Origin of the sequence: Nodosilinea sp. FACHB-131 (assembly GCF_014695395.1) — a bacterium.
Taxonomy (GTDB): domain Bacteria; phylum Cyanobacteriota; class Cyanobacteriia; order Phormidesmidales; family Phormidesmidaceae; genus Nodosilinea.
The window spans coordinates 1-57,671 of record NZ_JACJOF010000035.1 but is presented as its reverse complement, the minus strand read 5'-3'; the positions used below and the strand labels follow the sequence as shown (position 1 = coordinate 57,671).

General features: G+C 55.8%; 48 protein-coding genes and 1 tRNA gene (1 of these 49 running past the window's edge). 25 read left to right on the top strand and 24 right to left on the bottom strand.

The genetic code is table 11. From position 1 onward, the window contains the following. On the bottom strand, positions 1-708 hold the 5' portion of the coding sequence (locus tag H6F75_RS23485) for a nucleoside transporter C-terminal domain-containing protein (RefSeq protein ID WP_190755106.1). 708 nt of this gene lie to the left of the window's left edge; the window shows 708 of its 1,416 coding nt (coding positions 1-708); the start codon lies at positions 706-708; its stop codon lies off the left edge, out of view. 243 nt (positions 709-951) lie between these two features. Here H6F75_RS23485 and H6F75_RS23480 point away from each other — a divergent pair, with 243 nt between their 5' ends. From H6F75_RS23480 to H6F75_RS23465, 4 genes are all read left to right on the top strand, one after another. Next, positions 952-1,224, top strand: a complete 273-nt coding sequence (locus H6F75_RS23480) for a hypothetical protein (RefSeq protein ID WP_190755075.1) — start codon at positions 952-954, stop codon at positions 1,222-1,224. Between the two features lie 89 nt (positions 1,225-1,313). Then, complete coding sequence (gene rbsK, locus H6F75_RS23475; RefSeq protein WP_190755073.1) at positions 1,314-2,261, top strand: ribokinase; 948 nt, start codon at positions 1,314-1,316, stop codon at positions 2,259-2,261. Positions 2,262-2,328: 67 nt separating this feature from the next. Further along, complete coding sequence (locus H6F75_RS23470) at positions 2,329-3,183, top strand: TIGR02587 family membrane protein (protein WP_190755071.1); 855 nt, start codon at positions 2,329-2,331, stop codon at positions 3,181-3,183. A gap of 14 nt (positions 3,184-3,197) precedes the next feature. Then, positions 3,198-3,575 carry a hypothetical protein gene (locus H6F75_RS23465; protein ID WP_190755069.1) on the top strand — a complete coding sequence of 126 codons (378 nt, stop codon included), beginning with the start codon at positions 3,198-3,200 and terminating at the stop codon, positions 3,573-3,575. A gap of 37 nt (positions 3,576-3,612) precedes the next feature. On the opposite strand, the gene H6F75_RS23460 is transcribed toward H6F75_RS23465, so the two are convergent. The 5 genes from H6F75_RS23460 to H6F75_RS23440 all read right to left on the bottom strand — a co-directional run bounded on the left by H6F75_RS23460 (position 3,613) and on the right by H6F75_RS23440 (position 10,523). Then, complete coding sequence (locus tag H6F75_RS23460) at positions 3,613-4,218, bottom strand: hypothetical protein (RefSeq protein ID WP_190755067.1); 606 nt, start codon at positions 4,216-4,218, stop codon at positions 3,613-3,615. A 219-nt stretch (positions 4,219-4,437) separates the two neighbouring features. Next, positions 4,438-6,657 (bottom strand): EAL domain-containing protein, encoded by a 2,220-nt coding sequence (locus H6F75_RS23455; protein ID WP_190755065.1) that lies wholly within the window; start codon positions 6,655-6,657, stop codon positions 4,438-4,440. Between the two features lie 164 nt (positions 6,658-6,821). After that, complete coding sequence (locus H6F75_RS23450; protein ID WP_190755064.1) at positions 6,822-7,379, bottom strand: sugar O-acetyltransferase; 558 nt, start codon at positions 7,377-7,379, stop codon at positions 6,822-6,824. A gap of 88 nt (positions 7,380-7,467) precedes the next feature. Beyond that, positions 7,468-8,514, bottom strand: a complete 1,047-nt coding sequence (locus H6F75_RS23445; protein WP_190755062.1) for a ring-opening amidohydrolase — start codon at positions 8,512-8,514, stop codon at positions 7,468-7,470. A gap of 107 nt (positions 8,515-8,621) precedes the next feature. Further along, positions 8,622-10,523, bottom strand: coding sequence for a transketolase C-terminal domain-containing protein (locus H6F75_RS23440; protein WP_190755060.1), 1,902 nt, complete (start codon positions 10,521-10,523; stop codon positions 8,622-8,624). Positions 10,524-10,868: 345 nt separating this feature from the next. Here H6F75_RS23440 and H6F75_RS28595 point away from each other — a divergent pair, with 345 nt between their 5' ends. From H6F75_RS28595 to H6F75_RS23425, 3 genes are all read left to right on the top strand, one after another. After that, the gene (locus H6F75_RS28595) at positions 10,869-11,093 is read left to right on the top strand and encodes a tetratricopeptide repeat protein (protein WP_190755104.1); all 225 of its coding nucleotides are present in this window, start codon (positions 10,869-10,871) and stop codon (positions 11,091-11,093) included. Positions 11,094-11,344: 251 nt separating this feature from the next. Further along, the gene (locus H6F75_RS23430) at positions 11,345-11,593 is read left to right on the top strand and encodes a DUF4160 domain-containing protein (RefSeq protein ID WP_190755058.1); all 249 of its coding nucleotides are present in this window, start codon (positions 11,345-11,347) and stop codon (positions 11,591-11,593) included. 54 nt (positions 11,594-11,647) lie between these two features. Continuing rightward, positions 11,648-11,965, top strand: a complete 318-nt coding sequence (locus tag H6F75_RS23425) for a DUF2442 domain-containing protein (protein WP_190755056.1) — start codon at positions 11,648-11,650, stop codon at positions 11,963-11,965. Positions 11,966-12,031: 66 nt separating this feature from the next. Here H6F75_RS23425 and H6F75_RS23420 read toward each other — a convergent pair whose 3' ends face one another. Further along, positions 12,032-12,199, bottom strand: a complete 168-nt coding sequence (locus H6F75_RS23420; RefSeq protein WP_139297057.1) for an isochorismate synthase — start codon at positions 12,197-12,199, stop codon at positions 12,032-12,034. Positions 12,200-12,416: 217 nt separating this feature from the next. Here H6F75_RS23420 and H6F75_RS23415 point away from each other — a divergent pair, with 217 nt between their 5' ends. From H6F75_RS23415 to H6F75_RS23405, 3 genes are read left to right on the top strand one after another with little or no spacing between them, the layout of a single operon-like run. Next, positions 12,417-13,592, top strand: coding sequence for a tetratricopeptide repeat protein (locus H6F75_RS23415; RefSeq protein WP_190755053.1), 1,176 nt, complete (start codon positions 12,417-12,419; stop codon positions 13,590-13,592). Positions 13,593-13,595: 3 nt separating this feature from the next. Then, positions 13,596-14,420, top strand: a complete 825-nt coding sequence (gene nei, locus H6F75_RS23410) for an endonuclease VIII (RefSeq protein ID WP_190755051.1) — start codon at positions 13,596-13,598, stop codon at positions 14,418-14,420. Positions 14,421-14,445: 25 nt separating this feature from the next. Then, positions 14,446-15,126, top strand: coding sequence for a Uma2 family endonuclease (locus H6F75_RS23405; protein ID WP_190755049.1), 681 nt, complete (start codon positions 14,446-14,448; stop codon positions 15,124-15,126). 8 nt (positions 15,127-15,134) lie between these two features. On the opposite strand, the gene H6F75_RS23400 is transcribed toward H6F75_RS23405, so the two are convergent. Continuing rightward, positions 15,135-16,439: a TldD/PmbA family protein gene (locus tag H6F75_RS23400; RefSeq protein ID WP_190755047.1), complete on the bottom strand. Its 1,305-nt coding sequence runs from the start codon at positions 16,437-16,439 to the stop codon at positions 15,135-15,137. Positions 16,440-16,621: 182 nt separating this feature from the next. Between H6F75_RS23400 and H6F75_RS23395 the strand changes: the two genes are divergently transcribed. Continuing rightward, positions 16,622-16,706 (top strand) — tRNA-Ser (locus tag H6F75_RS23395). 109 nt (positions 16,707-16,815) lie between these two features. On the opposite strand, the gene H6F75_RS23390 is transcribed toward H6F75_RS23395, so the two are convergent. Further along, positions 16,816-16,962 carry a hypothetical protein gene (locus H6F75_RS23390; RefSeq protein ID WP_190755045.1) on the bottom strand — a complete coding sequence of 49 codons (147 nt, stop codon included), beginning with the start codon at positions 16,960-16,962 and terminating at the stop codon, positions 16,816-16,818. Positions 16,963-17,686: 724 nt separating this feature from the next. Here H6F75_RS23390 and H6F75_RS23385 point away from each other — a divergent pair. Beyond that, positions 17,687-19,123: a tetratricopeptide repeat protein gene (locus H6F75_RS23385; RefSeq protein ID WP_190755043.1), complete on the top strand. Its 1,437-nt coding sequence runs from the start codon at positions 17,687-17,689 to the stop codon at positions 19,121-19,123. Between the two features lie 130 nt (positions 19,124-19,253). Here H6F75_RS23385 and H6F75_RS23380 read toward each other — a convergent pair whose 3' ends face one another. Then, positions 19,254-20,414 carry a HAMP domain-containing sensor histidine kinase gene (locus H6F75_RS23380; protein ID WP_242020314.1) on the bottom strand — a complete coding sequence of 387 codons (1,161 nt, stop codon included), beginning with the start codon at positions 20,412-20,414 and terminating at the stop codon, positions 19,254-19,256. 202 nt (positions 20,415-20,616) lie between these two features. Here H6F75_RS23380 and H6F75_RS23375 point away from each other — a divergent pair, with 202 nt between their 5' ends. Together H6F75_RS23375 and H6F75_RS28285 are read left to right on the top strand one after the other, a co-directional pair. Then, positions 20,617-20,961, top strand: coding sequence for a helix-turn-helix transcriptional regulator (locus tag H6F75_RS23375; RefSeq protein WP_190755041.1), 345 nt, complete (start codon positions 20,617-20,619; stop codon positions 20,959-20,961). After that, positions 20,958-24,317: a PAS domain S-box protein gene (locus tag H6F75_RS28285; RefSeq protein WP_190755039.1), complete on the top strand. Its 3,360-nt coding sequence runs from the start codon at positions 20,958-20,960 to the stop codon at positions 24,315-24,317. The genes H6F75_RS23375 and H6F75_RS28285 overlap by 4 nt, the downstream gene beginning before the upstream one ends. A gap of 434 nt (positions 24,318-24,751) precedes the next feature. Here H6F75_RS28285 and H6F75_RS23365 read toward each other — a convergent pair whose 3' ends face one another. The 6 genes from H6F75_RS23365 to H6F75_RS23340 form a co-directional block, all read right to left on the bottom strand. After that, complete coding sequence (locus H6F75_RS23365; RefSeq protein WP_190755037.1) at positions 24,752-25,069, bottom strand: hypothetical protein; 318 nt, start codon at positions 25,067-25,069, stop codon at positions 24,752-24,754. Between the two features lie 331 nt (positions 25,070-25,400). Further along, positions 25,401-25,556 (bottom strand): hypothetical protein, encoded by a 156-nt coding sequence (locus H6F75_RS23360; protein WP_190755035.1) that lies wholly within the window; start codon positions 25,554-25,556, stop codon positions 25,401-25,403. A 564-nt stretch (positions 25,557-26,120) separates the two neighbouring features. Then, the gene (locus H6F75_RS23355) at positions 26,121-27,401 is read right to left on the bottom strand and encodes a glycosyltransferase family 4 protein (RefSeq protein WP_190755033.1); all 1,281 of its coding nucleotides are present in this window, start codon (positions 27,399-27,401) and stop codon (positions 26,121-26,123) included. A gap of 452 nt (positions 27,402-27,853) precedes the next feature. Continuing rightward, positions 27,854-28,558, bottom strand: coding sequence for an acyltransferase (locus tag H6F75_RS28590; RefSeq protein WP_190755031.1), 705 nt, complete (start codon positions 28,556-28,558; stop codon positions 27,854-27,856). A 64-nt stretch (positions 28,559-28,622) separates the two neighbouring features. Further along, the gene (locus tag H6F75_RS28900) at positions 28,623-29,270 is read right to left on the bottom strand and encodes an acyltransferase (RefSeq protein ID WP_347710698.1); all 648 of its coding nucleotides are present in this window, start codon (positions 29,268-29,270) and stop codon (positions 28,623-28,625) included. A gap of 1,366 nt (positions 29,271-30,636) precedes the next feature. Beyond that, positions 30,637-31,206 carry a type 1 glutamine amidotransferase domain-containing protein gene (locus H6F75_RS23340; RefSeq protein ID WP_190755027.1) on the bottom strand — a complete coding sequence of 190 codons (570 nt, stop codon included), beginning with the start codon at positions 31,204-31,206 and terminating at the stop codon, positions 30,637-30,639. 712 nt (positions 31,207-31,918) lie between these two features. Between H6F75_RS23340 and H6F75_RS23335 the strand changes: the two genes are divergently transcribed. The 3 genes from H6F75_RS23335 to H6F75_RS23325 all read left to right on the top strand — a co-directional run bounded on the left by H6F75_RS23335 (position 31,919) and on the right by H6F75_RS23325 (position 35,694). Then, positions 31,919-33,343, top strand: coding sequence for an NAD(P)/FAD-dependent oxidoreductase (locus tag H6F75_RS23335; protein ID WP_190755025.1), 1,425 nt, complete (start codon positions 31,919-31,921; stop codon positions 33,341-33,343). Between the two features lie 15 nt (positions 33,344-33,358). Further along, the gene (gene xylB, locus H6F75_RS23330; protein WP_190755023.1) at positions 33,359-34,825 is read left to right on the top strand and encodes a xylulokinase; all 1,467 of its coding nucleotides are present in this window, start codon (positions 33,359-33,361) and stop codon (positions 34,823-34,825) included. A gap of 92 nt (positions 34,826-34,917) precedes the next feature. Next, positions 34,918-35,694 carry an intradiol ring-cleavage dioxygenase gene (locus H6F75_RS23325; protein ID WP_190755021.1) on the top strand — a complete coding sequence of 259 codons (777 nt, stop codon included), beginning with the start codon at positions 34,918-34,920 and terminating at the stop codon, positions 35,692-35,694. A 120-nt stretch (positions 35,695-35,814) separates the two neighbouring features. On the opposite strand, the gene H6F75_RS23320 is transcribed toward H6F75_RS23325, so the two are convergent. From H6F75_RS23320 to H6F75_RS23310, 3 genes are all read right to left on the bottom strand, one after another. Next, positions 35,815-36,789 (bottom strand): carbohydrate kinase, encoded by a 975-nt coding sequence (locus H6F75_RS23320; RefSeq protein WP_190755019.1) that lies wholly within the window; start codon positions 36,787-36,789, stop codon positions 35,815-35,817. A gap of 59 nt (positions 36,790-36,848) precedes the next feature. Next, complete coding sequence (locus H6F75_RS23315) at positions 36,849-37,838, bottom strand: sugar-binding domain-containing protein (protein ID WP_190755017.1); 990 nt, start codon at positions 37,836-37,838, stop codon at positions 36,849-36,851. Between the two features lie 106 nt (positions 37,839-37,944). Beyond that, a complete protein-coding gene (locus H6F75_RS23310; protein WP_190755015.1) occupies positions 37,945-38,745 on the bottom strand; it encodes an SDR family NAD(P)-dependent oxidoreductase in 801 nt (266 codons plus the stop codon). Positions 38,746-38,912: 167 nt separating this feature from the next. On the opposite strand from H6F75_RS23310, the gene H6F75_RS23305 reads away from it, so the two are divergent. The 5 genes from H6F75_RS23305 to H6F75_RS23285 all read left to right on the top strand — a co-directional run bounded on the left by H6F75_RS23305 (position 38,913) and on the right by H6F75_RS23285 (position 45,015). Further along, entirely contained in the window at positions 38,913-40,274 is a 1,362-nt protein-coding gene (locus H6F75_RS23305; protein WP_190755013.1) for a sugar ABC transporter substrate-binding protein, read from the top strand. Positions 40,275-40,412: 138 nt separating this feature from the next. After that, entirely contained in the window at positions 40,413-41,330 is a 918-nt protein-coding gene (locus tag H6F75_RS23300) for a sugar ABC transporter permease (protein ID WP_190755011.1), read from the top strand. Position 41,331: 1 nt separating this feature from the next. Further along, entirely contained in the window at positions 41,332-42,153 is an 822-nt protein-coding gene (locus H6F75_RS23295) for a carbohydrate ABC transporter permease (protein ID WP_190755008.1), read from the top strand. Between the two features lie 194 nt (positions 42,154-42,347). Further along, complete coding sequence (gene ugpC, locus H6F75_RS23290; protein WP_190755006.1) at positions 42,348-43,550, top strand: sn-glycerol-3-phosphate ABC transporter ATP-binding protein UgpC; 1,203 nt, start codon at positions 42,348-42,350, stop codon at positions 43,548-43,550. Continuing rightward, a complete protein-coding gene (locus H6F75_RS23285) occupies positions 43,504-45,015 on the top strand; it encodes a mannitol dehydrogenase family protein (RefSeq protein WP_190755004.1) in 1,512 nt (503 codons plus the stop codon). Before ugpC ends, H6F75_RS23285 begins: the two co-directional genes overlap by 47 nt. 298 nt (positions 45,016-45,313) lie before the next feature. Here H6F75_RS23285 and fni read toward each other — a convergent pair whose 3' ends face one another. The 4 genes from fni to H6F75_RS23265 all read right to left on the bottom strand — a co-directional run bounded on the left by fni (position 45,314) and on the right by H6F75_RS23265 (position 49,341). Next, a complete protein-coding gene (gene fni / locus H6F75_RS23280) occupies positions 45,314-46,357 on the bottom strand; it encodes a type 2 isopentenyl-diphosphate Delta-isomerase (protein ID WP_190755002.1) in 1,044 nt (347 codons plus the stop codon). 88 nt (positions 46,358-46,445) lie between these two features. Next, positions 46,446-46,991 (bottom strand): bifunctional pyr operon transcriptional regulator/uracil phosphoribosyltransferase PyrR, encoded by a 546-nt coding sequence (gene pyrR, locus H6F75_RS23275; protein ID WP_190754999.1) that lies wholly within the window; start codon positions 46,989-46,991, stop codon positions 46,446-46,448. 147 nt (positions 46,992-47,138) lie between these two features. After that, positions 47,139-47,549 carry a tellurite resistance TerB family protein gene (locus H6F75_RS23270; RefSeq protein WP_190754997.1) on the bottom strand — a complete coding sequence of 137 codons (411 nt, stop codon included), beginning with the start codon at positions 47,547-47,549 and terminating at the stop codon, positions 47,139-47,141. Positions 47,550-47,865: 316 nt separating this feature from the next. Continuing rightward, positions 47,866-49,341 (bottom strand): peptidase S10, encoded by a 1,476-nt coding sequence (locus H6F75_RS23265; RefSeq protein ID WP_190754995.1) that lies wholly within the window; start codon positions 49,339-49,341, stop codon positions 47,866-47,868. A gap of 144 nt (positions 49,342-49,485) precedes the next feature. Between H6F75_RS23265 and H6F75_RS23260 the strand changes: the two genes are divergently transcribed. Both H6F75_RS23260 and H6F75_RS23255 read left to right on the top strand, forming a co-directional pair. Next, on the top strand, positions 49,486-50,328 hold the full coding sequence (locus H6F75_RS23260; RefSeq protein ID WP_190754993.1) for a DUF1361 domain-containing protein: 843 nt from the start codon (positions 49,486-49,488) through the stop codon (positions 50,326-50,328). 85 nt (positions 50,329-50,413) lie between these two features. Then, positions 50,414-51,946 (top strand): AAA family ATPase, encoded by a 1,533-nt coding sequence (locus H6F75_RS23255; protein WP_190754991.1) that lies wholly within the window; start codon positions 50,414-50,416, stop codon positions 51,944-51,946. A 131-nt stretch (positions 51,947-52,077) separates the two neighbouring features. On the opposite strand, the gene H6F75_RS23250 is transcribed toward H6F75_RS23255, so the two are convergent. After that, positions 52,078-53,202, bottom strand: a complete 1,125-nt coding sequence (locus tag H6F75_RS23250) for a glycosyltransferase family 61 protein (RefSeq protein ID WP_190754989.1) — start codon at positions 53,200-53,202, stop codon at positions 52,078-52,080. Positions 53,203-54,266: 1,064 nt separating this feature from the next. Between H6F75_RS23250 and uvrA the strand changes: the two genes are divergently transcribed. Then, positions 54,267-57,347: an excinuclease ABC subunit UvrA gene (uvrA, locus tag H6F75_RS23245; RefSeq protein ID WP_190754987.1), complete on the top strand. Its 3,081-nt coding sequence runs from the start codon at positions 54,267-54,269 to the stop codon at positions 57,345-57,347. The last annotated feature ends 324 nt before the right edge of the window (positions 57,348-57,671 follow it).

The following is a 57,671-nucleotide window of genomic DNA, read 5'->3' as shown; positions in this document are numbered from 1 at the left end:
CAGGTGACCCGCAATCGACGGAAAAATGGGCCGCAGATATCCGGCGTAGAGACCCAGCACCGTAGAGGCAATGGAGCCAAAGCAGCCGGCCAACACCGCACATAGCTCACTGCGGGTCATGCGCTCCAGAAAGGGTTTGATCGCGATCGCCGACTCAATGCCGACAAAAATATTAGCCGCCCCCGCCAGGGCCTCGGCTCCGCTGATATTCATCGCCCAGCGAAAGAAGCGGGCAAACACCCGCACAATTGGCTGCACCACCCCCAGGTTGTAGAGCAGCGCAAAAATGGAGGCAAAAAACACCACCTGAGGCAGCGAGCGAAACGCAAAAATATAGCCCAGGTTGAGGTTATCGGTTCCCAGGCGATCGCCCGGCACAGCGGTAAAGGGCGGTGTCAGAGCGCGAGCAATCCAGCGTCCGGCGCCAGCAGGGCCAACGGTTTGATTAAAGTCCGGCACGAAGATGGGGCCAAACAAAAATCGCGCCCCGGCATCAGACGCATCGATCAGGGCATTGAGAACCGAGCTGAGCCATACCACCACCGAGCGAGTAAAGGGCAGCAAGAACACCAGCAACCCCACCAACAGCTGAATGGCAATGCCCCAGCCAATTACCTTCCACGGTACTCGCCGCCGATCTTCTGAACCCAACCAGGCAATAAAGCAAAGGCCAAAAATACCCAGCAGCGAAATTAGACGCAGTGCCATGCGGTGCCCATTCTCCTTTTGGCCCAAAATTGACGAGCCTGCCACCGATTATGCCGAATAACGTTCTTAACGAAGCGGCTTGTTCTAGAACTTAACCCGGGATAGATGCAGGCTGTAAGGTGGCAGACCTACGGTCGCGGGTTTGCCTCAAACCCTAAACCTTGAACCCTAGACCTTAGACCGGAAACCTCAACCCATCCCTCCAGACTGGCCCATAATGGATGTGACCCACCGCTCCACCCTATGGAAGCCTTTTCTCCTTTTGCGCCCGACTGGGCTGAGTCTGCCACCCACGCCAGCGAGTTTTGCTGCCCCCGGTGTGGGGCCGAGAGCCGCCAGGCTAAAGCTGTCTGGATCAACCGCCGATCGCCCGTCTATGGGGCCGATCATCGCCGCAAGTGGCAGGAGTTTTACCACTGCGGCGAGTGCGCCACCCCCTGGTGGGCCTGGAGCAGCGATCGCCCCCCATCCCCCTATAACACCCTCGACGATGACGACGATAGAGAGTTGTTTTAGGAGATTTTGGCAGCAGACAAATTTGTTAGTTTGCCCAAGTTGAAACGCTCCACCGTTCGAACGTTCAACTGTTTAAGCGCCTGTTACCAATGACATCTAACCCCTTGCCCAAGACCATTCACGTGTTTGGCAGCCTAAACATGGACCTGGTCTGCCGAACCCCCCACTTGCCCCAGCCGGGAGAGACCATTTTGGGCACCCAGTTTGAAACACTCCCCGGCGGCAAGGGGGCTAACCAAGCGGTAGCGGCGGCGCGGCTGGGAGCACCCACGACGATGGTCGGTCGAGTCGGCGAAGACGACTTTGGCCACCAGCTCATCCAGGGTTTGCAGAAGGCTGGGGTCGATGCCAGCGGGGTGGCGGTCGATGGGGAGGCGTCGACGGGGGTGGCGGCGATCGCGGTCGATAGTGCTGGCCAAAACACCATCGTGGTCGTCCCCGGTGCCAACGGCCAAATCAGCGATGGGGATGTCGATCGCCTCACGGCTCGGCTGCGACCCGGCGACCTGGTGTTGCTTCAGTTTGAGGTGCCGCTGCCGCTGGTCATTGTTGCCGCTCAGGCGGCCAAGGCCCAGGGGGCGACGGTAATCGTTGACCCGGCCCCCGCCCGCACTGACCTGCCGCCCGAGTTCATCAGAACGGTGGACATTCTCACCCCTAACCAGGTCGAAGCCAGTCAGCTCACCGGATTGGCAGTGACCGATGTCGCCACCGCCATCGAGGCGGCTCAGCAGCTGGTGCAGCGCGGCGTCGCGATTGCCATTGTCAAGCTGGGTGAAATGGGCGTTGTGGTCGCCGAAAACCACCGCACCTTTCACCAGCCGGCTCTGCCGGTCAAGGCCGTTGACACCGTTGCCGCTGGGGATGCCTTTAATGGCGGCCTGGCCGTTGGCCTGGCGGAAGCAATGGAGCTAGAGGAAGCGGTGCAGTTTGCTAACGCCGTTGCCGCCGCCGCCGTGATGGTGCCAGGGGCACAGCCATCCCTGCCTGAGCGATCGGGGGTAGACGCCCTGCGCCTCGGCCTCAAGCACCTCTAACATCGGCTGCGGTATTTAGCGGTGCCAGAATCTGCCAAAATTAAGGTCAACCTCAGTAACTGATGCCATGGTACGAATCAAAATCCAGGACTGGCAGACAGAATTTAGCGATTTGATGCGCGGCATTGCCGGGGCGTTTTTGTTTGGGGCCCCCTTTCTCTACACCATGGAGGTGTGGTGGAAGGGCAACTTCACCTCGCCGCCGCGCATGATGCTGATTTTGGGTATGGCCTACCTGGCCCTGGTGCTGCTGAATATCAAAGGTGGATTTCGCGCTGAGCAGCCCCGCAGCCGCACCCAGATTTTGGTCGAAAGCGTCGAGGGGCTGGCGATCGCCCTCTTCACCGCCACCCTGAGCCTAACGCTGCTCGACATTCTTCATGTTGAGACCGGCATAGACGCCATCATGGGTCGGCTGATCACCCTGTCGCTGCCCTTTTCGATCGGGGTCGGCATTGCCAATAACCTTTTGCTGAGAATCGACGACGAAGATGCTGACCCGGACAAAAAACGCGGCCACCCCCTACGGAGCACGCTGTCGGATGCCGGTGCTGCCCTTCTAGGCGCGATCGTCGTGGGCTCCTCGATCGCGCCTACCGATGAAATCCCCATGATCTCCAGCTCGCTGGAGCCCACGCGCCTGCTGCTGATTATGGCCAGTTCGCTGCTGCTGTCCTACATCATTGTGTTTGAGGCTAATTTTGGCGCTCAGCGGCAGCGGCGAGCACAATCCGGATTGTTCCAAAGACCCATTAGCGAGACCGTGGCCGCTTACCTAATTGCGCTGGCCGCTTCAGCGCTCATGCTCTGGCTGTTTCAAGTCATTCGCGTGGGCGACCCAATTAATCAGTGGGTGAGCTATATCATCGTATTGAGCCTGCCCTGCACCATCGGCGGTGCGGCCGGTCGCCTGGCTGTTTAACCTCTAAACTCTCCATGTCTGAAAAGCCCATCCGCAATCGAGCCGAATGGTTCTCCCTCGGAATTTCCCTCACGCTGCTGTCGGCGGTAGTTGCTACCGTGGCTTCGCTGTGGCTTCAACCATCGACGAAACCCGCCGAATTTACGGTGGAGCCGGGTGAAGTACGGCCCGCCCAAAACCACTATTACCTACCTATTACTATCACCAACGAAGGCGACGCCACCGCCGCCGAAGTTACCGTCGAAGGTACCCTGGAGACCACCAGCCCCGAAGAAGTGGCCTCCACCACCTTCGACTTTATTCCCGCCCGCTCCGAAGCCGAAGGGTTTTTGATCTTCAGCGAAGAACCTTCAACCGCATCCGTGCGCGTGATCAGTTACCAAAAGCCCTGAGTTCTTTAAACTGGGCGTTTTCCCTGACGATCGCTGCTCAGTAACCCGGCTTTACTTCAATCCGCTGCATGACTTGATTGTCGTGGCCTATGAGCCTCAGCTCATCGACCTTGACTCCTACCGCCTGGATTGGCGCATCAAAGACAAACAATCCGTTAGCTACCTCATTTTTTAGCGTTCTACCGTCGCTCAATTGGGCTTCTACAGCAGCCACCTCCGAAGAACGGCTCCGGCCCAACAAAATTAGCGAGGTGTCAGCACTTTGAGTGGGGCCATAGTGAACGTAGTCTACCCACTCAGTTGAGACGGCGTCGGGCGAGCGGTAGCCAAAGTTTGCTCCCTGGGGAGAGGCCCACCACAGTCCCCAGGGCAACCGCCCAACTACCACATGCCCACCGTCCAAGGGACCTGACAACCCCTGACAGACCACAATTGCCGTGGTGGCTGTTCGCCGCTGGGCTTTAGTCACTGGGGCGTTCTCACAAAAACCGTCTCGCTGGGCAGCGCGCTCCGGCGTCAGGCCCCAGTTATCCGCATACCAAAGCCACCAAACCCCTGCCGCTAAGCCAGCAGTGGCGACTGCAAAGAGTCCCCTGGCAATACCTCTGACCTCCCGGTCAGAAAAAAGTAAACCTGATCGCATCGACAGTTCACCGTGCTGCGCAGTTTCTTTGACCAGCGATCGCCTTCCAAGTTCCCAAAGCGCAGGCTCAGCGGCGTCTAGTCTCTAGGTCGGGATTGGTAGCGCGAAAGAGCGATCGCCGTTCGGTCAACACTGTCAGTCAACGCCTCATTAAGCCCGGTTGGGTCGGGTAGGTTCTATGTCTAGCTACTTCGAACTGCAGCCCATGACAACAGCAAATCATTGGGATGACGCTGCTATTTCTCCAAAGCTCGTCTGCACCGCACAGTTTTTTCCGCGGGCTTTTGCTCGATAGAGACCTTGGTCAGCGGTAGCGATCAAGGTCGCAGAAGACAGTTGACTCTGGGGCACAACCGTTGCTACGCCAAAGCTGAGCGTCATCAAGTCACTGACCTGAGATTGGGGATGGGGCAGTTGTAAGGCCGCTAAATTAGCCTGAATTGCCTCGACCACGGCGATCGCCCCCTCAGCGGTGGTATTGGGCAAAATAATCGCAAACTCTTCACCACCATAGCGAGCCGCCAAATCAGATGGGCGCCTAGAGGCTTTTACAATGGCGTCGGCCACCTGCCGCAGCGCATCGTCTCCGGCCAGGTGGCCATGGGTATCGTTGTAGAGCTTGAAGCAGTCTACATCACACAAAATCAAAGATAGGGGAGCCTGCTCTCGGGCCAGCCGTTGCCATTCTGCGCTCAGCCGATCGTCAAAACAGCGACGGTTGGCCAGCTGGGTCAACCCATCCACCGAAGCTAGGCGCTGGAGCTCTTGGTTGGCAGTTTGCAGCTGGTGATAGAGCTCCGCTTGCTGAATGGCGATCGCCGCCTGCCCAGCGAGCTGATAAAACAAATTGATCTCCGACTGCTGCCACTGGCGCGTCTCGCTGCACTGGTGGGCAATCAACAGCCCCCACAGTCGCTCTTTTTGCAGAATCGGCACAATCAGATTCGCTCGAATATTTAAGCTCTGAAGTAGTTCAACATGGCACGACATGAGCCCCGCCGTTTCAATGTCTTCGATCGCTCGGGTGTTGCCCTGCTGGTAGTAAGCCGCATGGGTCGTCTTGAAGCAGGTATCCATGACATGGAAACCCAAAATAGACGGGCACCCCTCTGCCAAAGACTCTACCGCCACTAACCCGCTCCAGTCGGGTTCAAACCGATAGATAACGACTCGATCGACCTCAAACAGTTGGCGAACTTCATCCGCTGTAGTTTGCAGAATTTCATCTAGCTTCAGCGACTGTCGAATGTGTTGAGTTACAGCTGCAACAATGCGCTCAGGCGCAGTTTGATGTTGTACCTGTTGCACCGCTGGCTGCAAAGACGCTGAAGTGAGCGACACCGCTTTCGAGTTAAAGCACGGCGTCGTTTTAGCCGGTGTAGCCCCAGGTTTAGCAATCAAATAGCCCTGGGCAAAGGTAGCCCCTCGCTCCTGCAACCAGTTCAACTCTTCAACGCATTCAATTCCTTCAGCAACGGTTTTAATATTCAGATTTTGCGCGATTTCTAAGAGCTTTTCAGTAATAGAAGCTTTGTAGAGGTCAACGTGAACATTTCGAATTAGCTCCATATCCAGCTTGACAAAATCGGGACGCAGCTGGTGCAGCAGATTTAAGCCGGAATATCCAGACCCTAAATCGTCTAGGGCAACGGCGAAACCAGCATCTCGATAATATTTCAAAACTGTTTTAAGGTGGTCTAAGTCTTGAGGGTTGTCTGACTCAACAACCTCAAACACAACCTGTTCGTGAAGAATACCGGCTCTATCGATGGCGTCTACCGTGCTCCGCAGGCAAGACACTGGGTCATACAGCGCTGTGGGGGAAAAGTTGATAAAAATACGCCCCGCCAAGTTGTGCTGGCTAGCTTGGTTAATGGCGCTAAGCCGAGCTACCCGGTCTAGCTGCGGCAACAAACCGGCTTCGGCTGCTAGCTCAAAAATGGGGCCGGGCATAACTAAGTTGCCGTGCTCATCTAGCCCTCGCAAAAGGGATTCGTATCCATAAATTTGAGCCGTATCGTCAATCGAAACAATCGGTTGAAAATGACTGGTGACGCGATCGCTAGCCAACATATCCACCAGCCAATCGGATTGACTCACTTTGATAAAGCGCTGTAGGGAGGAAATGTCGCTAAAGTCTTGCAGCTGAGGCTGTACCGCACCCCGAACAAATAGAACTTGGGTTTCTCTCAGTTCTCTCGGTGCAACCAGTCGAGCCAGGCTTTGGGCAACACCTTGGGCTTGAGAAAACTTGCAGGCTATACTCAAACCCGGTCGCTCTTGCATCAACTCAAACTCGAGCAACTCTTGCTTTAGGAAAGGAATGATTTTTGTCAACGTGTGGGGAACCGGAAACCACAGAAAAAGCCGGCCTGCCTCTCCGGCCTGACATCGACCGATATTCTGACAAGCGCAAGTCTTAGAGGCAGAAAATCCCATAACCCAAACCCGAATTAATCGATGGTCTTCAGTATTCCCATCCTGTTGTCAAGAGTGCCATAGATTAAGCGAGATGGCTGAAATCTCAATAGAGCTAAGATCGCAAAAAAGCGGGCAATTTTATTGCCATAACCTGCAACAATTTAATCAAAATTACACAATTTCTAAATCTCGCGTAAAACCCGGCAAGGATTGCCCACCGCAACTACATTTGCAGGTATGGATTTGGTCACCACACTGCCGGCGCCAATCGTTGTATTGTCGCCAATTGTCAGCCCTGGGCAGACAATGACGCCGCCGCCCAGCCATACATTACTGCCAATAGTGACGGGAGCCGCCAGCTCTAAGCCACTCAGCCGTACCGTTGGGTCAGTGGGGTGGTAGGCCGTGTAAATCTGCACATTAGGTGCCATCAGCACGTTGTCGCCTATCGTCACCCAGTTGCAGTCAAGAATAGTACAGTTGGTATTGAGGTAGAGGTTTTTGCCAACTCGGATGTGATCGCCGTAGTCGCAGAAAAAGGGGGGCGTAATTTCAAAGTTGGGGCCGATCGCATGAAAGAGCGATCGCACCACCTCCTGTCGCACCTCCAGCTCTGCTGGGCGAGCATGGTTAAACCGATACAGCTGCTCCTGAGTCTGCCGCCGCATCGCCACCAGCTCGGGATCCGCTCCCAGATACAGCTCATTGGCCAGCATCTTCTCCCGCTCGGTTTTCACCATCGAGACTCCCCCTCTCTAGACCAAGACTCTAGGGTACTGTGAGAACCTTGGAATCTTGGCCTATCTAAGGATCAAGGTGATCCCTACGTCATCCAACAATGACGGCAATCGGTCCGCCCCCCGATGGCCCCTGGTGCTCGCTGCCGCCCGACACATAGATCATCGGGTCTTGCACAACGGCTGCGATCGCAGCCCCCACCACTGCCCTAGCCATCCGGGTGTGATTGATATCGGAATCGTCGAGCATGGTGTGGCGGTGCCCGAGCAGCTGCCCCGAGGGGTCGGCTTCGGCCTTGGCAAACACATTCACGATCTGGCCGCCTTCACCCACTCCTCCAGCGCTGTGGATGGCTCGGTTGACGGCGGCGATATCCAAGGCGTGGGTCATGACGCTGTGGCCAATGCGGTAGCGGCTATGGGATTGGGGAGAATTGCCCAGCACCAAAATTTCGCAGTTTTGCAGCTCGACCCCCGCCGAGGTCGAAGCCACTGAGGAATAGAGGCGGTAGTTGTGGCAAATGTCGGTAGCGGTGAGATCGCCCCGCTGCACTTCGCCCAGGGCCAGAGCGACCCCAAGGGCCGAGGCCCCCCGCGAGTAGGCCATCGATTTATAGCTGTCCTGGGTAATGGCAGCCTGGGTGTAGCGAGCCGCCGTGATCAGCGGGCATTTAATTTGCACAAAGTGAACCGCCTCGGCAGTGAGGCCAGCGGCGGCGATCGCCCGCTCTACCCCCGCCGCCACCTCCTCCACCATCGTCAATGTGCCAATTTCATCGGTCGAGAAGTCGCGGGTGTGACAAACCCCCAGGGCCAGCCCGATTTGAGTCGGCCCCGTCAGCCCCTCGCTCTGGCGGGTAAACACAGTCATGTGAGGGCTTAGCACCCCCTCAGTGCCCCCCGACATGACAAACACCACCTGGTTGGTCAGCTCGTCGCCCATCAGCCCCCGCAGGTATCCCTTCAAGGTGGCCACCGCAAACCCACGGGTGAAATCATTCACGCAGCCGTTGCCCTCGGTTTTACCCAAAATCGCCACGATAGTTTTGGGGTCTAGCGTTCCTTGCTGCACCAGTGCGGCTGGACCGCTCAGGTCGTCGGGGCCACTCTGGGCGATCTTAAATACATCAACTTTCATCGCCGATAGCATTCCCCATCAGGTTTCTTGGGCTGCGATCGCACAAAACCCCGGCTCCCTAAGAAACCGGGGCTCTGGCATCCCCTTGAAAAGGGGACAGGGGGAATCTAACCCACCAGTTCCTTCACTTTGGCCATAATGCCATCGGGGTCAATGCTCTGGTGAATAAACTGCTCCCACAGGCCGCCGCTGCCCTCGTGGTTGGTACCCATAAAGGCAAACTTGGGCGTGTAGCCCCGTTCCATCAGCCAAGAGCCAAAGCGGCTGCCTAGGCCAGTCTTGCGGTTAAAGGCCTCGGTCACCAGCACAAAGGGGGCCTTGCCCACCTTGGCCATGGTCTCTTCATCGATCACGTTAAGGGTAGACTTGTTGATCAGGCCCACGTCGATGCCCTCCTGCTTCAGCCGCTCGACGGCATCGAGGGCGCGATAGAGCGAGTCGCCAAAGGTGACGATGTAGCCCGCCGTGCCCTCGCGGATCACCTCATCCTTGCAGGGGGTGAAGGTGTAGTCGCCGCCAAACATCTCGTTGCCCTCAGTGTCGAGGATCATCGGCACCTTCGAGCGGGTGGAGAAGATAAAGCGCAAGCCGGGGTCGTGGAAAACCTTTTTGACGCAGGCCTTCATCTGGTTGGGGTCGGCGGGAAAGTAAAGGCGGGTTTCATAGCCATCCTCCAGGCCATTGTCGGCAAAGAAGTTGTTAACGCCGAAGTGGCAGGTGTTGTCGGCCATATCGTCGATGCCCGAGTGGGAGAAGTGGCACAGCAGGTTAGACCGGTTCAACCGCGCCATAGTAATTTCAGAGATGCACATCTCCAGGAAGGCTGCAAAGGTAGCGAAGACGCCCTGCTTGCCCTCGGCCATGCCAAAGCCCGCCGCCGCCGACAGGTTACCCCGCTCTTGAATGCCGCCGCTGATGAAGATTTCAGGGTAGGCCTTGCGGATCTGGGCCAGGCCACAGGAGCCCTCCAGGTCGCTGTCGACTACCAGCACGCTTTCTTTGCGGGCCATTTCATCCAGCTCGCCCAGCACTTCGACCATGGCATCGCCAAACACGTTGCGATTGGCCCCCACAACTTTGCTGCAACCCTGAAACTCGTAGGTATTTTTGGGGGCGGTAATGCCTTCGAGGATCTCCACGGCGGCGGTGTGGCCTTTGGCGGTGAGGTAGGCGATCGCCGCCTTCACCGAGATCACATCGTGGCCGTGGGTGCTGCCCTCAATGCCCTCGATGCCGACCGCCATGGCCCGCTTGTTAACCACTGCCACGGGGCCGGGGGTGTTGATTGCCTTACAGATGTTGGCGTAGAGGCTGTCGATGTCTTCGCCGTCGCCTTCGAGCACGGTCAGGCCGTGGCCCTCCAGAGTTTTCTTGACGCTGAAGCCGCCCATGTAGCTGGAGGGGTGACCGGCAATGGTAACGTCGTTGTCGTCGATCAGCAGCTTGACGTTGACGTGGTTGGCCACCGCAAAGCGGGCTGCCTCGGCGTCGTTGCCCTCCTGCTGAGAGCCGTCGGAACCGAGGCAGAAGGCAACTTTGCCGGGGTTGGCCAGGGCCACACCGTTGACGTAGGGCCACATGTGACCCAGCCGCCCAGAGCTAAATTTAACCCCGGGGGTGAGCCCCAGTTCGGGGTGGCCGGGCAGTTTGGAGTGGGCTTCGCGGTAGTGCATCAGGTCTTCGGCGGGCATGTCGCCGTTGAGCACCGACAGTAGATACTGGGTGGCCACCCGGTGGCCTGCTTCGTCAAAGAAAATTGGCACGTACTTGTCGCCCGCACCGCGAAACAGCGCGTCGAGAATCATCACCTCGGGCACGGTGTCGTAGGGGCCGCCGGTGTGACCGCCCACGCCCCGCGCTGCGCCAGTTGCAGTGAAGAACACGATCGCATCCCGACACAGCTGAATGTTGGCCTTGAGGGCACTGCGCTGCTCGTCGGTGAGGGTGGGGTTAGACGCATCGAGGGTAATTCGCTGGTATGCGCCCAGGTCAATGGGAAAGCTTGTCATAGTGTTTCGTCCTATAGGCTGGTGAGAGAGAGGCGTGGAGCAAAGCGAGTTTTTTTATAAAGAGCAAGTCCACCGCTCAAATTTGGATAGCAAAAATCCACTACCTCCATCATTCAATACTCTGGCAAGGCTGTGAAGTTAATTCAGTAAGAGTTGGTTAAGGGCGGAGGGGGTGGATGGGTGAGGGGTAGATGGGTAGAGGGTAGATGGGTAGGGGGTGGCCTTGATTATTCGTAGGGTGGGTTAGGTAGCCTGGGCTCTGCCTACACCCCGTTACCTCTGCTCCGCCGTAACCCACTGCCTATGTAGCGCGAAAAACTTGGTCTCTGAAGCGGCGGTAGGGCGATCGCCTGCTTCAGTACCGCATTAGCCCTCCAACTAAACGATCCCAATTCGCTCTATAACAAAGCCTGCTGCTACGGTCTCCAGGGCAATGCCGACAACGCCCTTCAAGCTTTGCAAGCGGCCATTGCCCTAGACCCCCAACATCGCGAAATGTTCAGAAACAACACCGACAGCGACCCCATTCGCACCGACAAGCGGTTTCAAGCGCTGGTGGAGGGGAGTTGATGAGTAGATTGAAGATTTAGAATAGGGGCTATGAGCCAAGATCCTTTTGCTGGCGTTGCTGTCACTGTGTTGGCTGACCTACAGTTCACGATTCCGAGTGCAGTAGGCAAATCATCGGGACTGTCTGAGGGGCAGCGCTTTTAGATCGTGCTGTATTAAGACCGCATAGTAATCCCCATTCGACCAGTACAAGCGCTCAGAGGCCTCCTTAAAGGCATGGATATAGACCTAGATAGAGAGGCCAATCAGCAATGCCAGAGATTACAAGGTTCTATGGAATTATTATCAAGGTTTTCTTTGGCGATCATCCACCACCTCACTTCCATGCAATCTACGGCGAATACAATGCCTTGGTGAGCATTGAGTCGCTAAAAATTATAGAGGGCGATCTACCGGGCCGTGCTCAGAAGATGGTGACCGACTGGGCCGCAATGTATCAGCAAGATCTGTTAAAGATGTGGAATGACCAGGAGTTTCGGAAGCTTCCTCCTTTGAAGTAAGGTCGAATACAGGCATGAAATATCCCAAAATCTGAAGTAAGGTCGAATACAGGCATGAAATATCCCAAAATCGGTCGAGTTGAGGCGATTAGCGATCGCATCCTCAGAGTCACCTTTACCAACCAAGACATTAAAGACTATGACATCAGCCCGCTGTTAGAAAAACCAATGTTTGCACCCCTTCGGCAGCCTGCCTTCTTTAGGAGCTTTACCGTTGAGCCCGGTGGGTACGGCGTTGTCTGGAATGAAGATATTGACATCAGTGAGTACGAGCTTTGGAGACACGGCACAGCGCCTAAAGCCGATGCAGATCTAAATCCTATCGGCTTTACTCCAGAGCATTCCAAACAGCCGCCCACCCATAAATGCTAAAGCCCGCTTACTGTCTTAGCAAACGGGCTTTGGGTAGAGAATGAGTTGTCAAAAACCATGCTTTTTCTAGAGGGTTTCGACCGTTTGAGCGTAGGTGTCGCCATCAAAGGGCTGTACCCCGGTTTTGGGATAGTTGTCATCGTCGGGGCCAAAGATTCTGCTGACAGGCTCGGCAAAATATTGCATTAACCCATCAAAAAAGTAGCCAAATACTGAGAGATTCAGACCTTTCATGACTGGCACCTCGCGGCTTAAGGATATTGATGTAGGCGATTGTAGCGATGCTTGTAGCGGGTCAGGGCTTTGTTGTTTGGTGTACCCTGATACTTAAATGCTACGGGATCACCCGAGGCTGGCGGTGCGACAGTGACCATTCTTTACAGCGGTTGGCAAGTTGTAATATATGGAGTGCACCCTTAACGATTTGGCTTACCAGTAAGGAGAGTTTCCTGTGAAACGCAGTCACGCAGCGATCGCTATTTTGTGCGGGCTCATGGGCGGTTGGGCAGTTATTCCCAATGCTCAAGCTGCTGCGCCAGCGCCGCCTTCTCAAGTTTTGAACGAGTTTGGGCAGGCTCCCGATCCGGTACCGCCCCTGTGGTTGGCGCAAAGCAGCAACGGCCTCAGCGCTGCCCAGCAGGAGCAGGTCGATGAGCTGTTACGCCAGGGCCAGGCCAAGGTCACGGCCCGCGACTATGCCGGGGCGATCGCTGCCTATCAGCAGGCGGCCGCCATTGACAGCCGCAACCCTCGGCTGTTTTCAGGCATTGGCTACCTCTACGTGCAGCAGGAGAACTACGGCGAGGCGATCGATGCCTACCAAAGCGCGATCGCCCTAGACGGCAGCAACCTGGCTTTTCGCTACGGTCTAGCCCACAGCCAATACAAAAACGGCCAGCTTGACGATGCGCTAGCTACCTACGAGGGCATTCTCAGCACTAACCCTCGGGAGGTCAACGCCCACCTGGGGATTGGCGGCATTCAAATCGAGCGCCGCGACTTCGACGGTGCCCTAACCACTTACCAGAGTCTGGCCCGCATTGCCCCCGGCAACGCCCAAGTGTTTGAGGCGCTAGGATCGCTCTACATTCAGCAGGAAGACTATGACCAGGCCCTCACCTATCTCAACGAGGGGCTGCGCGCCAATCCCAACGATGGGGACCTCCACGTCAGTGTGGCCAACATCTACATCCTGCAAGAAAACTACCCCGAGGCAACCAAAAACCTGCGCGAAGCCCTGCGAGTAGAGCCTCAAAACGCCAATGCCCAGCACCAGATGGGCTATGTACTCTACCAACAGGGCGATCGCGAGGCCGCCTTTGACTACCTGGTGCGGGCGGTGCGCCTCGACCCCGAGCTAGTTGCCGCCCATGCCCTGCTGGGTGAGCTGCTGCTCGAACGAGAGCAATACCTCCAGGCGGTGCTCTCCTACCGCAAGGTGGTCGATGCTCTACCCAGTGACCCCGCCGCCTTTTATAACCTGGGCCTAGCGCTCCATGGGCAGGGGCTAGAGGCCCAGGCGCTCTCGAACCTGGAACTGGCGGCAATTCTATATAGCCGCGCGGGCGATACCGAAGGGGCAGCCCGCGCCCGGGAGCTGATGGCCTTCTGGGGCTATGAGCAGTAGCCCATGCCCGAAGGTCCCGAAATTCGCCGGGCGGCCGATAAGCTCCATCGGGCGATCGCAGGCCACATCGCCACCGATGTGTTCTTTGCCTTCGACCACCTCAAACCCTATGAGGAGAAGCTGAGCGGCCGCACGGTGACGGCGGTGAAGCCCTATGGCAAAGCCATGGTCACCACCTTTGACAACGGGCTGGGGGTCTATAGCCACAACCAGCTCTACGGCATCTGGGTGATCTGCAAACCCGATGCCGTCCCCGCCTCCCGTCGTCAGCTGCGTTTTGCGGTACATACCCCCCGTCGGTGGGCGCTGCTCTACAGTGCCTCAGACATTGAGGTGCTCCATGCAGAGGCGGTGCCAACCCATCCCTACATTGCCAAACTTGGCCCCGACACCCTCGACAGCACCCTGACTTCAGCGGCGGTAGCAGAACGCACTCTGAGTGCCCCCTTTCGTCGCCGCCAGTTTGCCACCCTGCTGCTCGATCAGGGGTTCCTCGGCGGCATCGGCAACTATTTGCGCACCGAAATTCTCTACGTGGCGGGCATTCATCCCGGCCAGCGGCCCGTAGACTGCACACCCGCTCAAATTGCCGCCTTTGCCGAGGCCGCCCTGGCCCTGCCCCAGCAGTCATACCTGCACAACGGCATTACCAATGACCTGGCCCTGGCCACTCACCTCAAGCAGACCGGCTACCGCCGCCGCGACTACCGCCACTGGGCCTTTGGCCGACAGGGCAAACCCTGCCACCGTTGCGGTGCCACCATCGCCAAGCTCATGATCGGTGGCAGGCGTTGCTATGTCTGCCCTCAGTGCCAACAGTTAAACTAGGATTATCTTTCCAGCGCGTTTAGCCATGTCTCCTGCCCAAGACCCAGCCGCAGCGCTTTATGCAGAAGAATCGGTTACGTTTCCCTCGGGCAATCTCTACAGCGACGAGCCCCCCTTGGAAACTGACTTGCACCGCGACCAAATTGACCTGCTAATTCGTCTGCTGCGGTGGCACTGGCAGAATCGTCAAGATGTCTACGTCTCTGGCAACGTCACCATTTACTACAGCCCCAATCAACGTAAATCACGCGATTTCAAAGGGCCTGACTTTTTTGTGGTTCTAAATAGCGACCCAAAACCCCGCCGCAGCTGGGTCGTGTGGGATGAAGATGGCAAATACCCCAATGTCATTGTCGAACTGCTGTCAGAATCTACCGCCGCCGTTGACCGAGGGTTGAAAAAGCAGCTTTATCAGGATGTTTTTCGCACCCCAGAATATTTTTGGTTTGACCCAGAAAGCCTTGAATTTCAGGGCTTTGCCCTGCTGCGCGGCCATTATGCTGCGATCGCCCCAGATGCTCATGGTCGGCTGTGGAGTGAAGAGCTAAGCCTTTTCCTCGGCATTCACGAAAACCGCCTCCGGTTTTTCGCCGCTGATAGCACATTAATTCTCAGCCCTGAAGAAACAGCCCAGGCTGAGCAACAGCGGGCCAATCGGCTGGCTGACAAGCTACGCAATCTGGGCATTGACCCTGATGAACCTTAGTTGAGTTGTTAACCGCTGGTGACGGACAGCCCATCCAGCAGCACCGAAGGCGTGTAGCAGGAGCCGTTCCAGTCGCCGTCGCTGCCCAGCTCCACGTTATCTTTGAGGGCGGTGTAGATATTGCCTGCCACCATGGTGTCTTTGACGCGACCCACCAGCTTGCCCCGGTGAATGCGGTAACCCAAGTCGATATTTACCGAGAAATCGCCTGCGATGCCCGGGTCGCCGCCCAAAATTTGATCCACTAGCACCCCGTTGTCGATGCTAGCAATTAGCGCCTCTAGGGAGCGCGTACCCGGTTCAACCAGGGTGTTGTAGAGACTGGGGGTAGGGTAGCTGCCTAGGCCAGGCCGGAAACCGTTGCCCGTCGACCCAGCCCCTAGGGTACGGCCGACGGCGCGATCGCAGTAAAACAACGTCACTACGCCCTGATCGATAAACACTAGGCGCTGGGTAGGGGTGCCCTCATCATCAAAGGGACAGCTAAACGGCCCCGCCTCCGGGTCTTGCAGCAGCGTTACGCGGGGCGAGGTCATCTGTTCGCCCAGGGCGCTGCTCCAAGGGGACGATCGCTCCACCACCCGCTTGCCGCTGAGGGCCGACTGGAGCGTGCCCCAAATCATATCGGCGGCTTTGGCAGTAAAAATCACCGGCATGCGTCCGGTGTTGACCTCGGCAGATTCCTCAGCCCAGGCTAGCCGCTGCAATACCTGATTGATCAAAGCATCGACCTCCAGGCGATCGCGCTGGGTTTGGCCATCGCTGACGCTCAAAAAATCATCGCCCCTCACCCAGTCGGCCGACAGGTAGCTGCTCAGGGTGGCGTCGCTGTAGTGGCAGTCGAGCCCTTTGGTGTTGAGAATCCGAGTGGTTTCCACATCGCACTCCACATCTACGCCGCAGATCACCTCAGGGTAGGCGCTGCGAATGCGATCGATCATGGCCTGTCCCCATTCGATCAGCTGCTCCACCGGCACCTCCTGGCCCATGTCGGGGTAGTGGCGGCTGTTACCTGCGACCAGGTCAATGGTTTCGGGGTCATTGAGGGCGCTGATTGCCAGGGCCTTGTCGATGATGGCCTCGGGGTCAACATTGCCGTAGGCCACCGCCAGCCCAGGTCGACCGTTAATCCAGAGGCGCAGGGCTGTGCCCAAGGCAGCGGAGGTTTCAAGCTGTTTGAGCCGGTTGGCTTCAAAAAAGACAGGGCGCGATCGCGATCGCGATTGCAGCACTTCCGCCGCTTCGGCTCCCCGTTCGAGGGCCAGGTCTATGAGTTTTTCAGCTAGCGAATCGTCGGTAAGACCGGACACCATGGCAGTTAGCGGGCAGGGGCGTAACAGAGCTACTTCATCTTCCCGGATTGCGGTACCCCTGCAAAGGGCACAGATCTAGATAGCTCATCCCAAAAGCCCGCTTCGCCAACTGTTTTTGGCGGGTTTTCAGCTTTGGGATCACCTACGGACCCAATTCAGCGGTAGAATAGCAACGCCCCTTTGGAGAGGTGGCAGAGTGGTTGAATGCGGCAGTCTCGAAAACTGCTTTGGGGAAACCCAACGAGGGTTCGAATCCCTCCCTCTCCGTTGAGTTTCAAGGCTTTCAGCCTCACCCTAGCTGCGACTCCCCAGCAGTCGGGGCAAATTTTTATGCCCAAAATTCCATAACTGCGCAAAAAATTAGATCAAGGTTAGTTCAGTTTTCTATGAACCGCATTGACCGAGCCGTAGAGTAGGCCAACCAGGGGCTAAACCGGATCAAGCTAGCAAAGCGGTGCAGCAATTGAGTTTGGTGTAGCGCGATCGCTGCCCCCCGATATTCTAAAAACCAAAATAAACCCATCACCAGCCTCTTCTTTGATACAGGCGATCGTCAGCGCAGTCAGCACCAAGAGTAGGACTGCCTGGAAAACCTATCGTTCGGTCGTAGCTCCTCAACAACGACGAGTGTTATCTCGTAGACGGCGACATCAACCTGACACAGCACTAAGAAGGGTGGCAAATGATAACCAACGAAATTCGCATTTTGCTAGAGGCCTACAACCAAGCCTCAAATGACGGGGACACGGGTACTGCTGAAGCGTTAATGAGAGAACTAGATGGCTTAGTCATGTCATTCCAATACGAGCGCGTGAATGTAGAAAAAACTAAGGGATAACGGTGGGGTAGTGCCTGCCAAGATTCACCCGTCCCCTCCATAGCTGCACTTTCAGGGGGTGAGCGCCTTAAGCAGAAAAGAGCGATCGCCGTCACTACAGTTAAAACAGAACCCCCCACGGGCCAGCGGTGCCAGTGGGAGTCTCAAGCTTGTGCAAACGAGCTCCACTATAGGCCATGGTGCTCGGGCGGTAGAGTGCGATCGCGGGGATGAGCTGTTTGACGTAAAGAAATTTCACCTCAGCCTTAGCGCCTGAAAGAGATTTGATATATCTCCTTTTAACGAACCAGTGCCCGATCAATTATTTTGTTTACTTAAAGTACCTTTGCTAGCCTTGTTTGCCTTAGTAACTCCACAGTACGGTTGAAGCGTCAGCGATAATCTTCTCCCTCCCACCCTTGGAAGGCAAATGCTTCTACCCTCCCTGCGCTTCACAAAACCGTTGCTGTTGTCGATCGCCCTTCCGCTAGCGCTTCTAACGCCTGTTGCTGTGCCGCTTACACAAGCGCAAGAAACCCCGAGCGAAATTGACCCGACCAACATCCAGCGCAATCAAGAAGCTAATCGCCTCCTAGATCAAGGCATGGATCAGTTCGATGCTGATCAATATCAGGCAGCCTTGCAATCGTTTCAAGCAGCTTTAGAACGTTTTCGTCAGAATGGCGATCGCTACTACGAGGCGTCTGTCCTGAACATGCTTGGCATTGTTTACGATTCTATGGGTCAGTCTCAGCAAGCCATTGAGTCTTACGAGCAGGCACTGTCAATCGGGCAAGCATTTGGTGTTCCTGAGCTAGAAGCGGCTGCACTGTACAATCTTGGCGTTGTTTATGCTTCCATTAATCAGCCTCAGCAAGCCGTTGAGTCCTATCAGCAAGCCCTACCACTCTACCGAGAAACGGGCGATCGCTATAGAGAAATGATGTCGCTTGCATTGATTGCCGAGGCGCTGATTGCTCAGAATCAAACTGACTTGGCAATTGACTATTTCGGGCAGTCTGTTGAAGTGTTTGCGGCAATTCGCGCTGAACAGATAGATCAGGCTGTATACATACCCTCTGATTTTGAGTTGCTTAAAGAGCCTTACCACCGTTACGTCGAGCTGCTAAATCAGCAAAATCGCCCTCAAGAAGCGCAACAGGTGCTTGATTTGATCAAGGAGATCGAATTTGTCCGCGATGAAGAAGCTGATCGCCTCCTAGGTCAGGGTTTTGATCAGCTCAATGCCAATCAATATCAGGCAGCCTTGCAATCGTTTCAAGCTGCTCTAGAACGCTTTCGTCAGAATGAAGATCGCAGCGGAGAAACGGAGACACTGCTTAATCTTGGCCTTGTTTACGATTCTATGGGTCAGCCTCAGCAAGCCATTGAGTCTTACCAACAAGCACTGTCAATTGGACAAGCAATCGGTGCTCCTAGTCTAGAAACGGCTGCATTGTCTAGTCTTGGCAATGTCTATGCTTCCATCAATCAGCCTCAGCAAGCCATTGAGTCCTACCAGCAAGCCTTACTACTTTACCAGCGCGAGCAGGAAATACGGCCGCTTACGCGCCAGTGGGAAATACGGTTGCTTATGCGCGAGGGGGAAATGTGGTCGCTGATATCGATCGCGAAGGTGCTGATTGCTCAAAATCAAACTGACTTGGCAAGTGACTATTTCGGGCAATCTGTTGACGTGTTTGCGGCAATTCGTGCTGAACAGATAGCTCAGAATATATACATACCTTCTAATTTTGAGTCGCTCAAAGAGCCTTACCACCGTTATGCTGAGCTGCTAAGTCAGCATAATCGCCCTCAAGAAGCGCAACAGGTGCTTGATTTAATCAGGGAAGTGGAATCAAGATAGCAGCGATCGAGCTTGAGGACATGACCCTAATCCGGCCGAAGGAAACTGCATTCTCGCGTTGACTGGTTGCGGCAACCGCAGATAGGCTAGCTGCACAAGCAGGCCCATTTGATGCAGCAGCACCCTGGGTTTACTGACGATCGCCTTCAGCCGGGCATGACTGTGGCAGGCGGACGGTGAACGTTGTGCCCGCCGCCGCCGTCGAGACGACCTCTACCGTGCCTCCGTGGGCGACAACAATCTCGCGCACGATGTACAACCCCAAGCCAATGCTGCCCGGAACCCGTTGCGCTGTCGAGTCTGGCTCAGTGTGGCGCATGAGCGGATCGAAGATCGTCGCTAGGTTCTCTGGCGGGATCGGCGGGCCCTCGTTATGCACGCTCAAAATTACGGTTGATCCGTCCGAAGTGACCGATAGCACGATTGGCTTCTCCTCGGACCCGTGCTGAATGGCGTTGCCCATCAAATTAGAGACGACCTGGCGGAGGCGGGCCACATCATAGTCGCCCGTGAGATCGCCATTTGAGAAAAAGCGCAGCGTGCGTTGCGGATGGGCAACACAGAATTCCTCAAAGACGTTGCGACAGAGTAGTTCTAAATCGACCGAACCGCGCGTCAGCGGCATCGCGCTGCCCAGCCCCGTCGAGGCGAAGTCGATCAGGTCACGGATCAATCGCGTGACGGCCTCTGTGTTGGTCTCGATCACCGACAGCGCTCTAGGAGAGTCTGGGTGCTTATCTGCGGTGCGCGAGATCAGTTGTGCGGCCATGCTGATGGAGCTCAGCGGGCTGCGCAGGTCGTGGCCAAGGATGGCTAGAAACATGCGCCGTGACTGATCGACGCGATTGGTGTAGCTGCCGACGGCGGCGACGAGCGATTGGTCGATTGACTCGTTGAAGCGGGTAATGTCATTGACATCGTTGATGTCGAACTGCGGGTGGCTCTCGGTCCACAGGCGGAGCACGCTGGCGCGCAGGGCACGGTATTCGGAGACAACCTCTAGGATGTCAAATCCCCAGCCTACGCGGCCCAGCCCGTGCCGTACCGAGGCGTTATCGAGCCGATCGCTCTCTTCACCAACAGCGCCGCCGTGGCCTTTAGACTTACTTGCCTGCTGCGCGAGGCTCTGACCGCTCTGCATGTCGTGCGCAGTGGCCCGCAGCATTGCCTCAGCGTCATCGCGCAAGGCAAGCTTGGTCATCTTCCCCCCAGGCGAGAGGCTGCGCGCAAACGTTTCCCATTCCGAGAGGATCAGCTCGACGTTCCCGAGAATGAAGTCTGCTAGTCGCATCGATCTGTCTGTTGCGAGCATCTTGAAAATAGAGCCATGATACCGCTAGGGACTGTCAAAAAGATGTCAGCCTAATGCCTCTCTAGAAGTAATTAAGGAGGGTCACTGGATTGATCTAGAGCAGGGTTTTCTACCTTTTGGGCAATTCTGTTGTCATAGCAGGCGCTATAGAGTGTGGGCGAGCGTTATGGGTATGCGCGTTATGGCATTAAAGCTGGTCTCTGCTTTTTCCCTTCCTGGCTTAACCCAACGTCAGCCGGAGGTGGGTCACTTGATTCGGAATTTGCGTCAACTCATGGCCCACACCCAAAAACAGTCTGCGGGAGTTTTGGAGGTTAGCTTCAGCACCCTCAATCGCTGGGAAAACGGACGTATGCAGCCCTCGCCCCTAGCGCTGAAGCAAGTCAACAGCGTCTTGGTCGAACTGGCACAGGTTTCAGACCCACGCTTACAAGCAGATTGCCAGGCGCTTTTGGCCAAGTACATGACCGTCAGTGAGCCTAGTAACGGCTGCTTTGAAGGACGGCATCACAGAGAGCAGGCATGACACAACCACAACCAACCCCTGAACAATTGTTCGCTGGAGACGGGGAGTTGGTGCGGCTAGCGCGATCGCACGACTGGTCCCAAACGCCACTGGGTGCGCTCGAAACTTGGCCAGACAGCCTGAAAACGGCGGCGCAGATTCTGTTGACGGAACTCGCTCAGGCCCAGCAGTCGGAAAAAATGCAGGTAGAAACTGAGCCACAGCAGCCTGGCAATCTCAGTTCGATCGCCGTCGAACCTGCCGAGGCGGCAGCTCAGCTGCGCGAACTAGAGACAAAACACCACACGTTGTTTGAGTCACTGGATGAAGGCTTCTGCGTCTGCGAACTGCTATTTGATGAGAACGGGGAACCGACCGATTATCGGTTCCTCGAAGTCAATGCGGCCTTTGAACGGCTCACCGGGCTGGAGCAAGTGGTCGGCAAAACGGCACGGGAACTGGTTCCCAATCAAGATGCCCCCTGGTTTGAGCTGTTTGGCAGCGTTGTGCGCGCCCGAAAATCTGTTCGCTTTGAGGCGCAAGAGAGTGAGCTAAACCGTTGGCTTAATGTCAACGCCTTTTGCATTGGGGAGCCCCAACGTCATCAGTTTGCCGCTTTGTTTACCAACATTAGCGAGACCAAGCGCATTGAGGCTGAGCGGCAAAAAGTGGAGCAGGAACGAGAGCGCTTTCTTGCCGCAGGGTCAGATTTGCAAGTAATTATGAGCAGCCACGGGTACTTCCACTGGGTGAGCCCGGCTTTTGAGCGTATTCTCGGCTGGACACCCGCCGAAATGACCTCTCACCCCTGGACTGATTTTCTCCATCCAGACGATATTGCCGCATCGATTGCGGAGAGCGTCAGCGTGTTGGCCGGCGCCGAAACGTTTGCCTTTGAAAACCGCTATCGGCACAAAGACGGCTCCTACCGCTGGTTGCTCTGGAGAGCACAGTCTCACCCAGACGAACAAGTACTTTATGCGACAGCGGTAGACATCACTGCTCGTAAACAGGCAGAAGTCGCTCTGCGTCAATCTGAAGAACAGTATCGCCTGGTGTTTGAGTCGATCGACGAAGGTTTCTGCACGATTGAAGTGCTCTTCGATGCCGATGGCAAGCCGGTGGATCACTTCATTCTGCAAGCAAATCCAGCCTTTGAGCGACAGTCCGGTATTGTCAATCCGGAAGGCAAAAGGGCAAGCGAACTGGCACCGGGACTGGAACAGTTTTGGAATGACCTTTACGCCCAAGTCGTTCACACCGGCAAGTCTATTCGCACTGAAGTGCGCTCGGACGCGCTCGATCGCTGGTTTGACGTTGTGGCGTCGCGGATTGGCGATGTAGCAACGCGCCAGGTGGCGATCGTGTTTACTGACATCAGCGATCGCAAACGGATAGAAGCAACGCTGCGTGAAAGCGAGCAGCGGTTTCGACTGATGGCCGATGCTGCCCCACAGATCGTTTGGATTACGGATGCACAAGGGCAGATGGAGTTCTTCAACAAACAATGGAGCAACTATACAGGCGTTCCTTACGAACCGACGACGGCGGCTGAAGCTGTGGCTAGCTTTGTTCACCCAGACGACGGTAAGCGCACCATGGAGTCGTTTGACGCAGCGCGACGCAGCGGCGGCAGTTTCTCGGTCGAACACCGGCTTCGCTCAGCGGCAGGAGACTATCGCTGGTTTTTGGGGCGGGCCGAGCCTTACCGAGATCCGCAAACGGGTAAGATTATTCACTGGTTTGGTGCATCCGTCGATATCCACGATCGCAAGCAGGCAGAAGCCGCCATTGCCCAACGGGAAGCGCAGTTTCGCCAGCTCGCGGATGCCATGCCGCAACAGGTTTGGATAACCGATGCTGGAGGCAACACGCAATATGTGAACCAGCAGTGGGCAACTTATACCGGGCTGACCCTAGAGCAAACTCAAGACATTCACTACGCCACTCAAGTCATTCATCCTGATGATTTTGAGATGACGAGTGAACTCTGGCGGACGGCGCTGACGACAGGGACACTCTATCAAGCCGAATTTCGCTTGAAACACTTGTCAGCTCAGACCTATCGCTGGTTTCTCTCCCGCGCGATCGCCATCCGAGACGAACAGGGACAAATCGTGCAGTGGTTTGGCACGAGCACAGACATTGAAGCGCTCAGACGCGCCCAGGCTCAACGAGAACAGCTCTTACAGCAAGAACAAATCGCCCGAGAAGCCGCCGAGAACGCCAATCGCATCAAAGATGAATTTCTCGCCGTGCTGTCCCATGAGTTGCGATCGCCCCTGAACCCGATTTTGGGCTGGACACAACTGCTGCTGAGCGGCAAACTCAATCCTGCCCGTCAAATGGATGCCTTGGCCACAATTGAGCGTAACGCCAAGCTGCAATCGCAACTGATTGAGGACTTGCTCGACATCTCCCGCATCATGCAGGGCAAGCTGAGCTTAACAGTGACTTCGGTCAATTTGGCCTCTATCATTCACGCTGCTGTTGAAACCGTAAGTTTAGCGGCAGACGCGAAAACTATTCAAATTACGCTTGACCTCGACCCAGATGTGGCTGCGGTCTCTGGCGATGCGGCCCGGCTGCAGCAAATGGTTTGGAACCTGCTCACCAATGCGGTCAAGTTCACCGACGACGGCGGACAGGTAATGGTCCAACTGAGGCAAGTTGTTGCTGAAGGCAGCTTGGGCCATGGGGTGGCCCAAATTCGAGTCGTCGATACCGGCAAGGGCATCGATCCGAAATTTCTGCCCTATGTGTTTGAGTATTTTCGGCAAGAAGACGGCTCAACGACGCGCAAATTTGGCGGTCTGGGATTGGGACTCGCGATCGTGCGGCAAATTGTGGACCTCCACGGCGGCACGGTCAAAGCAGAAAGTGGAGGCGAGTATCAAGGCGCGACCTTTATTGTGCAGCTACCGGCTCTGCAACGGGCCACGTCGATTCTCTCTGAGCAAAACCAGCCTCAATCCGGTGCAGAAGCACGCTTAGACAACGTGCAAATTCTGCTCGTCGAGGACGATGCCGATACTCGTGAATTTCAGTCTTTTCTGCTCGAGCAGCACGGGGCAACCGTAACAGCCGTTGCCTCAGGTATAGAAGCGCTGCAAGCCTTGGAGCAGTTTATTCCCAATGTCATAGTCAGTGATATCGGCATGGAAGAGATGGATGGCTACAGGCTGATGCAGCAGATTCGCTCGCGTCCACCGGCACAGGGCGGTGCGGTGCCAGCGATCGCGCTCACTGCCTATGCCGCCGAAATCGACCAAGAGAAAGCGCTCCAAGCGGGCTTTCAAACCCACTTGACGAAACCGTTGGAGCCAGAACGATTTGTTCGCGAGATTGTAACCCTGCTCAAACCAAGCCGAGTCTAGCAATCGTGCCTTGCCACAAGCAGCGCCACTTCTCTACAACAAGGAAGCAACCCTACGATTACGTCCATGGAAAATCTGACTCATATCAAATCTGTCTGGACAGGCATAATTAGCTCACAGCATCTATCCACCAGTGAAAGCCCGTTAGTCCTCGACTGAACGCCTGTCGGTTGAGCAGCACCTGGCACCACTGAGCATTGCCGCTGGAGATTGCAATTCTTGTAAATTCAGCTCTAGCACCTGCGGCAGCTGGGCTTGAACCGGCTGGACTTTTGAGAAAGATCATTAGGAATGTCGAGAGTGATTTATGCCACAGCAGTTCTAGCTTGAAGGCTGAGTTCGTAGTTAGTCTTCTTGCAGCGTGCCGGCAGGCCCGTAAATGAAATGGCGCCCCAAAAGTTGGGCAAGTGTGATCCGCTATAACTCAGCAAAGCTTACCTTTCTTGGCAAGGATCCGTTAACCGAGCCCGTAAATACCCAATCTCCTTCAGGATAGAAGAACGGTTGCGGGCCAACTTCATCCACCGGGGTAGCCGAACGGCGATGCCATGATGATTGCCTTTACGCCCCTGCCGCTCTCGAATGCTGGCCTGCACGTAAGCCTCTAGAAACTCCAGATGAAGCTCGTTATAGGCCCACAGGACATGTCCGCAACAGGGCACCTGTAGCCAAAGCGGCAAGCCAAAAACCGGATCTACCGCGTCCCCATGCTTTCGATACTCGGCCCACCAGCCGTCAGTCCACCAGGGCATTGGCTTTTGCTTAGCGCTTCGAGATGCAGTTTTGATATAGCTACAGTCCGGGCAGGCAATCCGCCATGTCAGACGCTCATCCAAACAGCGAGAGAGAACAGGACCATTGCACCGAGGACACTGAACCCAAACGGCTTGCTCAAACTCAGATAAGGCGGTTGTGTAGTCTCTAAATCGGAGATCCATAGGGCAAACCAACTGAGCTATTCAAGTTTGCCCTGACTGGTCTTCTACCGCCTAAGAATGCCTCAAAGGTTAACCCATGTGTGAACCATTGGGCTGTGCGATCGCATCCAGCCCGCCTATAACCACTATTCAACAGCGTCAGAAACTAACGCGCAGTGGCTCGGGCAGGGGCTAAATTGATGATGCGATCGCACAGCCGCCGTACCAACGACCCATCGTGGCTGACCACCAAAACCCCGATCTGGTGGAAGCAGGTGTAAAGTCTAAACAGCTTGCCAGCTATACGAAAAGCTAGCAGCACAACGGCAATCCATGACGGAATGAGGAGAAGGCTTGTTGCGGTGGTACTACCAAAAGGACCGTGAAACTAGCCAAAGAATTTTGCTTTGCCCAATAGCTCGCATGCTCTAGGTTCCAAAGGGCGTGGCGAATGTTGCAACACGGCAACTGCTGTTCTGACAACTTCTGTGGCCCATCGACCAGCGTGCCCTTCAAACCGCGATGGTTGTCACCGTAGGCCTTTGAAGACCCAAATTTATGGTAGAAGTGTGTCGTACTTTGCAACAGCACTTTGCGGCCTTTCTAACAAAGCAGTTGCCGGGCGCTACAGAGCAGCATCGCAATCTTTCTCAGCAGTTTTTTCGTAAAACGTTCCAGAATTTGTCCAGCACTGTGCTGGACTATTACTACTTAGCTATTCTAAGACCTCTTCGGTGGTAGCGGTGACATACACCGAGGTCACCTGTAAGGGTCACCGAGTACCTCAGCACAAAATAAAGCCCCCCAACACGTTCTGAGGAGCTTTACTTACAATCATTTTTTATCTAGACACTTTTCGCGAGCAGGCCAAGCGCAAGCGGCTAAGCTACAAGGTCTCGCGGTTTGCCTCAAGTTGAAACTTGGCATGATAATTTGCTTCCTGCCCGTGTTTACTGAGATCTGGACTATTTTTACAGATTTTTTGAATGACGTCTTCTACTTGAGCTTCCCAGCTTTTTGAGTATGTAAAAAATTGTTTCCTCAGAGCCACAGCGCTTTTTTGCTTTTGACGATAGAAATCTTTGTCCGTTGCTAGCTTCAAAATAGCGTTGAAATAATCATCCACGTCGTCAGGAGTGACTTCCACAGCTGCATCTCTCACTATAGACAGCGCTGGACAAACAGGTGATGTGACGATTGGTTTCCCCATAATGACACCCTCAGCAACGACCTTGTTAAAACCCTCGACAAAATCTTTGGTTGTTGGAACAACAACTATATGGGACGTTTCATACATTTCGCGAAGCTTGTCTCGCTGGCAATGGCCGTGCACGACAAACTGTTTTTCAATGCCCGCCTCCAACACAGCCGCTTTAAGCTTTTCTACCTGACTGCCAGTGCCGCAAATGTTAAAAATACAGTTGGGGTTAACAGATATAAATCTCTTCGCGACTTCTAAAAGCAGGTAAATTCCTTTGCTGACTTCCACTCGACCAGCAAATAGAACCTGGAATGGTTCAGCTCCGGCATCATAATCTCGAATCTTGATATCGTCAAGAAACTCTTTTCTATAGGCAGGAATAAACGTTCGGATAGGACGGCTACGACCATCGGTAATCTTGACGATCTGGTTTTTAATGTCTTCAGAGACGACGCAAATTTCCACACAGCCGTACCGAAAGAACCAACTATTCAGCTTTTGAATAATCCGCTGTACGGTACTAGGCTGCTTATACTTGGGCCACAAAGTGCAGTGGATTGTAGGAATAACTTTGATGCCGAATAGAGGAAGAATACCTAGTAGAAACCAAAAAGTTCTATCTTCGCTAATGACTAAGATATCAGCCTTGAAGAGAATCACTGAAGAAATCAGTCTTAGGCCTGACCAAAGTTGACCAGCAAAGAAGGCGACGCTACTTCTAGACTGATGTTTCAAGGATCTAAATTCAACCCTAAAGTCGTTATCTTGAATGAGGCCTTTTTTGTCTCTTGCCGAGATAAGCCAAGATTTTGCATTAAATTTTCTAGCTAGCTCATAGAAATGTTGAGCGTAGGTAATTGCAAAGTGGGAAGGATCATCTTGACCTAGAACCCAATGCATATAAACACTCGTAGCATCTACAGGGGCCGAAGAGTAGACTATTCTCAGCTGTTTATCGAGACTCATAGTAGTAATAGGGGTGCGTTTGGGGCTGACTTTTATGCTACTAGTTACACATAATGTTGCATGTTAGCCATACAACATTTAGGTTTAACGTAGCGACTTATCGATTGGTAGATGCAGCTTCTGACGCTATGGCTTAGCTCTTATTGTAGCCAGATAAAAATTCAAATTTGGTTCACCTAGAGCTATTAAGAGCCGAATTCAATAATATATAAAATTCAGGTCTGGGTCCTATGCTTTTAGGTAGAGTTCAGCTTTCGGCTTTAATATGTGGCTGCGATCACATGTATTAAAACATAGTTAAAACAAGGAAAAGTTTATTTGAATACCATATCTAAACTCCATACGAAGCACCATGACTGGGCAGTAAAAACAGAAAGGTAGGAGGTAAATGGATAGGAAACAGCAGGCTGGTTCGCACACAAAAAATTATGGTGTTTTAACTCAACAAGAAACTAATCGTCAGGACTAGTTCTCCGGTTTTCTAAAACCCTTGCCGGTACTCCTACGGCTACCGAGTAGGGCGGAATATCTTTAGTCACTACTGCTCCGGCGCCGATCGCACTACCATAACCAATGGTCACGCCATCTAAGATTTTGGCTCCAGTACCAATCCAACAGTTATCTTCAATCGTGATGCCCTCTGTCCTGGAGCCCACGTGGTGATGTTGTTTGGCATAAATACCGGCCATAGAAGCAATCATACATTTACGGCCAATGGTAATATTTCCAGGTCCGGATACACAGGTGAAGGGACCAATATAAGTTCCCTCACCAATATCAATGATGCAATTGTCTCCTAAACGAATACTAACGTTTCGGTCTAGGGAAACATTTCTCCCTAACCTCAGCTGGCTATTCTTGAAATTACAGTTCAAAATAGAATATCTAAGGATGCTGATATTGTCGCCAGTAGTAATATTGTTAACACCGAGAATTTCAACCCATGCTTGAATATAAGGGGTCTTTCCCCAGTTTTTAGATAGAAGAGGATAGAGAAATTTTCTCGCTATTGTTCCCAAAGGGCGAGGAACTGGCTCAATCAGGGGAAATATCAATTTCCTAAATATGTGATTTTTTGAGTTGCTAGGTCTAACAACTTCTGGTTCCTGAAGCTTAATATTATTTGCTTTAAGGTCTTCGCAAACTTCAACTTTCATTGTGGCAACTCCATCCTCTTTAGAAATTTAGTGGTTTTGTGTGCACCGTTTCTTAGATGATTGCTCATCTTCTATCTGAGCTAGTAAAGAGTTGTTCTTTGCGACTTTTAATTACTCTAGCGGGTACCCCTACGGCTACCGAATATGGTGGAATGTCTCGGCTAACAACGGCCCCAGCCCCAATCACGCTCCCTATGCCGATAGTTACTCCATCAAGCACTTTGACTCCTGTGCCCAGCCAACAGTCATCTTCAATCGTTATTCCCACCGTTGTTAATGGCTGAGAATGCATAGGTTTTGTTAGATCATCAAACCCGTGGTTGTTGGCATATATGCAGCAGTGCGATGCAATCATGCAGTTGCTGCCAATATTGATTGCTCCAGGACCTGCCAAACAGCAGTAAGGCCCTAACCCCGAGTTTTCTCCAATGACAATGCCACTTGACTGACCCTGATGGCCACAATCTCTAATGCTCACGCCGAGGTCGATAGCTGCATTGGCCCGAATCCGAATGAGATTGCCCCCGCTATGAATCTCAGCATATTGATTGATCCAAACACCTTTTTCAATAGAAATACGATTTGTGCCGCTGAATCTAACCCTTGAGCCGATTGTTGCAGAACTGTCTAACTGCTTAAATAAAGGCCGAAATCCTATAACTCTTATCGCTTTTCCAGCCTTTGTTGGGATGGCGCTTAAGCTTCCGGTCACAATTGATTCAAGGCCCCGTCTCAAATAACTCATGATTCTATGTTCTCTATTTTTTGATTTACTTAATTTGCGGTTTGCCTTTCAAGACAGGTTTATTCATAATTCTTTTGCTCCCCAAGAACCTAGGCATATAACTGCTAAATACTGGCACTTCACGGCATAAATTTGTCCGCCGTTGCGCAAGCTATTGGCTTGCCGCAAGCGCAATGATAGTCAAAGGAATTTCCCCTTTACCAATCCTCGACGGCATAAACTTTGCCAATTCGAGTTCAGCTTAGGCAAGAAGTTTAAGCCCCTTGATTATCGGTAGCCAGATTTTCGCCGTACAGCACTAGAATGTTTATCCTTGTAGTGCCGCATTCCTAGGAAGCAGACAATTTGCTACCGCAAGTCGATTTGACTGTTAAGGATAAAGGCAACTACAGCACTAGGTTTGGCTAGTGGCAAAGCAAATATCAACAAGGCAAAGCCTGATATCGCCTGACTTAGCTAACGTTAGTCCTAGACAGGAGCTGAATTGGAACATTCTGGGTGCTAAAAATGCTGCTCTCAGCCAATGAGAGCGATCGCATTTCTTCTAATAAATTCTTGTTTAAGGGGGAGTCAAGCCGCCTGGAATTCTCACCGCCATGACCGGTAAGCAAACTCGGTTCAAGCGGGCCAAGCGCAACCCTTTCAGCAAAGGCTGATAGATATCGGTGTAGAAGTATGACTTGTTAAAAATTGGCATAAACATACATCAACTTCATACAGGCTTTACGTTGTTGTTAAGCTCTCAACAAACGTAAGGCGGAGGGTTTGGTTTAAGCTTACTGCCAAATTCTTTCAACGACAACCCGTGTTTAATTAGTCTTGTATTAATTCATCTGGCAGGGCTGTGCTGGCTAGGTCAGATTGGTTCAATCTTGCCCCTGTTTAATCTCAACGAGTTGATTGAACGGAGGCAAGATTGTGCGATCGCATTTCACCCCAATCTGTTTAACGCCATGCTGGAGCGGCCCACAGAGCAGCTCTAGCATGGCGTTAATAAGGCGTTCGGCATAGCTTTATCCGCCGCCCGCAGCGTTAGGTGTCGACTTGCCGCGGAGCTAGGGAATAGGTCTCCGTCGAGGGCAGCGCCATAGCCCTGGGGGCTTCTCGCAACTGCTGGGATGCCATTGCCTCTTTTGTAATGCGAGTCTTGGTCTGTAGCCCAGCGGTACACAATGCGATCGCCCTGGATGTCGGAGCACCCTAAACTCGCTATTTCACCACAGCGGGCCGCAGTGAAATAGCAAAGTTGTTACGAGCACCAGCCGAGGACAAGCGGCGTTCTGCGTCCAACAGGAAGGTGAAGAGTTGGCAGAGGCTTAGGGACTGCGCTGGCCTAGACCGACTGAGCTTGAGCCAGATGTTTGCCCTCAGCAAATTCCTCCACAATTTTGCTGTTGAAGGCAGGCAAATCGTGGGGGTTGCGGCTAGTGACCAGCCCCTGATCGACGACCACCTCTTGATCAACCCAGTTGGCGCCGGCGTTGCTCAGGTCAGTTTTGAGAGAAGGCCAGGAGGTGACGGTGCGACCCTTGACCACATCGGCCTCAATCAGGGTCCAAGGCCCGTGACAAATTGCGGCTACGGGTTTGCTGTCGGCAAAGAATGCCTTGATAAACTGAATGGCTTGATCGTTAGTTCTGAGCTGGTCAGGATTCAACACTCCACCGGGCAGCACCAGCGCGTCATAGTCGCTGGCGTCAGCCTGATCAAGGGTGCGATCGACCGGCACTGTATCGCCTTTGTCGTGGTGATTCCAGCCTTGAATAGAACCCTCCTTGGGGGCAACCACATGCACTTGGGCACCGGCTTTCTCTAGAGCTTGTTTGGGCTCGGTCAACTCAACCTGCTCAAATCCATCGGTGGCTAAGATCGCCACTTTGCGGTTTGTAAGTTCTTGAGCCATGCTAATTCTCCTGAGGTTTTAAGGTTTAAACTGTCGGTTTTAGATTGGCATGGCTCTCGGCTAAAACCTGCCCTTGAAATTAATGCAGCACATCCTTAGACAACTAGGCACAGCCAATATTCACCGCTTGCTTTAAGTCAATGGGCTGCGCTAGCCGTTGCGGACGCATGGGAGTTACATCACCTGCTAACCATTGAGGCCACACGCTGAAGCTGGCAGATTTGTTGCCGAGAGCTATTTTCAGCTTAGGTAACTGAACTGCGGGTAGCGTCTAGCCGCAGGTGGAGTTAGCCGATTAACAGCAGCAGTTTGGCCAAGCCTGGAGCGGTAGGACGGCGATCGCTGCCGCCAAAACTGCCCTACAGTCTGGAGCGGGGGGCGCATGAGTGGATCGATTACTGTGGTTGCAAACGCAAAAATGGGTTCTTGCTCACGTTTTTTGGTCTTGAAAATCGTGATGAAAGATTGAGAAATCTACAAGACCCTTTTGAATACTTACACTGAAGCTAGCCCAGTGTTCATTCAGGCCATAGCTTTTTCGGCAAAGCAGCATTAGCTATGTCTTTCGATAGATAAAGCCAGCCACATTCGTTGTAAATCGGCTGAAATAGTTTGTCAAATAGAGCGATCGCACCCTGGCCTTAAGTAGCCTTGACAATGAAATTTTTCCTAGCGATCTTCAGCAGAGCCTATTTGAGATGGAGCTAATTCCATGAAAAATACCGCTATTGAGACTAAGCCTCATCAGGTTGTGATTGTTGGAGGAGGGTTTGGTGGTCTCTATGCCGCTAAGGCATTGGGGAAAACTAAGCAGGTTGAAGTCACGCTAATTGACAAACGAAATTTTCATCTGTTTCAACCGCTGCTCTATCAAGTGGCCACAGGGAAATTATCACCTGGAGATATTTCGTCGCCTCTGCGAGCTATTTTGAGTGCTCACCGCCACGTCAGGGTGCTGATGGATGCAGTCATTGATATTGACCCTCAGCAGCAGCAAGTGACGCTAACCCACACAACCCTGCCCTACGACACGCTGGTGGTAGCCACAGGTGTTAGCCACCACTATTTCGGTCACGACCAGTGGGCCGAGGCCGCACCGGGGCTTAAGACCCTTGAAGATGCCCTAGAAATGCGGAAACGAATTTTTGGGGCTTTTGAAGCCGCTGAAAAAGAGTCAGATCCAGAGCGACGGCGGGCCTGGCTGACGTTTGTGGTGGTGGGCGGTGGGCCAACGGGCGTAGAACTGGCTGGGGCCTTGGCAGAACTGGCTTTCCACACGCTTAAGGACGAATTTCACCACATTGACACCACTGAAACCCGCATTCTGCTGCTGGAAGGGCTCGATCGCGTGTTGCCCCCCTACCCCGCTGACCTGTCGGCCAAAGCCGCCGACTCGCTGAAGGAGCTAGGCGTAACGGTGCGTACCCAGTCGCTGGTGACCGACATCGACGACGATGTGGTGACGGTGCGCCAGGGCGAGCAGACCGAGCAGGTGCGGGCCAAAACCATTCTCTGGGCCGCTGGGGTGCGGGCTTCGGCGCTGGGCAAGGTGCTGGCTGCCCGAGCCGGGGCCCAGCTCGATCGCTCGGGGCGAGTCATGGTGAATCCCGATCTCAGCCTGCCGGAGCAGCCAAATATCTTTGTGGTGGGAGATTTGGCGCACTTTGCCCACCAGGACCTTGGCGCAGCCTCCCCGGAGGGGAAACAGCCCCTGCCTGGGGTTGCCCCTGTGGCCATGCAGCAAGGGGCCTACATCGCCAAGCTCATTCAACGGCGTCTTCGGGGCGACGATCTGCCTCCCTTCCACTACGACGATGTGGGCAATCTGGCAGTGATTGGCCACCACGCGGCGGTGGTCAACATGGGGCGGTTCAAGCTGTGGGGCTTCCCCGCCTGGCTGATCTGGATTTTTGTGCACATCTATTACCTGATTGAGTTTGACAACAAGCTGGTGGTGATGATCCAGTGGTTGTGGAGCTATTTCACCCACAAGGGCGGTTCACGGCTGATCACCTGGGAAGAGAGCCGTCTGGATGAGCCGATGGTTGTGGATCAGGAGCCCCAGCGGGTGGAGCGGCATGATGCTCCAGAACGCACCTTAGGAGAGCTAAAAGCGCCAGTCATTGCAGAATCGTAGACGGGAGAAACTGAATTGGCGGACGTAGTCATTGGTTTAGACTTGGGAACCGGCGGAGTGCGGGCGATCGCCGTCAATCTGCAAGGCCAGGTAGTTGCCCAAACGACCCAAGGTTATCCTCTGCTGACGCCGCACCCCGGCTGGACGGAGCAGCAGCCTGCCGACTGGGTCGAAGCTAGTTTGACGGCTCTGGGTGAGGTAGCTGGACAGATTGAAGGGCACCGGGCGATCGCCCTCGGTCTATCAGGCCAAATGCACGGCATGGTGCCGCTGGACGAAGACGGTCAGGTAATTCGCCCCGCAATTCTCTGGAATGACCAGCGCACGGGGGCCGCCGTGGCGGAAATTGAAGCGGCGGTGCCCCGCTCAGAATTAATTCAGCGCACCGGCAATCCAGCGATTACCGGGTTTCAGCTGCCCAAGCTGGTGTGGCTGCGGAGCGAGGAACCCCAGGCCTACGAACAGGTGCGGCAAATTTTGCTGCCCAAGGATTACCTCGGCTACGTGCTCACCGGGGCAGCGGTGACCGAACCCTCGGATGCTTCGGGTATTGGCTGTCTAAACCTGGCCAGTCGGCAGTGGGACCAAGACATTCTTGCCGCTCTCGATATCAGCCCCGACCTATTTCCCACCGTGGTCGAATCAACCGCGATCGCTGGACGGCTAAAGCCGGAATTGGCTGAGCGGACGGGACTCCCGGCAGGACTGCCCGTGGTGGCGGGCGGGGGTGACAATGCCGCAGCGGCGATTGGCCTCGGCATTTCCGATCGCAACCTAAAGCGAGGCAGCCTCAGCATCGGCACGTCGGGGGTGATTTTTGCCCCCTGCGATGTCCCGACCCCCGACCCCCAAGGGCGCGTGCACCTGTTTTGCCATGCCGATGGCGGCTACCACCTGCTGGGGGTAACCCTGGCGGCGGGGGGTGCTCTGCGCTGGTACCGCGATACCTTTGCCCCCAACATCGCCTTTGCCGACCTGATGACTCTGGCCGAAAAATCTGAACCGGGGGCGCGGGGCGTGCTATTTTTGCCTCACTTGGCCGGCGAGCGCAGCCCCTACCTCGACCCGGACACGCGGGGGGCCTGGGTGAATTTGTCGCTGGCTCACACCCAAGGTGACCTGATTCGGGCGGTGCTGGAAGGGGTGGCCTTTAGCCTGCGGGCAGCCCTGGAGGTGATTCAGGAAATTTCTCCAGTGAATCAGCTATTGGCAACGGGGGGTGGGGTGCGATCGCCCCTCTGGTTCCACCTACTAGCGGATGTACTGCACACCGAACTGGTCGCGCCCAAAGCCGAAGAAGGAGCGGCCTACGGAGCGGCGATTTTGGCGATGGTGGGGGTAGGGGCCTACCCGTCGCTGGCGGAGGCGTTTGACATGCTGCCTGAGGCGATCGAGGCGGTGCAACCCCAAAAGCACGCGGCCTATGAGGCGGCATTTGAACGATACACCCCACTCTACGAGTCGCTAAAGGTGGTGAGGTAGGGATGATGACAATGCTGTAATTCAAGCTTGGAGTAAACCGTAATCTTGGTTTGGCCCAATAGAAGCTGTCAATATAGCAATGCCCCTACCCCATGCCCAGACAATACGTATCAAGAACAGATGGCCCTAACCTCAAGCGTCGCGATGCCCTAGGCTTCATCGGCGGCACCTTGATGGTTTCGCTGTTCGGCTGCTTCCGCAAGCCCTCGGCCTCGGCTGAACTGAGCAGTACCGTAGCCCAAACCCCGACCGAGGCAGCGGCGGCGCAGCCTGCCTGCACCGTACGCCCTCAGCAGACCGAAGGCCCCTATTTTGTTGATGAAGCGCTAAAGCGCTCTGATATTCGCTCTGACCCGACGACTGGCTCGGTAAAACTAGGCGTTCCCCTAACGCTGCAATTTCGCGTTTCCCAAGTGGGTGCTAATGCCTGTGTGCCGCTGGCAGGCGCAATGGTAGACGTCTGGCACTGCGATGCCACGGGAGCCTATTCAGATGTGGCCGATCGCAGAGCCAATACCCTCGGCCAAAAGTTTCTGCGCGGGGCTCAAGTCACTAATGCTGACGGCATGGTCGAGTTCACCACCATTTATCCCGGTTGGTATCCAGGCCGGGCTGTGCATATTCACTTCAAAATTCGCGGCAATACCACCTCAAATCAGGGCTACGAATTTACCTCACAGCTCTATTTTGACGATGCTTTGAGCGATCGCATCTATACCCAGACCCCTTACAGCGCTAGGGGCGATCGCACCACCCGCAACCAAAATGACGGCATCTTTCGCAGCGGCGGCGATCAGTTAATTCTGCCCATTACCCAGGCTGGAGAGGGCTACACTGGGCGCTTTGAGATTGGGCTGGAGTTGGCCTGATGAGCGATCGCGCCAAACCCCCTATATTTAGCCCAGTTTGGTTAGGGCAAACGCCGTTTGCCCCTACAGGGTTGCCTGATTGATGGGTATGTAGGGGCGAATGGCATTCGCCCTCGGGGTTTAGGCAGCGGCCTGGTGGTGCAGAAAAGCATCGACCTCCTGGGGAGTAGGCTGGGCGGCGATCGCCCCCGGCTTGAGCGTCGTTAGCGCCCCCACCGCGCTGGCGTAGCGCAAAATCGCCTTAATTTCAGCCGGGTCTTGCCAAACATCCCATCCCCGCTGACAAAGCTGGTGCAGAATTCCGGCTAGAAAGGCGTCCCCTGCCCCCGTTGTGTCCTTGCTGCTGACATCAAAGGCCGGGAGTGAAACGCTGTGCTGTTTTGTGGCGCAGGTGCTGCCGTTGCCCCCGTCGGTGAGCAGCACAGCTTCACACTGGGGGAACTGCTGGCAGACGTCCAGGGCAGAGTCGGTATCTAGCAACCACTGGGCCTCCTCTTTAGAGAGCTTAAGCAGATCGGCGGTCTTCAGAAAATCTCGAATGGTTTTAGGAGCGATCGCCTCGTCTGGCCAAAACACGGGTCGCCAGTTCAAATCGATCACAATTTTGGCCCCGGCCTGCTGGGCCTTATCCCGCGCCCGCGCCATGGCGCGGGCGGTGGTGGGGTAGGCCAGTCCCAGCGTCCCCATCACCAGATAACTCGCCCCGGCAAAATCGACGGCATCTATCCAGTTGGGGGTGAGATGGGCGTCAGCAAAGGCGGCGGGGTCGGGGGCGCTAAAGCCAATGAACTGGCGATCGCCCGTTTCATCCCGCTGCACCAGCACCGTGCGTGTAGGCATATCGGCCACCCGCTGAATCTGGCACGCTACTCCCTGCTCCTGCAATACCTCAACTAGCCAATCGCCCAGGTCATCCTCGCCTAGAGCGCTAATTAACCGGGTGGGGGTGCCGAGTTTGGCGATCGCAGCGGCTACATTGGCGGGCGCTCCACCAGGATAATCGGTGCCTTGGTTAGAGGCTGCCTCCGGCGTTTCACCGACCTCAAACAGGCGATCGACTAAGCATTCTCCTAAACAAATCACGGGCTCGGTCATAGTTTTCTCCTAAATTGCTCCAAATCCAGCCGAGCCAGCCAATCTCGGGCAGGTCACAGTCAGCCCTTCTTCAAAATTGCCGTGGCTGCCGCTTCATCGGTAATCAGCCCGCTGATCAGCTGACCGTGCAGGGCGGCGAGAATAGCTTCGGCTTTACGCATGCCCCCAGCGACGCCGATGATCAGACGCCGGGCTGGTTGCTCTAGGGGCACACCCGCAACTCGGCTGTTGGTACCTGCTTGCAGCAACTTTCCCTCGGAGTTGAACGCCCAACCCGCAATTTCGCCTACAGCCCCCAGCTCAATCAGCTCGGTCAGTTCGGCATCGTTGATAAAGCCATCCTCGTGCAGGGGCGCGTTCCAAGCGATGTGGCTGACGCCAACAAAGGTGACCTTGGCCTGCTCCGCCAGGGCTTTAACCGCCAAAAACGATCGCTGGGTCTGCAACAGGTCGCGCTCTTCCACGCTGTTGGCCACCGCTGGAGTGGGCACCGGGTAGGTTTGTGACCCTACCCGATCAGACAGATGCATGACCACCTCGTGGCGACCGGCCAGCCCGCAGTGCGACATGTTGCCCACAATCGAAACGATCTTGTGCTGAGGCTGATCCATTGAGGGAATTTGATCCACCATGGCCCGCAGGGTGCGCCCCGAGCTAAAGGCCAGAATGGAAGGGGTTCTGGCAACTAGATAGGTTTCCAGGTAAGTCGCCGCGCAGACGCCCAGGCCGTTGTAGAGGTCACCACCGACGGCGGGGTCGGGCACGACTTCACACATCGATAGAGCGAACCGATCCCGCAGGGCCTCAGCCAGGGCGATGCAGTGGCTGAGGGGATGGTCGAGGCGAAACTTGATCAGCTTTTCGCTGACAGCTAGGGCCACTAGGCGCTGGGCTGCCTGCCGCGACACGTTGAGCTTGGCGGCAATTTCTTCCTGGGTGTTACCGGCGATGTAGTAAAGCCAGGCGGCGTGGGCCGCCAGGTCGAGTTTGCGATGGCCCTGCTGGGCCGGCCTCCGACCATCGCGCTTCTCTGCATACGTATCTCCCACTGGTCACCTCCAAATCCACCACTACCCCAAGGGTGATCTTATTCGGTTAAAGATCTACCGAAAGAGAGAATGAGCATTTTATCTTCTAGAGAATATTTGCTCATTCCTATTGTCCTCCCGTAATATCCAAGTTGAACCCGGTGATGTAGCTGGCCTCGTCGCTCATTAGGAAAGCGACCCCGCTGGCAACTTCTTCTAACCGGCCCAGGCGGCGCAGCGGCACTGAGTTTATCATCTGCTGCTCGACTACCTTGGGGTCGGCGTCAAAATACTGCGATCCTACCCCCGCCTGTAGTTCTGTCTGCCGAGTCCACATGAAGCCGGGGCCAATCAGCGACGGCGACAGAGCGTTGACGCGAATGCCGTAGGGGGCCAGGTCTTTGGCCGCCGTCTGGGTCATGCCAACCACTGCAAACTTAGAGGCGGCGTAAGCCAGCATATTGGGCGGCCCATCCACCCCGGCGTGACTAGCCATGTTGACGATCGCCCCACCAGCCTTCCGCAGGTGCTGAGCAGCAGCCTTGAGAATGTGAAATACACCGACCACATTGATGTCGATCACCTTCTGGAAGTCTTCCTCAGGGTACTCATTGGTTTTGGCAAACACGCCCTGGTAGCCAGCATTGTTGAACACATAGTCGAGCTGGCCCACCTGCTCAACGGCGATCGCAAACATCTCGGCCACCTCCTGAGCATCGGTGACATTGCAGCGCACGGTGTACACGGGGTTGCCGTAGTCCTTTAACCCCTGGGCAACCTCGGCCAGCCTCATCTCGTTAATATCCAGCAACACAATTGTGGCTCCGTTAGCGGCAAATCGGTGGGCGGTAGCTTTGCCGATTTCCCCCGCTCCGCCGGTGATCAGAATGGTTTTGCCTTGGAAATCATAGGTGGCGATCGCGCTCATAAAGCTGGCCTCACAGTTGGGGTTGCAATCAAGAATTGTTGCGAATACAACTGAGCGCCTCATCTTTGGGAAGCGACATCAGTATCATTCCATTATTGGGCTTTTGCCCATGACCAGAGCATAAATTCAATTTAGTTTATTTTTTTAGCAATCCGAGGAGCCGTGCGATGCGCCTATTTTGCCGCGCCCGAATGCGTGCCAGAGGGCTGGTGGCATTCCTGATTGGCCTACTGCTAGTGCAGCTTGTCAATGCCTGCTCAGCCGGCCCCCAAGCCGGGGACCGCACTCGCCTCACCATTGCCACCGTCAACAACGGCGACATGGTGGTGATGCAAGACCTGTCGAGCCAGTTTGAAGCCGACAACCCCGACATCGAACTGCGCTGGGTAGTGCTAGAGGAAAACATTCTGCGCCAGCGCACCACTACCGATGTGGCCAGCCAAGGCGGTCAATTCGATGTTTTGACGATTGGGTCTTACGAAACGCCGATTTGGGCCAGGCGGGGCTGGCTGCGATCGCTCGACGGGCTCCCCGCTGAGTACGATGTCGACGACCTGATCGACCCAATTCGCACTGGGCTTTCCTATGAAGACACCCTCTACGCGGTGCCCTTCTACGGCGAAAGCTCAATGCTCTACTACCGCACCGACCTGTTTGACAAAGCGGGCATTACGGTGCCCACCAACCCCACCTATGCCCAGGTAGGCGAATGGGCCAGCCAGGTGCACGACCCGACCAACGGCGTCTACGGCATTTGCCTACGGGGTAAGCCGGGCTGGGGCGAAAATATGGCCTTTCTCACCACCCTGGTCAACACCTTCGGCGGCCGCTGGTTCGATATGGACTGGCAGCCCACCATCGACAGCCCCGAGTGGCAAAACGCCGTCAATTTTTACGTAGACGTGCTGAACCAGTACGGGCCGCCCGGAGCCAGTTCCAACGGCTTTAACGAAAACCTGGCTCTATTCTCCACCGGCAAGTGCGGCATGTGGATCGACGCCACCGTCGCCGCCGGGCTGCTCTCTAACCCCGAGCAGTCGCAGGTGGCCGATCGCCTCGGCTTTGCCCGCGCCCCGGTCGAGTCTTACCCCAATGGCTCTAACTGGCTGTGGTCCTGGGCGCTGGCGATTCCAGCCACGTCGCAGTCGCCTGAAGCCGCCGAGCGCTTCGTCGCCTGGGCCACCTCCAAGGAGTACGTCCGGCTAGTCGCGGATGAGTACGGCTGGGTCTCAGTCCCACCGGGCACCCGCACCTCCACCTACGAAAACCCTGACTACCAGGCCGCCGCTCCCTTCGCCGCCACCGTGCTGACCTCCATCCAGTCCGCCGATATCACCAACCCCTCCCCACTGCCGACCCCCTACAAGGGCGTGCAGTACGTGGATATTCCTGAATTTCAGGCGATCGGCACCCAGGTCGGCCAGCGCATGGCCTCCGCCCTGACCAATCAGGTCTCAGTCGATCAGGCGATCGCGCAGTCACAGACCGTCGCCGAACGGTTTATGCGACACACGGGTTATATCGAGTAGGCGGGTAGGGGGGTGGATGGGTAGATGGGTAGATGGGTAGATGGGTTTTCCCAACACCTGACACCTAATACCCAACACTCCCCCACTCATCCACCCTCCCACTCATCCACCCATCCACCCTCCACCCCTCTCCCTACAATGACTTCCTCTGTAGCAACAAGACCTCAACAACCGCCGCCTGCGCGGGCGCGATCGCACCGCTCGATTCCCGCCCGGCTGCTGGTCGCGCCATCGGTGATTTTGCTGGTGCTCTGGATGGTTGTGCCGCTGGCGATGGCCATCTGGTTTGCCTTCCAGCGCTACAACCTGCTGATTCCCGACAATCGTGAGTTCGTCGGCTTTGCCAACTTTGCCTACATTCTCACCGACCCGACCCTGTGGATTTCCATCGGCATCACCCTGGTGCTGGTGGTGTCGGTGCTGGCGATTACCATCGGCCTCGGCACCGTGCTGGCGGTGCTGTTTAACCAGGAGTTTCCCGGTCGGGGCATAGCGCGGGTGCTGGCAATTTCGCCCTTTTTCGTCATGCCCACGGTCAGCGCCCTGATCTGGAAAAACATGCTGATGCACCCGGTCAACGGGCTGTTTGCCCAGATTACGCGGGGGCTGGGCCTGGGGGCGATCGACTGGTTTGCCGACTTCCCGCTGCTGGCGATCATCATCATTGTGGCCTGGCAGTGGCTGCCCTTTTCCCTGCTGATTTTGCTGACGGCAATTCAGTCCCTGGATACCGATCAGATGGAGGCGGCCCGCATGGATGGCGCTAGCGCGATGCAGCTGTTCCGCTTTGTGGTGCTGCCCCACCTCAACCGGGCGATCGCCGTGGTCGCCATGATCGAGACGATTTTCTTTCTCACCATCTTTGCCGAAATCTTCGTTACCACCGGGGGCGGCCCTGGCCTCGCCACCACCAACCTGGCCTACTACATCTACCTCAAAGCGCTGCTGGAATTCGACGTCGGTGGGGCCTCGGCGGGCGGTTTGATTGCCGTCGTGCTGGCCAACATCGTGGCGATTTTCCTGATGCGCAGTGTTGCTCGTAATTTGGACACTTGATATGGCAACTAAGCAATCCCACCGCTGGTGGATTCCCCTGCTGGGCTGGCTAGTGGCCTGCCTGCTGTTCTTCCCGATTTTCTGGATGTTTATCACCAGCTTTAAAACCGAGGTAGCGGCAGTGGCAACACCGCCCCAGCTGTTCTTTCGGCCCACCCTAGAAAACTATGTGGCGGTGCAGACCCGGGCCTCTTACTTCAACTTCGCCTGGAACAGCGTGGTGATTTCCCTCGGGGCAACGATTCTGTCGCTGCTGCTGGCAATTCCGGCGGCCTACGCCATGTCGTTTTTCCCCACCAAGCGCACCAAGAGCACGCTGCTGTGGATGCTCTCGACTAAAATGCTGCCCGCCGTGGGCGTGCTGGTGCCAATTTATATCCTGGCGCGGGAGACAGGGCTGCTGGACACCCGCATTGGCCTGGTCATCATTTACACCCTGATTAACCTGCCGATTGTGGTGTGGATGATCTACAGCTTCTTCAAGGAAGTGCCGAAGGAAATTCTCGAAGCCGATCGCATGGATGGCGCTTCCACCTATCAGGAACTGGTGCATGTGCTGCTGCCCCTGGCCCTGCCGGGAATTTTTTCCACCGCCCTGCTCTCGATTATTTTGTCGTGGAATGAAGCCTTCTGGAGCCTCAATTTGACCACCTTTGATGCCGCTCCACTGACGGCGTTTATTGCGTCATTTTCTAGCCCCCAGGGTTTGTTTTGGGCCAAGCTGTCGGCGGCTTCTAGCATGGCGATCGCCCCCATTCTGATCTTTGGCTGGGTCAGTCAACGACAGCTGGTACGAGGTCTCACCTTTGGGGCCGTCAAGTAGATGACCTGTCGTAGTCGTAGGGTGGGCACTGCCCACCAGCCAAAACCGTAGGTTGGGTGAAGTGTCAGCGTAACCCAACAAACCTAGATCAGCCATTGGTTTATTGCCTTCGGCAAGGCTGCGCCAACACTCCGTTCCATCCACCCTACAGCAGCTTAAAACTTCTTTTCTCCCATCAATAAGGTGAGCCACCCATGTCAACCGTCACGTTAAGAGACATCCATAAAACCTACGTCGATAACGAAGTTATTAAAGGCGTCAATCTCGATATTCACGACAAAGAATTTGTCGTCTTTGTCGGCCCCTCCGGCTGTGGCAAATCGACCCTACTGCGCATGATCGCCGGTCTAGAAGACATCACCTCGGGCGACCTGCTGGTGGATGGCGAGCGCATGAACGATGTGCCGCCCGACCAGCGGGGACTGGCGATGGTGTTTCAAACCTACGCCCTCTACCCCCACATGACCGTGGCCGAAAATATGGCCTTTAGCCTGCGCCTGGCCGGGGTTTCTAAGGAACGGCGCATGGAGCGGGCGCGGGATGTGGCCCGGATTTTGCAGCTGGAGCCACTGCTTGATCGCAAGCCAGGCAAGCTCTCCGGCGGGCAGCGCCAGCGGGTCGCCATCGGCCGAGCCCTGGTGCGCAACCCCAAGGTGTTTTTGTTCGATGAGCCCCTGTCGAACCTGGATGCCTCTCTGCGGGTGCAGATGCGTATCGAGCTGTCGGGGCTGCACGAAAGCCTGCAATCCACCATGATCTACGTCACCCACGACCAGGTCGAAGCCATGACTCTGGCCGACAAGATTGTGGTGCTTCAGGGCGGTGTGGTCGAGCAGGTTGGTTCGCCGCTGGAGCTGTACCACCATCCCCGCAACCTGTTTGTGGCCGGGTTCATCGGCTCGCCCAAGATGAACTTTCTCTCGGTGCAGACCACCGGGGTGCAAGATTCTGGCACCACCGTGCGCCTGCCGGGCGATGCCACCATTACCATTCCGGTGCAGCCGAGAACGCTGATGGCGGGCGATCGCGCCACCCTGGGCATCCGCCCCGAGCACCTGCGGATCGATGCCACCAACCCCACCCTGATGGGCGAAGTCTTGGTGGTGGAGCGCCTCGGCGGCGAAACCTACCTCTACGTCAAGGTCGCTGGCGGCGACACCTTTATCGTGCAGACCGACGGCAACAGTCGGGCCAAGGTGCGCGATCGCGTCCCTGTCACCATCGACGGCAGCGTCTGCCACCTGTTTGATGGCGAGGGCCAAGCGATTCCCAAAGCCGAGCGCCATCCCCTCAGCCTCACCCGCCATCCCGAAGTCCCGCTACACACCGAAGCCACGCTAGAGCAGACCTATGAACAGCCCATCCAACCCCGCGAAGTCCCTCGTCAAGCTGAATGAGCGATCGCTCTCGCAGTTGAGCGATCGGGTGCGCGTGCCTCGGTACGAGCGCAGCGCCGTCACCTCCGGCATTGTCCACATTGGCGTCGGCGGCTTTCACCGAGCCCACCAGGCGCTCTATATGGATAACTATCTGGAGCAAAACCCCGGCAGCGACTGGGCCATCTGCGGCATCGGCCTGCTGGAGTTTGACCAGAGAATGCGCGATGCCCTGGCGTCCCAGGACTGTTTGTACACTCTGGTGGAGCGATCGCCTGCCGGTGACAACGCCCGCGTCATCGGCTCAATTACCCAATACCTGTTCGCCCCCGCCGACCGCGAGGCCGTAATCGCCACCCTGGCCGATCCCCAGTGCCGCATCGTCACCCTGACCATTACCGAAGGCGGCTACTACGTCGTTGAAGGTACCGGCGAGTTCGACGCCAACCACCCCACCATCCAGCACGACTTGCAAAACCCTGACCAGCCCTTGGGGGTCTACGGCTTTCTCACGGCGGCACTAGAGCGGCGACGGCAGCGGGGCATCGCGCCCTTCACGGTGCTCTCCTGCGACAACATTCAGGGCAATGGCGACATGGTAGGCAGAATGCTGACTGCCTTCGCCCAGCTGCAAAACCCCGATCTGGGCGGCTGGATTAGAGAGAACGTCGCCTTTCCTAACTGCATGGTCGATCGCATCACCCCTGCCACTACCCCCGGCGATCTGCAAATGGTCGCCGACCAGTTCGACATTGACGATGCCTGGCCCGTAGTAGCTGAGCCCTTCCTTCAGTGGGTAGTCGAAGATCGCTTTAGTGCCGGACGCCCCGACTGGGAGAGCGTCGGCGTGCAGATGACCGACGATGTTCATCCCTACGAGATGATGAAGATCCGGCTGCTCAACACCAGCCACCAGCTGATCGGCTATCTCGGCTCCCTCAAGGGCTACGCCTACGTTCACGAAGCGATGGCCGACGCCCAGATTCGCCAGGCAGTCGAGCGCTTGATGGATGAAGTCACCCCCACCCTGCACCCCGTGCCCGGTATCGACGTCAGCCAGTACAAACAGACCTTGGTAGAACGGTTCTCGAACCCAAAAATTCGCGACCAGCTGCCCCGGCTCTGCCTCAACAGCTCGGCCAAGATCCCCAAGTGGGCCCTCGGCTCCCTGCGCGACAAGCTGGACCAGAATGGCGCGATCGATTACCTGAGTCTCACTATTGCCGCCTGGTTCCGCTACCTCAGCGGCAAAGACGATCAGGGCCATGCCATGCCGATCGATGACCCCATGGCAGATACGCTATCGGAACGGGCGCGATCGGGCGGCACTGACCCCATGCCGCTGCTGGATCTGACAGAGATCTTTGGCGACCTGCCCCAGTCCTCGCGGCTTGTAGAAACGGTGACCCAGTACCTACACCAACTCCATGAGTTGGGAACCCAGGCCACTCTGGCAAAACTGCTTGAGACTGTTCCAGCTAAATAACCTCAGTTCGAGTTACGCATGGTAGCGATGTTCCCCGGCAGCCCTCTCCCCCAGCCCCTCTGCCACGAGGAGAGGGGAGCCGGAAGCGCTCAAAATCCCTCTCCTTCAGGGAGAGGGATTTAGGGAGAGGGCTACAACGCCAGCCAAGCGAAGGCACACAGCGGCTGCAATACCGAGCTTATCCCGAACTCAGGTTAAATAGAGTCAGACCTTTTGCCAGGGGCATTGCAGTGCAATGCTCCTAAGTCGAACTTGCCCTAACCCAAGGGGCGTTTGCAATACAATCGACGAACCTGGCCTAGTCTCGCTCCAACACCCCTACCTGGCGGAGCCCCGTCAAACTTTCCTGCCCAGTGCAGAATAGCACTGTCCTAATCTCGGCCATTAGCACCTCTGCTAGAGCCGCCACGGCCTCCTCTGACTCACTCGCCGCCTGCAGAAATGGCATCGCCAGCGCCGCCAAATCGGCTCCTAGGGCCAGGATTTTTGCCACATCCAGCCCGTGACGCAGCCCGCCCGAGGCGATCAACGGCAGGGTCGGGGCCACCCGCCGCGCCTGGACAATACAGTCGGCCGTGGGCAAACCCCATTCCCCAAAGGTCTGCCCCAGTCGTCGCTGGTGGGCATCGATCGCCCGCTCGCTTTCTACCCTGGCCCAGGATGTGCCCCCAGCTCCGGCCACATCCACCGCCGCGACCCCGGCTTCCACCAGCCGCCGCACCATGGGGGCCGAAATGCCGTTGCCGACCTCCTTGGCAATTACCGGCACCGGCAGCACCGCGCAGAGCTGCTCAATCTTGGCCAGCAGGCCTTTAAAGTTGGTGTCGCCCCCCGTCTGCACCGCCTCCTGCAACGGGTTGAGGTGCAGAATCAGCGCGTCAGCTGCCAGCTTGTCTACCACGCGGCGGCATTGATCCAGACCGTAGCCGTAGTTGAGCTGCACCGCCCCCAAATTCGCCAGCAGCAGAATGTCTGGAGCCTCTGACCTGACCGCAAATGTTTCCATCACGTCAGGATTTTCGACCCCAACCCGTTGGGAGCCGACCCCCATCGCCAACCCATAGCGCTGGGCCACCACCGCCAGCCGCCGGTTGATCTGATGCGCCGCCTCGGTGCCCCCAGTCATTGACGAAATCAGCAGCGGTGCCTCCAGCCGATGCCCCAAAAACACCGTGCTCAAGTCGATATCTTGATAGTCGATTTCTGGCAGACAGCAGTGGGTAAACCGATAGTGCTCTAGCCCGGTGGTGACTTGGGCACACTGCACCGGCCCCTCCAGGCAAATGCGCAGGTGGTCGGCCTTGCGGGCCTGGGTCTCATGGGCGACAGGCAGTAGAGTCACAGGGGTTTTGCAAAATCAACGCTCCCTATCCTAGGAAAAATCGGGACGCTTTTGGCGCGATCGCACACCAGACGTAACACCCCCATTCCTAGACCCGCTTCAAAAGCTCCACCCCATCTCGCCCGTCCGTATCCTGCAAAAACACTTTCACCGACTCATCCTTCGCCGTCGGCAGGGTTTTACCGACAAAGTCAGGGCGCACGGGCAGTTCCCGATGGCCCCGGTCAATCAGCACCGCCAGGCGAATGGCGCTGGGCCGGCCGTAATCAATCACCGCATTGAGAGCAGCGCGAATGGTGCGCCCGCTAAAGATGACATCGTCCACCAACACCACCACGCGATCGCTGATGTCGAAGGGAATCTCGGTGCGGGCCGGAGTGCGCGTGCTAATTTTATCCAGGTCATCGCGGTAGAGGGTGATGTCGAGCGCCCCCACCGGCAGCTCTACCCCCTCTAACCGCTGAATCTGCTGGGCCAGCAAATGAGCCAGGGGCACGCCTCGGGTGTAAATGCCCAGCAGCACCAGACGGCTCAGGTCGCCGCCCCGCTCCACCACCTCCGACGCCAGTCGATTCAGCGTGCGGCGCATTTCCTCCGCCGACAAAATCTTGACTACATTGCTGCTTGTATTCATGCCCCGACCTCCCGGCAGCCGTAAAGCCTCACTATACCTGACCTACAGGGGCAGCTAGAGCAGACCCACCAGCGAGGCAAAGCGCCTGAGAATCGCCCCAGAAATCTGTCTGAAGCGATCGCAGACCGCCATTCTGTTCAGCCGTGTCTAGCCCCGATTTTTGATCGTCATCACCTGGACAATCTGCTGGGCCAGGGGGCTGGGAATCTCTAAAATTCGGTACAGGTCTTCTAAAAACGCCTGCTCCTGGGGGGTAACGGTGCGGTCAGACAGTACCAGGTCGGTGGCGACCGCAAAGGCCGTCTCCCGCAAATCCTGAGGCAAAACGGCCTTGGCCCGGTCGACCATTACCCCCGGCCCCTCATTTTTGAGGCGCGTCAGCAATAGATCGAACAGATGGTGCACGGCGTCTTTGGAGTAGCTGCTAAACAACGCCATGCGTGACAGCAGCATCGTCATATCCTGACCCTCCTGGTCGGCCAGGTAGCCGTCGGCGGCGATCGCCACTAGCGCAATGCTGGCCAGCGCCTCTGCGGTGCCCATGGATGACTCGGTCATGGCGATTTTTCCTGGTATCCTTGGCACAAAGCCCTGTATGCCCCTATTTTTGCCCTAAAGCCGACGCGACGCAATCCCGTTGTGAGGAGTCTTTACCTGGAGTCGTGTTTCGGCTGATCCCCTATGTCTCTCCGTGGCATCCGCCAAAATACGTAACTTTGTGATCAAACTCACCGTTAGCCGTGATAAATCCGCTAGGTTTTCAGGAACCTTCCAGAGATACTGAAATTGACTCAACTTTAGCCGAGTCATCTACAGGGAACACACAACCAACCGGCAAGCCCGCAAGGGACTGTCGGTTTTTTTTGGCCGTCCCCTACTTGCCCGACGCCCGCTGGTAAAACCGCTGCATGTCCTCAAACCAGAGCTGTCGCGACTCAGCCCAGGTGTAGAACATGTGTCCCCCCTGAAAATGCCGCAGGGTGAGGTTTGGCTGTAGATCCGGGTTGAGGTTCATCAAATCCCTCAGGTGCTCTGAGGAAAAGTAGGGCGTCACCAGATCGTAGATGCCATGGGTGATGTAAACCTGGAGGTAGGGGTTGAGGGCCATGCCCACTCGCAGGTCGTCTACCGAACCCACAAAGCCCTGGCGATACTCGCTTTCAGGCAAGAACTCCCAGGCCTTAAACACCTCAAAACTGAGCAGGTTATAGGTCAGGGTAGTGTTTACGCCCAAAGTCGAGCGCAGGTGGCTGTTGATAGCGCCGGTAAACAAGCGATCGATGCCCTCTAGGGTGGGGTCGGTGCCTTCGTGCATCAGGCGATCGGGGAAGGGATCGATCGCAGTAACCGAGCCATCGTAAAGACCCAAAATGCGCTGCTGGTGGCGCAGCAGCTCGCGGGCAAACACCACGATGTCGATGCGGCCCCGGTGGCGCTGCACCACCTCCAGCGGCAGGCCAATCAGATGGGCCAGCTGACCAAAGACTCGCTGCTGGTCTTCGCCAGAGGCGGTGCTGCCTAAAGCCAACAGCGGAATCAGGGATTTGCGGGCAAAGTCGGCGGCCTTGGCCCCGTGGGCAATGGGGCTGTCGGTGGTATCAACCTGCCCGTGATGGACCGCCGTGGCCGCCATCGAAGGAATTACCGTCGCCCAGCCGCTGAGGCTGTAGTCGTTGCCCTCCAGCAGCATAAACTCCATCACCGGCGAGATCAGAATGGCCCCGCACAGGCCGACCCCATAGTCTTGCTGAAGCTTGCGACAAAGCTTCGCCACCCGAAAGCCGCCATAGCTCTCCCCGGCGATAAAGACCGGCGACAGCCAGCGGTGGTGAGCCGAGAGATAGCCCTGGATAAACTCGCCCAGGGCGTTGAGGTCGCGATCGACCGTCCAGAATTTTTTCGCCTTTTCGTCGGGTTTGTCCGCCCCTTTGTCGGCGGGCTTATCGTCAGACTTCTCAGCTTTGTCGCCGTCCTGGGGCAAAACGCGGCTAAAGCCCGTGCCCACGGGGTCAATAAAAACTAAATCGGTGAAGCTCAGCCAGCTTTCGTCGTTATCGGCCACCTCTACCGGCGGGCGCGGCAGGCTGCCGTCGGAGTTAAACACCACCCGTCGCGGACCTAGAGCCCCCACGTGCAGGTAGGCCGATGCCGCCCCTGGCCCCCCGTTAAACACAAAGGTAATCGGTCGCTGGGCTGGGTTTTGGTTGGCAATGGTGTAGGCCACGTGAAACAGCTCGGCCACGGGCTTGTCATGTTCGTAGAGGGTTTGCCACTGGGCTGAGGCGGTGTAGGCCTGGTTGCCCAGCATGTGCTCGGTGGTGTTGCCCTGACGTTGGGTGTGATCTGGCATGAAGATGCGGGGTTGAAGACTCTACCTGTTATAGCGCGGTCGGTCGCCTTCAGAATCGCGCATCCCCACTCGCCCAGAAGCAGACACATGGCTCACTAACGATTAAATTGGGTTAAGCCAATCTGCCTTAGGAGTTACCCCGCGATGAGATGGCTCCTGCTCGACATCGCCAGCGCCTTTAACAACGTCTACAGCGGCTGGATTTTGTGGAACCTATTTTTAGCGTTTGTTCCGCTGCTGCTGAGCTTTGGTCTCTTTCGCCGCCAGGCCATACCAAAGCCATGGTGGTGGGTGGCGGGGATCGTGGTGGGCGCCTGTGGAGTGGCAGGGGTGCTGCCTCGCATGCCCCGCGTAGGGCGAGGCCTATTTAACCTGCTTCAAGCCAGCGGCGCAGCCACCCTGCTGTGGCTGCTGGTTGTCATCGCCTTGACCGCTGCCCTCACCATCAGAATCTTCAAGAAGCAGCAAACTCCCAAGGGCTGGCTCTGGTGGGTGGGGCTGGTGGTGTTCTTCGCCTTTTTACCCAACGCTCCCTATGTGCTGACCGATATCATTCACCTGATTCGCGGCACCAGTTCTGGGGAAATTCCGGTCTGGGTGGTGGCCCTGGTCTTTATTCCCCTACACGCAGCAGCCATTCTACTGGGGTTTGAGGCCTATGTGATCTCCATTCTCAACCTGGCAAGCTACCTCAAGCAGCACGGTGCCAGAGCGTTGATTTTACCCATTGAGCTCACCATCCACGCCCTGTGTGCCGTAGGCATTTACCTAGGGCGATTTCTGCGACTCAACAGCTGGGATATTGTCACTGCTCCCACCAGCGTGCTTACCGACACCCTAGATGCGCTCACGTCAAAACGGCCGGCGGCGGTTATTTTTGTCACCTTTATCATTTTGGCCAGCCTCTACTGGGTGCTCAAGCAGATCACCCTGGGGCTAAAGCTGCGCATTCGCTACGCTCGTCAGGGTATTGACGTGCTCGATTAAGCCTGAGCAACCTCAACCAGATGGCCCAGTGCGGACATTGCCGGTAGAAGCGGGCACATTAGCCCTAACGTTACTTCTGCCAACCATGTCTTTTAAGGCCAGCGTGCAGCATTTTCAAACTCTGGTGACCTCCTTTCACCCGGTCATAGTCATCGACACGGTAGAAGAAGAACGGGTACAGGGGTTGATTAGCGCCGCCTGCACTGACATGCAGATGGCTGTATTCGAGTGGAGCGTTGCCCAGGGGCTGATGCGATCGCCCGTCAGCCCCGACCACCGCTGGCAAAACGAGTATGCGCCCCCCGGCACCAAGCGCGGTCAAGCCCTGCCCAAAACCACCGAACCCCTCGACATGCTGCGCCACATTCAAGAGATGAGCTTCAAGGCCATCTTTTGGCTCAAAGACTTCGCTGAACACCTCAAAGATCCGGTAGTTGCCCGTCAGTTTCGAGAAGTATCCCAACAGTTTTCTTTCAACAGCTCAACGCTGGTGCTCAGCGGCAGCGGCTATGCTCTGCCGCTAACCATTGCACAGAACGCTGTCTATGTAGATATCAAGCTGCCCGAACCCGAAGAACTCTATAAAGCTATTTCCGAGACAGTGAAGACCCTCCAAGGTCAAGTCGCAATTAATTTAAATCCGGATGATGTTCGAGCCTTGGTGTCAGCTCTCCAGGGCATGACCCTACACCAAGCTCGAAAAGTCGTATCCTATGCGGCTCGGCATGACAGCAAACTCGATGTCAGTGATGTGAAGTGGGTACTGGAGCGCAAGGCCCGAGTGATTCACGAAGAGGGTCTACTCGACTACTTTCCGCCCGAAACCAACCTGGCCGAGCTAGGTGGGTTTGAGGGGCTCAAGCGCTGGTTAGCCTACGCCAAAGTGGGCTTTACACCCCAAGCTCGTCAATACAACCTGCCTGCTCCCAAAGGCATTTTGATCGTGGGCATTCAAGGCTGTGGTAAGTCGTTGGCCGCCAAAACCATCGCCCGACAGTGGAGTCTGCCCCTGCTCAAGCTCGATGCCGGCCGCCTCTACGACAAGTACATCGGCGAGTCCGACAAAAACTTCCGCCGCGCCGTCACCATGGCCGAAAGCATGGCCCCCTGCATCCTGTGGATCGACGAGATCGAAAAGAGCATGGGTCAAAGCAGCAGCGAAGCCGATGGCGGGCTTAGCCGTCGTCTATTCGGCTACTTCCTCACTTGGCTCCAAGAAAAATCTCAGGAAATTTTTGTCGTAGCCACCGCCAATGACATTTCAGCCATTCCACCAGAACTGCTGCGCAAAGGCCGCTTTGACGAAATTTTCTTTGTCGATCTGCCCGAGGCCGACGAGCGCCATGCCATCCTGCACATTCACCTAGGGCGACGGCAGCACGGTACTAAAACCTTTGATCTCAGCGAATTGGTCGTTGCCACCGAAGGCTTCAGCGGAGCCGAAATTGAACAGGCAATCATCACCGCCCACTACCAAGCGCTCTACGAAAATCGCCCCGCCGACACTACCCTGCTGCTCGAAGAGATTAAACGCACTGTTCCCCTGTCAGTTACCCGTCGAGAAGACATCCAGCGGCTGCGAACCACAGCTCGGGAAAGGTTTGTAGCAGCGCGATAGCAACGCTTGTGCCCTATTTAGACTCACGGTTATTGGCGAACTACCAATGAGCCATTCACGTCCTGCCAAACCACATCTCAAAAGTCAACAGAACCAACCTGACGCGTGGAAATTCATCAAAGCTTGGTGATTTAAGCGTCTAAATAATCAAGCGCCATTTGAAGAGATGCACAGTCAATCTTGAAGGAGTTTGGCGACGGTCGAACAACCCCATTGGGCAGCTTAGGAAAGTCTATAGTCTTCAAAAACTCTGGGGTAACCTGACCACGAACACCGCACCACTGCCCATTCAACCCACTGACATGGCGGCGATGAGCCCAGCGACTTGACCACCCCGGAGAGTAAAGTTCGACTACTTTAACTCCGCTACCGAGCAGCTCAGGATTTTGCAGCCCCAAGCGATTAAAAGCCATATGGCTAAGGGCGGCACCATGGACAGCTACCACGACCTTGACATCGCGGGTAATCGACCATTTTTGGGCACAGGTTAAGTCTTCGAAGTAGTAAGTTTTGAAGCCCTTTTCTTCGAGAAACTGGACTACTTCGTCGTTGTTAAGTAAACAGCGACTTCCTCTACGAGGAATAAAAATTTTCTCGGCCTCCAAAGGCTCATAGCCCGAAAACTCAACCTCGTTAAACAGAGCTGCATGGAGGTTGTAAAGCTTTGAATCAATCTCAGCAACTAGTTTTTGATTGATGATCGGGAAGAACTGGGGTGCTTCTGTACCAGTTGCTGCATCAGAGCGAGCGACTGACATAGAGATCACTTCGCCATAGACGCTATCATCGGTGTAAATTACTGGAATACTCAACGTCTCAAAGACTTCACGAGCCAAATTCGGTGCTCGTTCTCTAAGAATGACGTGAACATTTACGTCTTGGCCCAAACGCTTACTCAGCATTTGCTTTGCCAGCAAAGCCGGAGCCGCCAAGTTTTCAATGATGTGCCCTATGTTGGTATCTAGCTCTGGTCGACCATCAAACAAAAAGTTTTCTGGATAGTCTAATACCTGAGTCCCCTTTACAGCTTTGCAAAGTGCTTTATAGAGTTTAGAGCGTTTAGAACCTGGTTTTCTAGGGCCAGTCTGGCCGGTTTTGACGTCGATTTTGACCTGTAAGGGATGTAAGCATTCCTCAGGAAGAAATATTCTTTCAATTGCAGGGCGCAACGTATCTCCTAGCGCCGTGGGGTGAGAAAAAATCATTGAAGCAGGAATTTTTATCTCAGGCAGAACTTCAACAAATGACAACCCCATACCTGGCTCTCTTTCTAATAAAATTTAATGGACTTAAAGGGATGGCCTTCGCTCTTTAGAGCATGATTAATAGACATAAAAGTCTTTACGGTCAATTCTGCAATTGCCAGACTATATACTCTAAAGTTTTGATGAAATAATCTGCAACCTTGATTGTATCTTGACAGTTTAAGCTTTCCTTAGGGGTCCTTTGTGTGCACTCACCCGTGCCTCTGGCAAGAAATATGAGTGCTACACTAAAGCTGTGCCAAGTTTACAACTCAAGTCGGTTAATCGCAACGATTGCCTTTGCTTTCATTAGTTGAGGGGTGATCTAGTTACTTGACTTCTCTCTTGAGTAACATCCGGCAGCAAAATAAGCGAGGCTTCCAGACATCACTGTCAACGTAAGAAATTTCAGGACTCAAAGTGGTCCAAAGAAACAGAACTTAATTAGTGATCTGTAAAGTTGGCACGCCAAATCAATTTTTACCGGCGATCGCCCCCGTATTAGTGTTTACAAACCTTAGCCATATGGTTCCTTCACCATTGAGCAGCGAACGTTAAGGGAACGTTAGGCCCAAGGTTAACCCGAGCTGATAAGTGTGACAACAGCGGCCTCAGTGGTTGACGGCGTTGGGTTTTCTTATGGATCCTACATTGTAGGGTCTTAGCTTACGTCAACATCGACTAGCAAAGTGCTCTACTGTATACCGCATTTTTAATACCTTCTCTGAAGCTCTGGTGCATTCAACCGGATGGGTTGCCCCTACCGTGGGTGAGTCCTTAGCTGAGCGACTGGCGATCGCCCATCGATGCGATGCCCTACTTCGCCTGTCTGTCCACCAGCCTCATCGAAAAGTCGCTTGCCTACTCCGATGCCGCCTAGTCACCCCCACGGTTCGAGGATTGCGGAAGGCGATCGATATTAATAGTGCGGAGCGCCTGCTAAGTCCGTAGCGGGGATCAATGCATCTAAGGACCTTTACTGGGTTGGCGGCTAGCGCCCCATCCCCCGTGGTGACAACCTTGACAAGTGTTTATAAATGTTAAATTGATAAAGCGTTTTCACTAAGCCCCCAGATATGCCCAAATCGGACGCTTCCGCCAAGAAAACCGCTGCCTCTAGCAAAGGCCGAGCGTCCACCAATGGCAACCAGCACACCGGCCTCGCCCACCACCACGCCGCCATTGACGACAACGTCATTCGCATTCGGGGAGCCCGGCAGCACAACCTGAAGAATCTGGACCTGGAGATTCCTCGCAACAAGCTGATTGTGTTTACGGGGGTTTCTGGTTCGGGCAAGTCATCCCTGGCCTTTGACACTATTTTTGCCGAAGGGCAGCGCCGCTATGTGGAGTCCCTCAGCGCCTACGCTCGCCAATTCCTTGGCCAGGTAGATAAGCCCGATGTGGACGCGATCGAGGGGCTGAGCCCAGCCATTTCCATTGACCAAAAATCGACTTCCCACAACCCGCGCTCGACCGTGGGTACGGTCACTGAAATCTACGACTACCTGCGCTTGCTCTACGGGCGGGCGGGCGATCCCCACTGTCCGATCTGCGATCGCAGCATCTCCCCGCAATCCATCGACCAAATGATCGATCGGGTCATGGCCCTGCCCGATCGCACCCGCTTCCAAATTCTCGCCCCCGTAGTGCGGGGCAAAAAGGGCACCCACAAAAAGCTGCTCTCTAGCCTGGCCTCTGAGGGGTTTGTGCGGGTGCGGGTCAACGGCGAACTGCGCGAGCTGACCGATAACATTGAACTCGACAAAAACTACAGCCACAACATTGAGGTGGTGGTCGATCGCCTGGTGAAGAAAGAGGGCCTGCAAGATCGCCTGGCCGATTCGCTGCGCACCTGCCTGAAGCGATCGGAGGGGATCGCGATGATCGAGATTCTGGCGGAGAAGCCCCAGGAGACGGCTACTACAGAGCCGGGCAGCAACGTCGTGTCGCTAACCGACCGCCTGCCCCAGGCCGCCGAGGCCGAAGGCAGCTACGGCCAGCCCAAGGAGCTGGTGTTCTCCGAAAACTTCGCCTGCCCCGAGCACGGCGCGGTGATGGAGGAACTGTCGCCCCGGTTATTCTCGTTTAACTCGCCCTATGGGGCCTGCCCCCACTGCCACGGGTTGGGCAGCCTGCGCACCTTTTCAGCGGAGCTGGTGGTGCCGGATCCGGCCCTGCCGGTCTACGCGGCGATCGCCCCCTGGTCGGAAAAAGACAACACCTACTACTTCTCGCTGCTCTACAGCGTCGGTCAGGCCTTTGGCTTTGAGATCCAGAGCCGGTGGGATCAGCTCACCCCCGAGCAGCAGCACATCGTGCTCTATGGCAGCGACGAGAAAATCTACATTGAGTCAGACTCCCGCTACCGCGAGCGCAAGGGCTACCAGCGGCAGTACGAGGGGGTGCTGCCCATTCTCGACCGGCAGTATAAAGACGCCACCTCCGAGCTGCACAAGCAAAAGCTCGAAAAATACCTGATTGACCAGCCCTGCGAGGTCTGCCACGGCACCCGGCTCAAGCCCGAATCGAACGCGGTGCGGATTGGCCCTCACTCGATCAGCGACCTCACCAACGTCTCCATTCGCGAGTGCCTCAGCCGCATTCGCAACCTAGTGGGCGAAGAGGGCGAGGCCCCCAAGCTCTCGGCCCGGCAGCTCCAGATCGGGGCACTGGTGCTGCGCGAGATTCGCGCCCGCTTGCAATTCATGATGGATGTGGGCTTAGACTACCTAACCCTGCACCGCACCGCCATGACCTTGTCTGGGGGCGAGGCCCAGCGCATTCGTCTGGCCACCCAGATCGGCTCAGGCCTCACCGGAGTGCTCTACGTGCTGGATGAGCCCAGCATTGGTCTGCACCAGCGCGACAACGATCGCCTGCTCAACACCCTGCACCGCCTGCGCGACCTGGGCAATACGCTCATTGTCGTGGAGCACGACGAAGACACGATCAGAGCCGCCGATTATTTAGTTGATATTGGCCCTGGGGCGGGGGTGCACGGCGGGGCGATCGTCGCCGAGGGCGATCTCAAAACCCTGATGACGGCGAAGGATTCCCTCACGGGAGCCTACCTGTCGGGGCGGATGTCAATTCCTACGCCGGCAGAGCGGCGGCCGGGGAATGGGCGATCGCTTACCCTGAAAAATGTTCGCCGCAACAACCTCAAAAATCTGGATGTCGAACTGCCCCTGGGGGCCTTGGTGTGCATCACTGGCGTCTCGGGCTCGGGCAAATCGACCCTGGTAAACGAGTTGCTCTACCCGGCCCTTCAGCACCACTTTGGCAGCAAGGTGCCCTTCCCCAAGCACATGGACAAGCTGGACGGGCTCAAGGCGCTAGATAAGGTGATCGTCATTGACCAGTCGCCGATCGGGCGCACGCCCCGCTCCAACCCTGCCACCTATACCGGCGTGTTCGACGTCATCCGCAACCTGTTCACCGAAACCATCGAGGCCAAGGCGCGAGGTTATAAAGCGGGGCAGTTCTCCTTTAACGTTAAGGGCGGGCGCTGCGAGGCCTGTGGCGGCCAGGGGGTGAACGTGATCGAGATGAATTTTCTCCCTGATGTGTATGTGCAGTGCGAGGTCTGCAAGGGAGCGCGCTACAACCGCGACACTCTGCAAGTCACCTATAAGGGCAAGAATATCTCCGACGTGCTGAATATGACCGCCGAAGAGGCACTTGGGTTCTTCGAGAATATTCCTCAGGCCGCCAGCCGGCTGCAAACCATGGTGGATGTGGGTCTGGGCTACATTCGCCTGGGGCAGACAGCCCCCACCCTCTCCGGTGGCGAGGCCCAGCGGATGAAGCTGGCCTCAGAGCTGGCCCGCCGCTCGACCGGCAAAACCCTGTACCTGATTGACGAACCGACCACGGGGCTGTCGTTCTACGACGTGCACAAGCTGCTGGACGTGGTGCAGCGTCTGGTGGACAAGGGCAACTCGGTGCTGATGATTGAGCACAACCTGGACGTCATTCGCTGCGCCGACTGGATTGTGGACCTGGGGCCGGAGGGGGGCGATCGCGGTGGCGAGCTGATTGCAGTGGGCACCCCCGAGGTGGTAGCTCAGATGGCTGGTTCTTACACCGGCCAGTACCTGGCCAAGGTGCTAGAGCAGCATCCCGTCGTAAATAAAGCGGCATCGGCTGGATGACGCACTCATTGTGGCTCTAGGCGTACTCGGATTCGTCCTTTTTGGACAATTCACAGTTTTCCAGCGATTTCCTCGCGTTCTAGACCGCTAACTCACAGCACTGGCTGCCACCAAGAAAGTAGTTCTTCGCGGGGCATGTGAGGAAGCCTGGGTGGTGACTCCCAGTTATCTTGTCCTGGCTCTGGATTGACCAGGACCAGCAGCACCGAAGTATAGCTACAGCCATGTGAGTTAGGACGTAAGCTATAAGCAGAGACATTTTCCTCCAAGTGCTATGCCCAAACCCTACAGCCTCGATTTGAGGCAAAAGGTCATCGACGCCAT

Excerpts from the sequence above, each read along its gene's own strand:
- H6F75_RS23480 (WP_190755075.1), top strand. The coding sequence starts at position 952 with ATGGAAGCCTTTTCTCCTTTTGCGCCCGACTGGGCTGAGTCTGCCACC.
- rbsK (WP_190755073.1), top strand. The coding sequence starts at position 1,314 with ATGACATCTAACCCCTTGCCCAAGACCATTCACGTGTTTGGCAGCCTA.
- H6F75_RS23470 (WP_190755071.1), top strand. The coding sequence starts at position 2,329 with ATGGTACGAATCAAAATCCAGGACTGGCAGACAGAATTTAGCGATTTG.
- H6F75_RS23465 (WP_190755069.1), top strand. The coding sequence starts at position 3,198 with ATGTCTGAAAAGCCCATCCGCAATCGAGCCGAATGGTTCTCCCTCGGA.
- H6F75_RS23460 (WP_190755067.1), bottom strand. The coding sequence starts at position 4,218 with ATGCGATCAGGTTTACTTTTTTCTGACCGGGAGGTCAGAGGTATTGCC.
- H6F75_RS23455 (WP_190755065.1), bottom strand. The coding sequence starts at position 6,657 with ATGGGATTTTCTGCCTCTAAGACTTGCGCTTGTCAGAATATCGGTCGA.
- H6F75_RS23450 (WP_190755064.1), bottom strand. The coding sequence starts at position 7,379 with ATGGTGAAAACCGAGCGGGAGAAGATGCTGGCCAATGAGCTGTATCTG.
- H6F75_RS23445 (WP_190755062.1), bottom strand. The coding sequence starts at position 8,514 with ATGAAAGTTGATGTATTTAAGATCGCCCAGAGTGGCCCCGACGACCTG.
- H6F75_RS23440 (WP_190755060.1), bottom strand. The coding sequence starts at position 10,523 with ATGACAAGCTTTCCCATTGACCTGGGCGCATACCAGCGAATTACCCTC.
- H6F75_RS23430 (WP_190755058.1), top strand. The coding sequence starts at position 11,345 with ATGCCAGAGATTACAAGGTTCTATGGAATTATTATCAAGGTTTTCTTT.
- H6F75_RS23425 (WP_190755056.1), top strand. The coding sequence starts at position 11,648 with ATGAAATATCCCAAAATCGGTCGAGTTGAGGCGATTAGCGATCGCATC.
- H6F75_RS23420 (WP_139297057.1), bottom strand. The coding sequence starts at position 12,199 with ATGAAAGGTCTGAATCTCTCAGTATTTGGCTACTTTTTTGATGGGTTA.
- nei (WP_190755051.1), top strand. The coding sequence starts at position 13,596 with ATGCCCGAAGGTCCCGAAATTCGCCGGGCGGCCGATAAGCTCCATCGG.
- H6F75_RS23405 (WP_190755049.1), top strand. The coding sequence starts at position 14,446 with ATGTCTCCTGCCCAAGACCCAGCCGCAGCGCTTTATGCAGAAGAATCG.
- H6F75_RS23400 (WP_190755047.1), bottom strand. The coding sequence starts at position 16,439 with ATGGTGTCCGGTCTTACCGACGATTCGCTAGCTGAAAAACTCATAGAC.
- H6F75_RS23390 (WP_190755045.1), bottom strand. The coding sequence starts at position 16,962 with ATGGGTTTATTTTGGTTTTTAGAATATCGGGGGGCAGCGATCGCGCTA.
- H6F75_RS23385 (WP_190755043.1), top strand. The coding sequence starts at position 17,687 with ATGCTTCTACCCTCCCTGCGCTTCACAAAACCGTTGCTGTTGTCGATC.
- H6F75_RS23380 (WP_242020314.1), bottom strand. The coding sequence starts at position 20,414 with ATGCGACTAGCAGACTTCATTCTCGGGAACGTCGAGCTGATCCTCTCG.
- H6F75_RS23375 (WP_190755041.1), top strand. The coding sequence starts at position 20,617 with ATGGCATTAAAGCTGGTCTCTGCTTTTTCCCTTCCTGGCTTAACCCAA.
- H6F75_RS28285 (WP_190755039.1), top strand. The coding sequence starts at position 20,958 with ATGACACAACCACAACCAACCCCTGAACAATTGTTCGCTGGAGACGGG.
- H6F75_RS23365 (WP_190755037.1), bottom strand. The coding sequence starts at position 25,069 with ATGCCCTGGTGGACTGACGGCTGGTGGGCCGAGTATCGAAAGCATGGG.
- H6F75_RS23355 (WP_190755033.1), bottom strand. The coding sequence starts at position 27,401 with ATGAGTCTCGATAAACAGCTGAGAATAGTCTACTCTTCGGCCCCTGTA.
- H6F75_RS28590 (WP_190755031.1), bottom strand. The coding sequence starts at position 28,558 with ATGAAAGTTGAAGTTTGCGAAGACCTTAAAGCAAATAATATTAAGCTT.
- H6F75_RS23340 (WP_190755027.1), bottom strand. The coding sequence starts at position 31,206 with ATGGCTCAAGAACTTACAAACCGCAAAGTGGCGATCTTAGCCACCGAT.
- H6F75_RS23335 (WP_190755025.1), top strand. The coding sequence starts at position 31,919 with ATGAAAAATACCGCTATTGAGACTAAGCCTCATCAGGTTGTGATTGTT.
- H6F75_RS23325 (WP_190755021.1), top strand. The coding sequence starts at position 34,918 with ATGCCCAGACAATACGTATCAAGAACAGATGGCCCTAACCTCAAGCGT.
- H6F75_RS23320 (WP_190755019.1), bottom strand. The coding sequence starts at position 36,789 with ATGACCGAGCCCGTGATTTGTTTAGGAGAATGCTTAGTCGATCGCCTG.
- H6F75_RS23310 (WP_190755015.1), bottom strand. The coding sequence starts at position 38,745 with ATGAGCGCGATCGCCACCTATGATTTCCAAGGCAAAACCATTCTGATC.
- H6F75_RS23305 (WP_190755013.1), top strand. The coding sequence starts at position 38,913 with ATGCGCCTATTTTGCCGCGCCCGAATGCGTGCCAGAGGGCTGGTGGCA.
- H6F75_RS23300 (WP_190755011.1), top strand. The coding sequence starts at position 40,413 with ATGACTTCCTCTGTAGCAACAAGACCTCAACAACCGCCGCCTGCGCGG.
- H6F75_RS23295 (WP_190755008.1), top strand. The coding sequence starts at position 41,332 with ATGGCAACTAAGCAATCCCACCGCTGGTGGATTCCCCTGCTGGGCTGG.
- ugpC (WP_190755006.1), top strand. The coding sequence starts at position 42,348 with ATGTCAACCGTCACGTTAAGAGACATCCATAAAACCTACGTCGATAAC.
- H6F75_RS23285 (WP_190755004.1), top strand. The coding sequence starts at position 43,504 with ATGAACAGCCCATCCAACCCCGCGAAGTCCCTCGTCAAGCTGAATGAG.
- pyrR (WP_190754999.1), bottom strand. The coding sequence starts at position 46,991 with ATGAATACAAGCAGCAATGTAGTCAAGATTTTGTCGGCGGAGGAAATG.
- H6F75_RS23270 (WP_190754997.1), bottom strand. The coding sequence starts at position 47,549 with ATGACCGAGTCATCCATGGGCACCGCAGAGGCGCTGGCCAGCATTGCG.
- H6F75_RS23265 (WP_190754995.1), bottom strand. The coding sequence starts at position 49,341 with ATGCCAGATCACACCCAACGTCAGGGCAACACCACCGAGCACATGCTG.
- H6F75_RS23260 (WP_190754993.1), top strand. The coding sequence starts at position 49,486 with ATGAGATGGCTCCTGCTCGACATCGCCAGCGCCTTTAACAACGTCTAC.
- H6F75_RS23255 (WP_190754991.1), top strand. The coding sequence starts at position 50,414 with ATGTCTTTTAAGGCCAGCGTGCAGCATTTTCAAACTCTGGTGACCTCC.
- H6F75_RS23250 (WP_190754989.1), bottom strand. The coding sequence starts at position 53,202 with ATGGGGTTGTCATTTGTTGAAGTTCTGCCTGAGATAAAAATTCCTGCT.
- uvrA (WP_190754987.1), top strand. The coding sequence starts at position 54,267 with ATGCCCAAATCGGACGCTTCCGCCAAGAAAACCGCTGCCTCTAGCAAA.